The 57671-nt window shown below is 70.3% G+C and carries 46 protein-coding genes (2 of these 46 running past the window's edge); 22 read left to right on the top strand and 24 right to left on the bottom strand.

The window, feature by feature from the left end:
- The 5 genes in view from C6376_RS24580 to C6376_RS24560 are tightly spaced (at most 38 nt apart) and all read left to right on the top strand, a layout consistent with a single transcriptional unit that may run on beyond the window.
- On the top strand, positions 1 to 1037 hold the 3' portion of the coding sequence (locus C6376_RS24580; protein ID WP_107445423.1) for a hypothetical protein. The gene continues 979 nt to the left of window position 1, outside the view; only the last 1037 of its 2016 coding nucleotides appear in the window; the start codon falls outside the window, past its left edge; it ends in the stop codon at positions 1035 to 1037.
- Positions 1038 to 1075: 38 nt separating this feature from the next.
- Complete coding sequence (locus C6376_RS24575) at positions 1076 to 2161, top strand: MupA/Atu3671 family FMN-dependent luciferase-like monooxygenase (protein ID WP_216825605.1); 1086 nt, start codon at positions 1076 to 1078, stop codon at positions 2159 to 2161.
- Complete coding sequence (locus tag C6376_RS24570) at positions 2151 to 3410, top strand: MFS transporter (protein WP_107445422.1); 1260 nt, start codon at positions 2151 to 2153, stop codon at positions 3408 to 3410. Before C6376_RS24575 ends, C6376_RS24570 begins: the two co-directional genes overlap by 11 nt.
- Positions 3407 to 4183 carry an aspartate/glutamate racemase family protein gene (locus tag C6376_RS24565; protein ID WP_254076030.1) on the top strand — a complete coding sequence of 259 codons (777 nt, stop codon included), beginning with the start codon at positions 3407 to 3409 and terminating at the stop codon, positions 4181 to 4183. The genes C6376_RS24570 and C6376_RS24565 overlap by 4 nt, the downstream gene beginning before the upstream one ends.
- Positions 4184 to 4185: 2 nt before the next feature.
- Complete coding sequence (locus tag C6376_RS24560; RefSeq protein ID WP_107445420.1) at positions 4186 to 5478, top strand: ATP-grasp domain-containing protein; 1293 nt, start codon at positions 4186 to 4188, stop codon at positions 5476 to 5478.
- A 229-nt stretch (positions 5479 to 5707) separates the two neighbouring features.
- On the opposite strand, the gene C6376_RS24555 is transcribed toward C6376_RS24560, so the two are convergent.
- Both C6376_RS24555 and C6376_RS24550 read right to left on the bottom strand, forming a co-directional pair.
- A complete protein-coding gene (locus C6376_RS24555) occupies positions 5708 to 6190 on the bottom strand; it encodes a hypothetical protein (RefSeq protein WP_107445419.1) in 483 nt (160 codons plus the stop codon).
- Positions 6187 to 7968, bottom strand: coding sequence for a glycoside hydrolase family 15 protein (locus C6376_RS24550; RefSeq protein WP_254076029.1), 1782 nt, complete (start codon positions 7966 to 7968; stop codon positions 6187 to 6189). Before C6376_RS24550 ends, C6376_RS24555 begins: the two co-directional genes overlap by 4 nt.
- A 428-nt stretch (positions 7969 to 8396) precedes the next feature.
- On the opposite strand from C6376_RS24550, the gene C6376_RS24545 reads away from it, so the two are divergent.
- The 5 genes from C6376_RS24545 (at position 8397) to C6376_RS24520 (ending at position 14043) form a co-directional block, all read left to right on the top strand.
- Entirely contained in the window at positions 8397 to 9707 is a 1311-nt protein-coding gene (locus C6376_RS24545) for a PP2C family protein-serine/threonine phosphatase (protein WP_107445417.1), read from the top strand.
- 373 nt (positions 9708 to 10080) lie between these two features.
- Positions 10081 to 10527 (top strand): CBS domain-containing protein, encoded by a 447-nt coding sequence (locus tag C6376_RS24535; protein WP_216825603.1) that lies wholly within the window; start codon positions 10081 to 10083, stop codon positions 10525 to 10527.
- 37 nt (positions 10528 to 10564) lie between these two features.
- Entirely contained in the window at positions 10565 to 11698 is a 1134-nt protein-coding gene (pdhA, locus tag C6376_RS24530) for a pyruvate dehydrogenase (acetyl-transferring) E1 component subunit alpha (protein ID WP_107445414.1), read from the top strand.
- Between the two features lie 3 nt (positions 11699 to 11701).
- Entirely contained in the window at positions 11702 to 12721 is a 1020-nt protein-coding gene (locus C6376_RS24525; RefSeq protein WP_107445413.1) for an alpha-ketoacid dehydrogenase subunit beta, read from the top strand.
- An 11-nt stretch (positions 12722 to 12732) separates the two neighbouring features.
- The gene (locus C6376_RS24520) at positions 12733 to 14043 is read left to right on the top strand and encodes a dihydrolipoamide acetyltransferase family protein (RefSeq protein ID WP_107445412.1); all 1311 of its coding nucleotides are present in this window, start codon (positions 12733 to 12735) and stop codon (positions 14041 to 14043) included.
- Between the two features lie 265 nt (positions 14044 to 14308).
- Here C6376_RS24520 and C6376_RS24515 read toward each other — a convergent pair whose 3' ends face one another.
- Positions 14309 to 14713, bottom strand: a complete 405-nt coding sequence (locus C6376_RS24515; RefSeq protein WP_107445411.1) for an STAS domain-containing protein — start codon at positions 14711 to 14713, stop codon at positions 14309 to 14311.
- Between the two features lie 164 nt (positions 14714 to 14877).
- Positions 14878 to 15234, bottom strand: coding sequence for a DUF488 domain-containing protein (locus C6376_RS24510; protein WP_107445410.1), 357 nt, complete (start codon positions 15232 to 15234; stop codon positions 14878 to 14880).
- A 232-nt stretch (positions 15235 to 15466) separates the two neighbouring features.
- On the opposite strand from C6376_RS24510, the gene C6376_RS24505 reads away from it, so the two are divergent.
- The gene (locus C6376_RS24505; RefSeq protein ID WP_254076403.1) at positions 15467 to 16231 is read left to right on the top strand and encodes a uracil-DNA glycosylase; all 765 of its coding nucleotides are present in this window, start codon (positions 15467 to 15469) and stop codon (positions 16229 to 16231) included.
- Positions 16232 to 16805: 574 nt separating this feature from the next.
- On the opposite strand, the gene C6376_RS24500 is transcribed toward C6376_RS24505, so the two are convergent.
- From C6376_RS24500 to C6376_RS24450, 12 genes are all read right to left on the bottom strand, one after another.
- Positions 16806 to 18197: an ABC transporter substrate-binding protein gene (locus C6376_RS24500; RefSeq protein ID WP_107445408.1), complete on the bottom strand. Its 1392-nt coding sequence runs from the start codon at positions 18195 to 18197 to the stop codon at positions 16806 to 16808.
- A gap of 392 nt (positions 18198 to 18589) precedes the next feature.
- A complete protein-coding gene (locus C6376_RS24495) occupies positions 18590 to 19663 on the bottom strand; it encodes a LacI family DNA-binding transcriptional regulator (RefSeq protein WP_107445407.1) in 1074 nt (357 codons plus the stop codon).
- A 469-nt stretch (positions 19664 to 20132) separates the two neighbouring features.
- Entirely contained in the window at positions 20133 to 20783 is a 651-nt protein-coding gene (locus tag C6376_RS24490; RefSeq protein ID WP_107445406.1) for an HAD family phosphatase, read from the bottom strand.
- Positions 20768 to 22036, bottom strand: coding sequence for an MFS transporter (locus C6376_RS24485; RefSeq protein WP_107445405.1), 1269 nt, complete (start codon positions 22034 to 22036; stop codon positions 20768 to 20770). The genes C6376_RS24490 and C6376_RS24485 overlap by 16 nt, the downstream gene beginning before the upstream one ends.
- A gap of 64 nt (positions 22037 to 22100) precedes the next feature.
- Positions 22101 to 23135 (bottom strand): zinc-binding dehydrogenase, encoded by a 1035-nt coding sequence (locus tag C6376_RS24480; protein ID WP_173985720.1) that lies wholly within the window; start codon positions 23133 to 23135, stop codon positions 22101 to 22103.
- Entirely contained in the window at positions 23132 to 24421 is a 1290-nt protein-coding gene (locus C6376_RS24475; RefSeq protein WP_107445404.1) for an aminotransferase class III-fold pyridoxal phosphate-dependent enzyme, read from the bottom strand. Before C6376_RS24475 ends, C6376_RS24480 begins: the two co-directional genes overlap by 4 nt.
- A gap of 11 nt (positions 24422 to 24432) precedes the next feature.
- Positions 24433 to 25584, bottom strand: a complete 1152-nt coding sequence (locus C6376_RS24470) for a glycosyltransferase family 2 protein (protein ID WP_159083243.1) — start codon at positions 25582 to 25584, stop codon at positions 24433 to 24435.
- Positions 25585 to 25603: 19 nt separating this feature from the next.
- Positions 25604 to 26500 carry a hypothetical protein gene (locus tag C6376_RS43900; RefSeq protein WP_159083242.1) on the bottom strand — a complete coding sequence of 299 codons (897 nt, stop codon included), beginning with the start codon at positions 26498 to 26500 and terminating at the stop codon, positions 25604 to 25606.
- Between the two features lie 449 nt (positions 26501 to 26949).
- Positions 26950 to 29928 carry a glycoside hydrolase family 2 TIM barrel-domain containing protein gene (locus C6376_RS24465; RefSeq protein WP_173985910.1) on the bottom strand — a complete coding sequence of 993 codons (2979 nt, stop codon included), beginning with the start codon at positions 29926 to 29928 and terminating at the stop codon, positions 26950 to 26952.
- Between the two features lie 164 nt (positions 29929 to 30092).
- On the bottom strand, positions 30093 to 30980 hold the full coding sequence (locus C6376_RS24460; protein WP_107445402.1) for a carbohydrate ABC transporter permease: 888 nt from the start codon (positions 30978 to 30980) through the stop codon (positions 30093 to 30095).
- The gene (locus C6376_RS24455) at positions 30977 to 31957 is read right to left on the bottom strand and encodes a carbohydrate ABC transporter permease (protein WP_107445401.1); all 981 of its coding nucleotides are present in this window, start codon (positions 31955 to 31957) and stop codon (positions 30977 to 30979) included. The genes C6376_RS24460 and C6376_RS24455 overlap by 4 nt, the downstream gene beginning before the upstream one ends.
- 38 nt (positions 31958 to 31995) lie before the next feature.
- A complete protein-coding gene (locus tag C6376_RS24450) occupies positions 31996 to 33306 on the bottom strand; it encodes an ABC transporter substrate-binding protein (RefSeq protein WP_107445400.1) in 1311 nt (436 codons plus the stop codon).
- A 496-nt stretch (positions 33307 to 33802) separates the two neighbouring features.
- On the opposite strand from C6376_RS24450, the gene C6376_RS24445 reads away from it, so the two are divergent.
- Entirely contained in the window at positions 33803 to 34867 is a 1065-nt protein-coding gene (locus C6376_RS24445) for a LacI family DNA-binding transcriptional regulator (RefSeq protein ID WP_107445399.1), read from the top strand.
- A gap of 74 nt (positions 34868 to 34941) precedes the next feature.
- Here C6376_RS24445 and C6376_RS24440 read toward each other — a convergent pair whose 3' ends face one another.
- Positions 34942 to 35541: a haloacid dehalogenase gene (locus C6376_RS24440; RefSeq protein WP_159083241.1), complete on the bottom strand. Its 600-nt coding sequence runs from the start codon at positions 35539 to 35541 to the stop codon at positions 34942 to 34944.
- Positions 35542 to 35935: 394 nt separating this feature from the next.
- On the opposite strand from C6376_RS24440, the gene C6376_RS24435 reads away from it, so the two are divergent.
- From C6376_RS24435 to metK, 3 genes are all read left to right on the top strand, one after another.
- Complete coding sequence (locus tag C6376_RS24435; protein WP_107445397.1) at positions 35936 to 36280, top strand: DoxX family protein; 345 nt, start codon at positions 35936 to 35938, stop codon at positions 36278 to 36280.
- Positions 36281 to 36323: 43 nt separating this feature from the next.
- The gene (locus C6376_RS24430) at positions 36324 to 36932 is read left to right on the top strand and encodes a nucleosidase (RefSeq protein ID WP_254076028.1); all 609 of its coding nucleotides are present in this window, start codon (positions 36324 to 36326) and stop codon (positions 36930 to 36932) included.
- Between the two features lie 114 nt (positions 36933 to 37046).
- On the top strand, positions 37047 to 38255 hold the full coding sequence (metK, locus tag C6376_RS24425; RefSeq protein ID WP_107445396.1) for a methionine adenosyltransferase: 1209 nt from the start codon (positions 37047 to 37049) through the stop codon (positions 38253 to 38255).
- 117 nt (positions 38256 to 38372) lie between these two features.
- Here metK and C6376_RS24420 read toward each other — a convergent pair whose 3' ends face one another.
- Complete coding sequence (locus C6376_RS24420) at positions 38373 to 39752, bottom strand: acyltransferase (protein ID WP_107445395.1); 1380 nt, start codon at positions 39750 to 39752, stop codon at positions 38373 to 38375.
- A gap of 255 nt (positions 39753 to 40007) precedes the next feature.
- Here C6376_RS24420 and rfbH point away from each other — a divergent pair, with 255 nt between their 5' ends.
- Positions 40008 to 41309 carry a lipopolysaccharide biosynthesis protein RfbH gene (gene rfbH, locus C6376_RS24415; protein WP_107445394.1) on the top strand — a complete coding sequence of 434 codons (1302 nt, stop codon included), beginning with the start codon at positions 40008 to 40010 and terminating at the stop codon, positions 41307 to 41309.
- Positions 41310 to 41389: 80 nt separating this feature from the next.
- Here the strand turns inward: rfbH and C6376_RS24410 are convergent, their stop codons facing one another.
- Together C6376_RS24410 and C6376_RS24405 are read right to left on the bottom strand one after the other, a co-directional pair.
- Positions 41390 to 42613 carry a macrolide family glycosyltransferase gene (locus C6376_RS24410; protein WP_107445393.1) on the bottom strand — a complete coding sequence of 408 codons (1224 nt, stop codon included), beginning with the start codon at positions 42611 to 42613 and terminating at the stop codon, positions 41390 to 41392.
- Between the two features lie 50 nt (positions 42614 to 42663).
- Entirely contained in the window at positions 42664 to 43272 is a 609-nt protein-coding gene (locus C6376_RS24405) for a dTDP-4-dehydrorhamnose 3,5-epimerase family protein (RefSeq protein ID WP_173985719.1), read from the bottom strand.
- Between the two features lie 186 nt (positions 43273 to 43458).
- Here C6376_RS24405 and C6376_RS24400 point away from each other — a divergent pair, with 186 nt between their 5' ends.
- Positions 43459 to 44460, top strand: a complete 1002-nt coding sequence (locus C6376_RS24400) for an NAD(P)-dependent oxidoreductase (protein ID WP_107445391.1) — start codon at positions 43459 to 43461, stop codon at positions 44458 to 44460.
- A gap of 21 nt (positions 44461 to 44481) precedes the next feature.
- Here C6376_RS24400 and C6376_RS24395 read toward each other — a convergent pair whose 3' ends face one another.
- The 4 genes from C6376_RS24395 to C6376_RS24380 form a co-directional block, all read right to left on the bottom strand.
- Complete coding sequence (locus C6376_RS24395) at positions 44482 to 45273, bottom strand: AfsR/SARP family transcriptional regulator (protein ID WP_107449154.1); 792 nt, start codon at positions 45271 to 45273, stop codon at positions 44482 to 44484.
- Positions 45267 to 46271, bottom strand: coding sequence for a dTDP-glucose 4,6-dehydratase (gene rfbB / locus C6376_RS24390; RefSeq protein ID WP_107449153.1), 1005 nt, complete (start codon positions 46269 to 46271; stop codon positions 45267 to 45269). The genes C6376_RS24395 and rfbB overlap by 7 nt, the downstream gene beginning before the upstream one ends.
- Positions 46272 to 46352: 81 nt before the next feature.
- Positions 46353 to 47600, bottom strand: coding sequence for an activator-dependent family glycosyltransferase (locus C6376_RS24385; RefSeq protein WP_107445390.1), 1248 nt, complete (start codon positions 47598 to 47600; stop codon positions 46353 to 46355).
- A gap of 46 nt (positions 47601 to 47646) precedes the next feature.
- The gene (locus C6376_RS24380) at positions 47647 to 47856 is read right to left on the bottom strand and encodes a ferredoxin (protein ID WP_107445389.1); all 210 of its coding nucleotides are present in this window, start codon (positions 47854 to 47856) and stop codon (positions 47647 to 47649) included.
- Between the two features lie 312 nt (positions 47857 to 48168).
- Here C6376_RS24380 and C6376_RS24375 point away from each other — a divergent pair, with 312 nt between their 5' ends.
- The 5 genes from C6376_RS24375 to C6376_RS24355 all read left to right on the top strand — a co-directional run.
- A complete protein-coding gene (locus C6376_RS24375; RefSeq protein ID WP_254076027.1) occupies positions 48169 to 49392 on the top strand; it encodes a cytochrome P450 in 1224 nt (407 codons plus the stop codon).
- Between the two features lie 63 nt (positions 49393 to 49455).
- On the top strand, positions 49456 to 50676 hold the full coding sequence (locus C6376_RS24370; protein ID WP_107445388.1) for a cytochrome P450: 1221 nt from the start codon (positions 49456 to 49458) through the stop codon (positions 50674 to 50676).
- Entirely contained in the window at positions 50676 to 52091 is a 1416-nt protein-coding gene (locus C6376_RS24365; protein WP_107445387.1) for an acyltransferase, read from the top strand. The genes C6376_RS24370 and C6376_RS24365 overlap by 1 nt, the downstream gene beginning before the upstream one ends.
- A 249-nt stretch (positions 52092 to 52340) precedes the next feature.
- Positions 52341 to 55253, top strand: coding sequence for an AAA family ATPase (locus tag C6376_RS24360; protein WP_159083240.1), 2913 nt, complete (start codon positions 52341 to 52343; stop codon positions 55251 to 55253).
- 1120 nt (positions 55254 to 56373) lie between these two features.
- A protein-coding gene (locus C6376_RS24355) for a LuxR family transcriptional regulator (protein WP_107445385.1) crosses the window boundary here: on the top strand, positions 56374 to 57671 show its 5' end (the start). 1603 nt of this gene lie beyond the right edge of the window; 1298 of the gene's 2901 nt are visible here — the first part of the coding sequence; the start codon lies at positions 56374 to 56376; its stop codon lies beyond the right edge, outside the window.

Here is a 57671-nt window from a genome sequence, read left to right as displayed (position 1 = left end):
GCCGCAAGGCCGTCGAGGCCGGGTTCCGCCTGGTCGACCAGGCGGCGCTGTTCCGGGAGGGCGACGCCGGCGCGCCCGGTCGCCGGTACTTCCTCGACTACTGCCATCTCACCTACGACGGTCTGCGTGTCACGGCCCTGGCCGTGGCGGAGACCCTCGGGGCCGCTCTGGAGCTGCCCGAGCGACCGGGCGCCGACGGCGTACCGGTCCGGGCCGCCGCCGACCGGCTCGCCCTGGCGCATTTCCTCGCCGCCGTGCACAACGCCCACTACGGTCAGTCCGAGGACGTGCTGCGCCATCACCTGAACCGAGCGCTCGACGCCGACGCCTCGGTCGCCGACCGGTTCGAGGACTACCTCGACTACCAGACGAGGATCGCCCCGAACTGGATGTGCTCCTCCTACGAGCGCTCCACCCAGGACCCGGCGTTCAGGCGCTACATGGTGGTCGGCGACGGCCGGCTCAACGGCAAACTGGCGGACCACGGCCTGCGGGAGGTCATGCTCGACGCACTCGAGAGCAGGGGCGTCCCGGCGCGCCGGCGCTACGAGGACCTGCTCGTCGCCGAACACTGCGGCGGCACCGACCTGCTGGCCGACGCGAACCTCGCCACCACGTTCAACGAGCGCCGCGACGCCGGCGTCGGCCCGCGGACGGCATACCTGCGGGCGAGTTCCCCCCGCACCCGGTCCACCCTGGTCGTCGACGAACCGGCCCCTGTCCTCCTCGAAGTGACCTGGCGGCTGCCGGGCGAGGTCCCCGCCGAGTCGGTGTCGGTCGCCGTGAACGGACACGAGGTGGGCACGGCCGAGGTGGGCACGGCGTGGGCGACCTGCGAGTTCACCGTGAGTCCGGACGTCCTGCGCCGCGGACGCAACACCGTCGAGATCCGCTGGCCGGAGGGGGGCGACGGCACCGACACGCTCGTCGCCGGGGCGCCGGCCCGCCTGGAGTGCGGCGAGCACGTTACGAGTCATCCGGTCCACGGCCACGTCCACGGCTGGTCGGCGACCCGGGTCGTGCCCGCCGCGGTCTGACCCCCCGCCTCTGCGTTCCGAAAGACAGGAGAGTCCCCTTGCGCTTCAGCGTCATGTTCTTCGCCTCCGGTGAGGCGGTCCCGCAGGAGACCTGCCGGACGGTGCTGGAGACCAGCCGTCTGGCCGACATTCACGGCCTGGACGCGGTGTGGACTCCCGAACGGCACTTCGACCAGTTCGGCAGTGTGTTCCCCAACCCGGCGCTCACCAGCGCCGCGCTGGCCACCGCGACCGAACACATCCAGCTGCGGGCCGGCAGCCTCATCTCTCCGCTGCACCACACGGTGCGCATCGCCGAGGACTGGTCCGTCGTCGACAACTGGTCGTCCGGCCGTGCGGCAGTCTCCTTCGGCTCCGGCTGGAACGCCAACGACTTCGTGCTGGCCCCCGACGCCTACGAGTCGCGGCACCAGGTCATGCTGGAGCAGATCGACACGGTGCGCGCCCTGTGGCGAGGCGAGGACGTCGAGCTCCCCAACGGCACCGGGCAGCCCTTCGCGGCACGCCTGCACCCCAAGCCCGTCCAGCCGGAACTGCCGATCTGGATCACCTCGTCGGGGAACCCTCGGACCTTCCAGGACGCCGGTGCCCGCGGCCTCAACGTGCTGACCCACCTGATCGGCCAGAACCTGGACCAGCTCGCCGAGAAGGTGGCCCTCTACCGCAAGGCCCGCGCGGACGCCGGCTTCGACCCCGCCACCGGGACGGTCTCCCTGATGCTGCACACCCACCTGGACGCCGACCCGGAGGCCGCCGAGGCCCGCAGCCGCGCACCGTTCCGCGACTATCTGCGCTCCGCGGTGAAGCTGGAGCTCCGGGCCGCCCAGGGCGGCGGCACCATCAGCGGCGGGCATGTCCTGCCCGACGACGAGATCCCCGAGGACCTCCTCGAGGAGTTGCTGGACGCCACCTACGAACGCTATCTCCGGGGCGGATCCCTGATCGGCTCCCCGGACACCTGCCGGGGCATGGCCGACCGGGTGGCGGCGGCGGGTGTCGACGACATCGCCTGTCTGCTGGACTTCGGCGTGCCCAGCGAGCGGATCCCCGCGGTGATCCCACTGATCGCCGCGCTCGCCGGCGAGGGCAGCCGCGGACGTGAGGTCGTCGAGAGTGAGCACTGACCTCGCCCTGTGGGCACGCCTGCGCGATGTGCTGCTGCTGCAACGGCGTGAGACCAGACTGCTCCTGGCGAGTGTGACCGCCGACTCCTTCGGCACCGGCATCTTCACGGCGACTTCGGTCCTGTTCTTCACCACCGTCCGGGGCTTCAGCGTGTCCGCCGTCGGCCTGGCGATCTCCCTGGGCAGCCTCTGCGCGTTCTTCCTCGGCCCCCGCATCGGCGCCCTCGCGGACCGGGTCGGGCCGCAGAAGAGCCTCATCGTGCTGTTCGGCGTACGCGCCGTGGGCTACGGCCTGTACCTGCTCGCCGAGCAGTACTGGCTGTTCGTGGTGCTCGCCTGCGTCGTGACGACGGCCGACCGGGCCAGCCCTGCCATCAACCAGGCTCTGATGGGCCGACTGTTCGAGGCCAAGGACCGGGCGACGATCCTGGGCACCGTGTTCTCGGCGCGCAACGGGGCGATCGTCCTCGGGTCGCTGGCCGCCACCCTGCCCGTCGTCACCGGCTCCAGCGCCCTGTACCTGGTGGGGATCGGGGTCAACGCCGCGTCCTTCATCGTCGCCGCGCTCCTCGTGGCCCGGCTGCAGGTCCCGGAGGCGGAGCCCGCGGCCACCGGCCGGGACAAGGAACGCCGCGGCGGGGCCTCCCCCCTGCACGACCGGCGGTACCTGGCCATCACGGTCGTCAACGGTGTGGCCCAGACGCACAACACGATCCTGTCCCTGGTGCTGCCCCTGTGGATCGTCCACGCCACCAGCTCTCCCAAGTGGAGTCTCACCGCGCTGCTCGCTCTCAACGGCGCGCTGGCCATGGCGGCTCAGGTACCGGTGAACCGGATGTTCGCCGACTTCTCCGCCGCCCTGCGCGCGTCGGCGCTCGGCGGTGCCGCCGTATGCGCCGCGTGTCTCGCCTACGCCGGGGCCGGAGCGGTGGGCGACGCCTGGGTGGCGCTCGCCGTCCTCGTGGTCGCCATGCTCGCCCACACGGCCGGGGAGAGCCTCTTCATCGCGAGTACGCCGCTGTCCTTCGAGCTCGCCCCGAAGGAGTCGCTCGGACGGTATCTGTCCTTCTACAACCTGGGCCGGGTGGGCCAGGACCTCGTCGGGCCGCTGCTGATCGTGGGGCCGCTCGTGGACCGGGGCACCCCCATATGGCTGCTGGTCGGCGTGGTCGTGCTGCTCGGCGGCCTCGCGCCGTGGGCTCTCCTCAAGGACGACGCGCTCGCCGCGAACGGGCGGTCGACGCGGTGAGCGCGCCCACCTCCGGGTACCGGACCGCGACGCAGGCACCCGATCCGGCGGCGTCCGGCATCGTCGGTGTGCTCGGCGGCATGGGGCCGGCCGCCACGGCGGACTTCTTCGCGAAGCTGGTGCGGGAGACGCCCGCCGTCAGTGACCAGGAGCATCTGCGGACGCTGGTGTGGTCCGACGCCACCGTGCCGGACCGCACCGACGCCATCCTGGCGGCCGGGCCCAGCCCGCTGCCCCGCCTGCTCGAAGGGGTCCACCTGCTCCAGTCCGCGGGGGCCGCGATCATCGCCATGCCCTGCAGCACCGCTCATGCCTTCCTCCCGGACCTGCGGCGGGCCTCGGCCGTCCCCATCCTCAGCATGATCGACGCCAGTGTGCGCCGGCTGCGCGCGGCCGCGCCGTCGGTCTCCCGGGTGGGGCTCCTCGCCACCACCGGCACGCTGGTGACAGGCCTGTACCAGGAGAGTCTGCGCGAGCAGGGCATCGACGCGGTCGTCCCCCCGCCGCTGCTTCAGCAGCGGTCCGTGATGCGGGCCGTGCGACTGATCAAGGCCGGCGAGCTGGAGGCCGCCGAGCAGGCACTGGCCCCGGCGGTCAGAAGCGTCGCCGGGGCCGGAGCGGGCATGATCGTCGCAGCATGCACGGAACTCCCCCTGGTGCTCGGTCACCGGGCCGAGAACCTCCCCGTCTTCGACCCCACCACGGCACTGGCCCAGGACGCCGTGGCGCTCGCCAGGCGGCGTCTTCCGCGCCCCGACCACACGAAGGAATGACCATGAACACGCGTGTCTGTCTCGTCTCGCCCAAACCCCCGATGCTCCAGCGGGCCAGGCGGCTGAAGCTGGACGTGGTCTGCGTGTACACCCCCGAGGAGTTCCGCAAGCTCCCCGCCGACGCCGTGCACGACGAGATCTGCCTGGTGCTGCGGCACCAGTCCGACCCGCGGGAGCTGGTGGACTCCGTCCGCGCGCTGCACGACCGTACGCCGTTCTCGGCCGTCGTGACCGTTCAGGAGGAGGGCGTCATCACCAACGCCCTGCTCAACGACGCCCTCGGCCTGAACGGTGTCTCCGCCGAGACCGTCGCGCTGCTGACCGACAAGTGGCGCATGCGCCGGCACACCGCGGAGCACGGCGTCAGCACCGTGCGGGCGGCCGTCGCGTCGAGCCTGGAGGACATCAGGGAGTTCGGTGCGGCCCAGGGATACCCGTTGATCGCCAAGCCGCTGGGCGGCTCCGCGAGCATCGGTATCCACAAGATCGACAGCGCCGAGGCGGCCGAGTCCGCCTACGCCGCGCTGAGTGGGCTCGACCTGAGGCAGTTCCTGCTGGAGGAGTACCTCGAAGGCCCGGAGATCAGCGTGGACGCTCTCTCCTTCGACGGCCGTCATGTGCCGATCGCCATCGCGGACAAGATCACCGGGACCGGCTTCGTCGAGTTCGGACACGTCATCCCCGCCCAGCTGGACCCCTCCCTGGAGGAGGAGGTGTGCCGCACGGTGTCCGAATTCCTGGACGCGGTCGGCCTCCGCAGCGGTCTGTCGCACACCGAGCTGAAGCTCACGCCGACCGGGCCCCGGGTGGTCGAGAGCCACAACCGGCGTGGGGGCGACCGGATCAACACCATGACGCACGCCGTCCACGGCATCGACCTGGAGGAGGCCGGCCTCGCCTGGGCCACGGGTCAGCTCCAGCCGCTCATCGAGCGTCCCGCGGCCAAGGGCGGTGCGGCTGTCGTCTTCTTCGAGGCCGAGCCCGGCCGACTGGTCGCCGTCGAGGGCGCCGACGAGGCGCGCTCCCACGCCGGTGTCGTCGAGTTCCACCTCAACTTCGAGGTGGGCCAGCTCATCCCGCGGGTCCGCTGGTCGCTGGACCGGGCCGGGTATGTGGTGGTGACGGCCGGGACGGCACAGGCCGCTCGGGACCTGGCCCAGTCGCTGGCCTCCCAGGTGCGGTTCGTGACCGAGCCCGACCCGGCGGCCGAGGAGGACGGTGCGCAGGGACTTCGCCGTTACCGCGACCTCGTGGCAGAACTCAATCAGGTCCCCCACGTCGATGCCCTGACGTGACGAAATGACCTGCGAACCGGGCAGGGCGACACCCTTCCGCGGGATCGCCCTGCCCGACTCTCCACAAGTCGTGCCGCACACGGCGCATGCACGATGGGCCTCTCCCTTCCGTTTCCGTCGCAACACCGCGGCAGATCATCAAGGCTGTCCGCGGTCCAGATCACGTGCTGAACGCCGACGCCGCCCAGAGCGCGGGTGATCCCGCCTGACGGCGGTCTCTCGAGGTACGTCAACCGGCGAGCGAGGCGAATCCGCCGATCAGGGCACCGTAGGCGATGTGGGCCGACACGGAGACGATCGGTGTGCTCGGGCCATAGTTGAGCATCAGGAAGCCGGGGGGTTCGAGCAGCGCCACATCCGGAGCGCTGGTCAAGGGGCTGCCCATGCGGGGGTGAACGAGCGGCAGCAGAGTGTTCACCAGCGCCGTGACCGCGAAGAGCCCGTGGACCAGGCCGAACAGCGCGCCCAACCACCAGCCGGCGTGATGGATGGCCAGGAAGACGGCATAGTAGACGAAGGCGAAGATCTGCCCGTTGGCGAAGTGCATCAGATACCCGAGGGCCTTCGCGCGGGTGCGGTCGACGGTCACCGCCGTGCCGAGCAGGAACGGCAGATCCATGCGGGTCAGGCTCAGGGCGCTGGCCGCGCGCAGCGCGGTGGTCAGAACGAGCGTTCCGATGAATCCGCCTGCGGCGATGCCTGCCGGGTTCACCGGGCGGCCCCGCTCAGACCGGCGTCCATGGCGGTGGCCGCGCTGATCAGCGCCAGATGGCTCAGCGCCTGGGGGAGGTTGCCGAGGAATGCACCGTCGGCCGGGTCGATCTCCTCGCTGTACAGGCCGACGTCGTTGGCCAGCGCCACCAGGTCGTCCATCAAGGTGGCGGCACGTTCCACGCGCCCGGTCCGTGCCAGGGACTCCGCCAGCCAGAACGAGCAGGCCACGAAGGCCCCCTCGCTTCCTCTGACGCCGTCTTCACCGGAGTACCTGGCCACATACGGGCCGTCGCGCAGTGTGCGATCGATGGCGTCCACGGTGGAACGCAACCGTGATGGGGCGCCGTCATAGCCGTACAGCAGGCCGAGCAGCACGGCGGCGTCCAGGTCCTCGCTCCCGGCGGACCGTACGTAGCAGGCGCCGCGCTCCGAGAAGCACTGGTTCTCGATGAACCGGTGGATCTCCAGGCGGGCGGCGCGCCAGCGAGGCGTGTGTCGATCGGGGATCAGTCGCCGTCGTGCCAGATCGATGGCCCGGTCGAGCGCCACCCAGCACATCATCTTGGACTGGGTGAAGTGCACAGGCGTGCTGCGGACCTCCCAGATGCCGGAGTCGGGCCGCTGCCATTCGGCGCAGACGAAGTCAGCCAGTTCCGCCAGTCTGCGGGCCACGTCCGTGTCCAGCCGCCCCGTCGCGCCGGCATACAGCCAACCGGTATGCAGCAACTCGCCGTAGGTGTCCAACTGGACCTGCTCGGCGGCCGCGTTGCCGGTCCGCACCGGAGCCGAGCCTCGGTAGCCGGCCAGTGGAAGGACCCGTTCGCGGGCGGGGGTTCCGCCGTCCAGCCGGTAGAGGACCCGCAGCCGGGGGTGGGTGAGCTGGGAGGCGTGCATCAGCCACCAGAAGTAGGCATGTGCCTCGGCGGGGCACCCGAGTCGCAGGAACGCGTCCAGAGCAAAGGCGGAGTCCCGGATCCAGGAGAACCGGTAGTCCCAGTTGCGTTCGCCAGGTATGAACTCCGGAAGGGAACAGGTTCCCGCGGCGGCGACCGCGCCGGACTGGGCGAAGACGAGCAGCTTCAGTGCGAGCGCGCTGCGGGAGACCGCCTCCCTCCAAGGACCGGTGTACTCCCGTGAGCCGGCCCAGCGGCGCCACGCCTGGCACGTGTGCTCCATTCTCGCCTCGCACTCGCTTCGGGCAGGCAGAACGAGCGGCTCCTGGTGGGCGAACGGCAACGCGATCAACGCGTCGGTGCCTTCGCGCAGGTCGAACCGGCCTGCGACCTCACCGTCACGGCACTCCACCGGGCCGACATCCCAGCCGCACACAGCCAGCGCGTCGGCACCATCGATGGCCACCGGGACACCCCGGCGCCATTCCATGCGCGGGGCGCGAGAGCCGTAGCCGTACCGGGGCTGTACGCTCCAGCGCATCGGCACGGTGCCCGACACACCGTCGAGCTGTCGCTGCAGCTCCCGCACCGGGGTGAGCGCCAGGTCGTCGTCCAGCGAGAGCGCGTCGGTGACCCTTGCCGTCCCCCGCTCCGTCCTGAATGTCGTCTCCAGTACGTTCGTGCCGGGCAGGTATCTGCGGGTCACCTGGTACGGCTCCTCGGGCTCCAGCTGGAACCGGCCACCACGAGAGGCGTCCAGAACGCCGGCGAAGACCGTCGGCGCGTCCAGGTCCGGCAGCCCCAGCCAGTCGACCGAACCGTCCGCGGCGATCAAAGCCACGGTCCGGCCGTCACCGATCACCGCGTAGTCACGCAGAGGCACGTAGCCGTCCACCCGAGCCGTCCGGCGCGCTGGTGCGGCCCGGCCGGTCCCGGATCGACCGTCAGCCTCCATGGCTCCACCTTCCCACCGGTCACATCGTCCCGCTCGCCTGCCGGCAAGCACGCGGTACCGGCCGCGGCACGGCACGGCACGGCACGGCAGCCGAGTGGTACGGCAGCGCTCTGTGCGGCAGACGTCGCCCCTCTCTTCCCCCGTGGTTCGACCACTGCCCCTGACAGTGGAGTCGGCGCCGTCCGCCATCGTGCCCCGAGCCTGCTCCACGTGCGGTCCACGCGGCAGGGGGAAGCCGGTCGCGGCGGTCCTCTCGGACGGAAGCAGGCAGCGCCCGTTGCGGCCCGCTTCCGACCAGGGGAGCGCGTAGTGTGACAGGGCAGGGCGACGTGATGACGGCGCCGGGAGGAAGCACCATGGCGCACGACCCGTGGCAGCGGCGAGACCGGGCCCGGCACCGGGTGGCCTCACGGCCACCGCGGCGTGCTCTGGACCGGCAGCAGCTGCGGCACCTGCTGGACGGGATCGCGGCCGTCAGCGCCAACCTGGATACCCGCGGCATGCTGCACCACATCGTGGAGGCGGCCACCGACCTCGTCGCCGCACGCTATGGGGCACTGGGTGTGCTCGACGAGAGCGGCAAGGTCATCGACCTGATCACCGTGGGCATCGACGACCCGCACCTGTGCGCTGTCATGGGCCTGCCGCAGGGCCACGGCCTGTTGCACACCATGGTGGACGACCGGGAACCGTTGCGAGTGGCGGATGTGCCCACGCACCCTCGTTCGGCCGGCTTTCCGCCCGGCCATCCGGTGATGCGGACCCTGCTGGGCGTTCCCCTCATGGTGCGCGGCACCGTCTACGGAGACCTCTACGTCGCCGACAAGAGGGACGGCACACCTTTCGACGACGACGACGAGGGCCTGCTGACGGCGTTGGCCAGTGCCGCTGGCGTCAGCCTCGAGAACGCCCGCCTGTACGAGCACCTCAAGCACGCCGCCGAGCACTTCCAGCGCCGCATGCTGCCCGTACTTCCCGACCTGACGCCGCTCGAGGTCGCCGCCCGTTACGAACCCGCCTCCGAGCTGCCCAGGCTGGGCGGGGACTGGTACGACGCCATGGTCCTGCCTGACGGCGCCACCTGGGTAGTGGTGGGTGACGTGACCGGCCACGATGTGGAGGCCGCCCCGCTGATGGGGCAGATCCGCAACATGCTGCGGGCGATCGCCCTCGACCGGGCCGAACCGCCGGGCATGATCGTGTCACGGCTGGACCGGGTCCTGACGATGTTCGACGAACCGCCCACGGCCACGCTGGTGCTCGGCCGCATCGAGCGCGACCCCGCGGACGGCGGCCGGTACACGTTCGGCTGGAGCAACGCCGGGCATCTGCCGCCACTGCTGGTCGGCGCGGACGGCAGCACCCGCTACCTGGCACCCGCCCGTCACGGAATCCCGGTGGGCATCGAGGCGTCCGTCCCCCGGTTCAGCCACAACCATCCCCTCGCCCCCGGCAGCACCCTGCTGCTGTTCACCGACGGGCTGGTCGAGCGCCGTGACCAGGACATCGACACCGGACTGGACGGCCTGGCCGAGCAGGCCGCCCACCTGGCCACGGCCCCGTTGGAGGAGCTTTGCGACGCCCTGATCAGCCGCAACCGGCAGGTGTTCGACGACGATGTAGCCCTGCTCGCCCTGCGCACCCCCTTGGCCGGCCCAGCACGGTGAGAGGCCCACGCCCTGCCTCCCGGCATGCCCTGCCGTCTGACGGGCGGTGGGCCTGAGGAGGCCTCTCAGGTGGGCAGGAGAGTGCGCGGGGCGCAGGGCAGGATGCCGACGTGGCGGTAGTCGTCGGCCTCGGTGGGCGTGTCGATGCGAGCTCTCGCGCTGAACCGGACCGTGGGACCGCCGACGGCGCGGCGCGAGCACGGCCACGGCCGCCTGCCGGAGTGCGCGTGTCCGATGGCGCGCATTCGCCTGCCCGGAGAACCCATCCGATGATGAGACGGACAGATGTTCCTCAATGGGCACGGAACGGGCACGATGAGGCGCCTCCTCCCCCACTCCAGCCGAGAGGGTCGCGATGAAGGTCAAGGAGATCATGACGACGCCGGTCGTCACGGTCACCGAGGACGCGGCGGTTTCCGCCGTCGCGGCCGTGCTGCACGGCCGCCGGATCAGCGCCGTCCCCGTCCTCGACGCCGCAGGCGCGGTGGTCGGCCTGGTCAGCGAGTACGACCTGTTGGCCCGGGCGGGAGGCAACGCCGGGCAGGTGATGACCCAGGCCGTGGTCAGTGTCACCGAGGACACCGACGTCGACGACGTCCGCCATCTGCTGGTGGAGCGGCGCATCCGGCGGGTCCCCGTGCTGGCCGGAGGCCGCCTGGTCGGCATCGTCAGCCGGTCCGACGTGGTGGCCCTGCTCACCACGGAGTGGGCCTGCCGGGTGTGCGGCGAGACCGTCCGCGGCGAGCATCCGCCCGCCCGCTGCCCCAAGTGCCATGCCGCCGACCGTTTCACCGCCCAGGAGGCGCCGCCCGGCAGCTGAGAGATCCGGCCGCACCGACGCAAAGGGATCCGCCACGATGACCGGAACAACACCGGCGCACGACCCGGCCGCCGACACCGCGGGCACGGCCCGCCCCGCACCCGCCGCCCCCTTCACCGCCGATGAGGCCGAGGCCCTGCGCGGTTACTACCGCCGGATGGCGCTGATCCGCTCCTTCGAACTGCGGGCGGCGGAGATGTACACGCGGGCGAAGATCGGCGGCTACTGCCATCTCAACCTCGGTGAGGAGGCCACCTGCGTCGGTCTGATGGCCGCGCTGCGCTCCGCCGACCATCTCTTCACCACCTACCGCGAGCACGGTTATGCCCTCGCGCGCGGTGCCGATCCGAGGCGGGTGATGGCCGAACTCTTCGGCCGCACCACCGGGCTGTGCGGCGGGCGTGGCGGCTCGATGCACCTGTTCGACACCCGGTCGCGCCTGCTGGGCGGCTACGGCATCGTCGGCGGCCAGCTGCCCCCGGCCACCGGCGCCGCCCTGGCGATCTCCTACCGCGGCGAGCCGGGGCCGGACGGCGAAGCGGTGATGTGCCTGCTGGGGGACGGCGCCACCAACATCGGGGCGTTCCACGAGTCCCTCAACCTCGCCGCGGTATGGCATCTGCCCATCGTCTACGTCATCGTCAACAACCAGCTGGGCATGGGTACTCCGGTCGCGGCGGCGGCCGGCGAGCCGGAGCTGTACCGCCGCGGCTGTGCCTACCGCATCTCCGGAACCCGCGTCGACGGCGGCGACGTCCTCGCGGTCCGCGACGCCGCCCGCACCGCCCTGGAGCAGGCGCGCAGCGAGCATCGCCCCCGGCTGCTCGAGGCGGTCGGCTACCGGTTGCGCGGCCACTCCGTCGTCGACCCGGCCCGCTACCGCACCACGGAGGAGACCCGGCAACTGAGGGAGAAGGACCCCGTTCCCGCCTTCCGCACCCGTCTGATCGAAGGGGGCCTCCTCACCCCCACGGACGCGGCCCGCATCGACGAGGCGGCCGATGCGCAGGTCACCGCCGCGGTCGACTTCGCCGACGCCAGCCCGTCCCCGTCCGTCGACACCCTCTTCGACCACCAGTACGCCACCGCGGTCGCCAACACCTTCCGGGGCCTGCCCGGCGACCCACTGCCCGGCGCCCCGGACGATGCCCGCGGGCAGAGGGAGGGATGAGCGGTGCCCCAGACGGTCACCTACCGCCAGGCCCTGCACGACACACTGCGCGCCGAACTCCTGCGGGACGACGACGTTCTCCTGATCGGCGAGGAGATCGGCGTGTTCGAGGGCTCCTACAAGATCACCGCCGGGCTGCTCGACGAGTTCGGCCCCCGCCGCATCCGCGACACCCCCATCTGCGAGGAAGGCTTCACCGGCGCCGCGGTCGGCGCCGCCATGCTCGGCCTGCGCCCGGTCGTGGAGATCATGACCATCAACTTCAGCCTGCTGGCCATCGACCAGATCATCAACCACGCGGCGAAGATGCACGCCATGTTCGGCGGCCAGGTCTCGGTGCCGATGGTGATCCGCACGCCGGGCGGCGGCGGACAGCAGCTGGCCGCCACCCACTCCCAGAACCTGGAGGTCTTCTACGCCCACGTCCCCGGCCTGAAGGTCCTCGCCCCCTCCACACCCGCCGATGCCAAGGGCCTGCTCGCCTCCGCCGTCCGCGACGACGATCCAGTGATCTTTCTGGAGAACCTGGCGCTGTACAACACCAAGGGCGAGGTGCCCGACGGTGACCACACCGTGCCGATCGGCACCGCCGCCGTCACCAAGCCCGGCCGCGACGTGACCATCGTCGCCTACTCCCGCGCGGCCGTCATCGCCCTGGACGTCGCCCGCCGCCTCGAGGAGGAGGGGATCTCCGCGGAGGTGGTCGACCTGCGCAGCCTGCGGCCGCTGGACAGGCCCACCGTGTGCGCCTCGGTCCGCAGGACCGGGCGGGCCATCGTGCTCGAGGACGACTGGCTCAGCTACGGCATCGGCGCCGAGATCGCCGCCACCGTCCAGGAGGGCGCCTTCGACCACCTCGACGCCCCCGTTCGCCGGGTGGCCGCCGCCGAGGTTCCCCTGCCGTACGCCAAGTCCCTGGAGCGGGCCGCCCTGCCGGATGCCGCCGCCCTGACCCGCACGGTGCACGACGTCCTCGAGGCCACCGGGTTCCCGCTCGAGCCCCTGCCGTCCGAACGCGGTTAGGAGACCCGTTCATGCCCGAGATCCTCATGCCCCGGCTCTCCGACACCATGGAAGAAGGCACCCTCGGCCGCTGGCTCAAGCACGAGGGCGAGCAGATCCACAAAGGCGACGTCATCGCCGAGATCGAAACCGACAAGGCCGTCATGGAGCTCGAGGCATACGACGAGGGCCCACTCACCCGCACTCTCGTGCCCGAAGGCACCACCGTGCCCATCGGCACCCCGGTCGCGGTCATCGGCGAGCCCACCGCACCCCCGCCAGAACCAGCCCCCGCGCCTGCGCAGCCCCAGCCCCAGCCCCAGCCCCAGCCGACCGATACCTCAGCCGAATCCGCAGCACCGCCGGCCACGTCCGCGGAACCGTCCCGGCCCGCAGCCGCCCCACGAGTCCCGACTCCGGCGGCGCCCACCCGGGTCGCGTCCTCCCCACTCGCCCGCCGCCTGGCCCGCCACCACGGCATCGACATCGCCTCCCTCACCGGCAGCGGACCCGGCGGCCGCGTCGTACGCGCCGACGTGGACGCGGCCGTCGACCAGGGCGACGCACATCCCGCTCCCCGCCCAGCGGCCGGCGCGCCGTCCACGGCAGCACCGGCCGCGGCGAAGCCACCCGTTGGACCCGTCGCCGAAGCCGACGAGGCCGTAGAAGTCCCACTCACCACCGTGCGCCGCCTCACCGCCCAACGGCTCACCGACAGCGCTCAGCAGGCCCCTCACTTCTACCTCACGACCATCATCGACGCGCAGCCGCTCCTGGCCTTCCGCGCCGACCTCAACACCCGCCTCGGCGACCGCGGACCGCGCATCAGCGTCAACGACCTGATCATCAAGGCGTGCGCCACGGCACTGCGGGACCACCCGGAGATGAACGCCTCCTGGGACGACACCCGCATCCTGCGCCACCGCCGCATCCACATCGGCATCGCCGTCGCCCTCGACGACGGACTGACCGTCCCCGTCATCCACGACGCCGACCGCACGACCCTCACCGACATCGCCCATGAAGCGCGCGGCCTCACCGAAAAGGCCCGCAACGGACACCTCACCCTGGACGACCTGACGGGCGGCACCTTCACCATCAGCAACCTCGGCCCCTACGGCATCGACCACTTCACCGCCGTCATCAACCCCCCGCAGGCCGCGATCCTCGCCGTCGGCACCGCCCACCCCCAACCCGTCGTCCGCGACGGCGAACTCGCGGCCGGCACCGTGATGGCGCTGACCCTGTCCGTCGACCACCGGGTCCTGGACGGCGCCACCGGTGCTCTCTTCCTCGCCGACCTCAGGGAACTGCTCGAACAACCCCTGCGCGTCGTCGTGTAGGAGGGCATCATGGCTGGACGGCGATTCAGCCTTGCCTATATCCGGGCGGCGGCTGGAAATCGGGAGGGTGCGGCGTCCCTCCACCGGGAGGCTGCCGACCCTGGCAACCCGGGGGACATGAACGAGGACGTACGTATGCGTCGAGAACATCGGCCCTTGGGCCTGGATCCGGACGGCACGCCCACCTCCCCACGGCAATCGTCTACCGAGCAACAGCCCTGGGTGTCGCTCAGGGCGGGCAGCGACGACAGGTCGTGATCGTCCCTCAGCTCGACGGGTGGGGCCAGTGTTTCAGGCTTCCGGGTGAGGGAGTGGACTGCGTCGCTTCCGCTGTTGAGGGGTAGATGTCGTAGCTCTCGCGCATGCCGCTGAGGTCGAAGAGCCTGAGTATCCGGCTGGAGACGGACGCGATACGCAGCGAGCCTTCGTGTTCACGGATGCGTTTGGTGATCGCCACGATCACGCCCAGCCCCATCGAGTCCATGAAAGGGACGAAGCCCAGGTCCAGGACGAAGTGACGGTGACCCTCGTCGAGGAGCTTGATCACTCCTTCCCGGATCATGGGGGCGGTGTGGGTGTCCACGTCACCGTCGACCTCGACCACGCTCCAGTCGTTGACCACGTCATAGCTCACCATCATGCTCTCGCGCCGGATGATGTTCGTTCGCATTGCCTTCCCTCTTCACGTCTGCGGGCGGCGCACCATGCCGGCACGAGGCCGACACGATGCGGCGGCGTCGGCCGGGCAGGGCCGATCGCAGCCTGGGCAAGGGCGAGTGCGCGTGAACGACGACCACCGCCACTGCCGGTTCCTCATGTGCCGATCACCGGGTCTTACTCGGCCAGCCACTCGGCGAGGACAGCGGCCTGGCTGTGGTCCACGTCCTTGGTGGCGGTCAGCAGCATGATCTTGTCGTGTGCGGCCAGGTCACGCAGATGTTCGGCGGCCTCGCGGTGCCCGGCGTCGCGCAACTCCGCCAGGTAGCGGTGGCGGAACTCGGCGAAGCGGCCGGGCTCGTGGCCGTACCACTTGCGCAGTTCGCTGGAGGGGGCGACGTCACGCAGCCACTCGTCCAGATGCGCGTCCTCCTTGCGCATGCCCCGGGGCCAGACCCGGTCGACCAGCACGCGCTTGCCGTCCTGAGGCGCGGTCTCCTCGTAGACTCTGCGACAGGTGATCCGTTCGGCCATGATGGTGCCCTTCCAGATCGGTCGACCGCCCCGGCCTTGATCGGGTGGACAGGTCCGTGCCCTACTGCGGAGCGGATGGTTCCGACTCGTCCACTTTATCGGGGACAGGTCCTGCGAACCCGTCGGGATCCCGTCGGGTCACCCATGACGATCGCCGTCCGAGCGCAGAGCTACGGAGTCCGTTTCGGCGTATTGACGTGACGAGGAGCCGGATGTGCCCAGCAGACGTCTCCTGCCCGAATCACACGATTTTCCCGCTCGGACGGCTCCCCTGGTGGGCTCCCCGAGCGAACTGGACGCGGCGGTGGCCACCTGCCGGGCGTGCCCCCGGCTGGTGGCCTGGCGGGAGGAAGCCGCCAGGGTCAAGCGCAGGGCGTTTCAGGAATGGGAGTACTGGGCACGTCCCGTGCCCGGCTTCGGCCCGCCGGACGCACCCCTGGCCATCGTCGGTCTGGCTCCGGCCGCGCACGGAGGCAACCGCACCGGACGGATCTTCACCGGTGACCCGTCCGGCGACGCTCTGTACGCCGCCCTCTACGACATCGGGCTGGCCTCTCAGCCGACCGCCACCCACCGGGGCGACGGGCTGGAACTGCACGGGGTGCGGATCACGATGCCGGTGCACTGCGCACCGCCCGACAACCGGCCCACCACCACCGAGCGCGACACCTGCCGCCCGTGGCTGGCCCGAGAACTGGAACTCCTGCTACCGACCCTGCGGGCCATCGTGGTGCTCGGCGGCTTCGCCTGGCAGGCACTGCTGCCCGTGCTCACGAGCGCGGGCTGGCAGCTGCCCCGCCCTCGCCCGGCCTTCGGACACGGCGCCGAAGCCCTCCTCACCGACGCGACCGGTGAACGGCGGATGCATCTGATCGGCGGATACCACCCCAGCCGGCGCAACATGTCCACCCGGACCCTGACCCCCGCGATGCTGCGGGACGTGCTGCACCGGGGAGCCCTGATCGCCGGGCTGCCACAGGATCCGCAGCGCCCGTAGCCCCACCGCCCTTCCGTGTGGTCCGACAACCGGACGTCGATGAGGGAGCGGTCGGAGGGCGGACGGTGATCCCGGGCCTCCCGCACTCAGGACGCGTCCGCACGCCCCAACGGCCCTGGTAGCGGTGAGTTCGTACGAGGACAGCTCCGCCAGCGGCACGGGGCAGATACCGGCAGGGGCCCGGTCTGACGGCACTGCCTGACATCGGAACCCGACTGCTTGCGGCGGCGAAAGCGCTCGCCTGCCGACGGATCGGCGGGGGTGTGGACGGGCGGGTCTCGATCGAGGTCGGCCACGCTGCGTGGACGCGCCGCCATCGCCAACGCCCGCATCGCCTACGAGCACGGCCACCGCCGTCCAAGGGACACCTGCGGGGCAAGCAGGACCGCGACACGATCTTCGTCCACCCGGATAAGTACGCCGACCGGGCCATCGACGCGGCGGGGCGGCCCTGCTCGGTGCCGCCCCTTGGGGGAGGCCGCGGTTGCGGCAGTCATCGTCAGCCCGTTCCGAGGATGACCGTGCCGGCGGGTGAGGGGGCGGGCCCACGCCGGAGCGCGGGCCCCGCACACCGTCAGGACGTGTGGACCGTGAAGCCCTGCTTCTTGGCGTACGTGGTGAGCCGCGTCTGCCAGGTGCCCAGCGCCCGGGAGGTGTTGGTACGGTCGGCGAGGGACTTGCCGACCGTCTCGGTCCAGTCCGTGGCGGCCTGGTCGAGGAACGGCGGCCACTTGAACGTGGAGTTCACCGTGGAGCTGACGTCGGCGAACACCTGGTTGACCCTCTGACCGCCGTAGAAGGACGGAGCGCTGCTCAAGAAATCGGTGTCCGCGAGCAGCGCCTTGGTCGCCGGGAAGAAGAACTGCTCGGTGGCGAACATCTTCGCGCTCGCGGGGTCGCCGTTGAGGAACTGGGCGAACAACGCCGCCGCGATCGGGTTCTTGCTGGTCCTGACGACCGCGGTCGTCGAGCCGCCCCAGTTGCCCGAACTCGGCTCGGCGGAGTCCCACCGCGGCAGGGGCGCGGCCCGCCACCGACCGGCCGTGGACTTGGCCGACCCCGACAGGAACGCCGGGCCCCAGGCGGCCGTGATCCAGGTGGCGTACTTGCCCTTGTTGAGCGCGGCGTACCAGGAGTCGGCGAAGTCGGGCTCGGTCCCGATGACGCCTTCCTCCGCGAGGCCGCCCCAGAAGTCCCCGAGCATCCGGGACAGGGAGCCGTCGACGTTGATGCTGACCTCGCCCTCCCCGGACGTCGCATAGGGCTTGGCACCCGCCTGCCACAGCAGACCGTGCCAGGCCGCGGCCTCGTTCGCCGCCAGGTTGGTCATATAGACGTCAGGGTCGGCCTTGTGGAGCTTGCGCGCCGCGGCGGCGAACTCGTCCCAGGTCGTGGGCACCTTGATGTCGTGCTTGTCGAAGATGTCCTTGCGGTACAGCAAGCCCATCGGACCGGTGTCCTGGGGGATCGCCCAGACCTCGCCGTGCGGTCCGCTGACCTGCCCCCAGGTCCAGTCGACGAATGTGTCCTTGAGCGCGGCGGCGCCGTAGGGGCTCAGGTTCAGCAGGCTGTTCGTGATCGTGAACGTCGGGATCGCCTGGTACTCGACCTGCACGGCGTCGGGGGCGCCGCTGCCGGCCTTGAGCGCGGTGCGCAGCTTCGCGTAGTGGGCCACGCCCTGGCCGGCGTTGACGGCCTTGACCTTGATGGCCGGGTACTTCTGCTGGAAGAGCGCGATCTCCTTGTCGATGTTCGGAACCCACGTCCAGAACGTCAGCTCGGTGGGCGTCTTCATCGCCTTGTCGATGTCGGCCTGGCTGACCGGGTCGGACGCGGCGGCGCCGTCCGATCCGCCTGTGCCGCCGCAGGCGGACAGCGTGGTGGCGAGGGTAAGAGCGCCGGTCGCGGCGAGGAAGCCACGTCTGTTCAGGGAGGTTGAGGAGACGTCGGTGAAGAATCTGGACATGGTGAACTCCGCAGAGCGTAGGGAATGGGTGCGCACCGGTCGGCGGCGCGCCGTGGGCGATGCCAGCGGATGACCGGCGTGAGAGGCGGGGTGCGGCCGGCCGGAGGCGAGGGGTTCTTCGCGGGTCCGGCGCCCGTGCCCGTCAAGGTCCTCGACCGGCGAAGGGCTCACGCGAGTGAAGGCATGAGAGGGGCGGAGGGCCCGGGCGGCGATCGGACCGAAGAGAGGCGCCCAGGCCTCGCCCCTGGTGACGGGCGCTGCGAGACCGGATTGCAGATGGATCGGCTCGCTCGCCCAGGTGCGAGTGGTGGAGCAGGTGAGGGTGACCGCGGGCGACGAGCTGTGGATGGGCCGGTCTGCCCCGGGTGACCGGGAGCGGGGTCGGAGCGGTGTCAGGCCCTGATGGGCGGACCGTCCGGGGTCGTCCGGTTCGGCGGGGGCGCCGTCGAGGCACGCACGACGAGGTCGACCGGTGGGTCGTGCACGGCGATCGGGTTCTCGTCAGGGTTCTCGATGGCGTGGACCAGACGCCTGATGCCGTCCTGCGCCGTCGCGTCGAACGGCTGGCGCACCGTTGTCAGAGGAGGCGAGACGTAGGCGGCCACCGGAATGTCGTCGAGGCCGACGACACTGACGTCCTGCGGTACGCGCCGACCGGATTCCAGCAGCCCGCGGATCAGACCGATGGCCATGTCGTCGTTTGCGGCGAAGACCGCCGTGACGTCGTCGGCGTCGACCAGCCCGCGGCCCGCCCGGTATCCCGATGCGGCGGACCAGTCGCCCACCAGGGCAGGCGGTTCGCGTCTGCCGTGCGCGGCCAGCGTCGCCCGCCATCCCTCGAGGCGGTCCCGGGCGGCATACCAGCGTTGCGGACCGGCCAGGTGGTGGACAGTCACGTGCCCCAGCTGGAGCAGGTGCTCGGTGAGGGCCGCTGCCAGCCGGTGCGAGACCAGCCCCGCGGTCACCACTCGATGAACAGCGAACGGCGGCGGTGCGCCGAGGACAAGGACCGGCACGTCCAGGCGGGCGGTGAGGTCCTCGCCCCCCTCCTCGTCTATCGGCTCGGAGATGACGATGCCGTCCACACCCTGATCGAGGAGCGAGTCGACGGCGCCGGCGATACCCGCGGCGTCACCCTCCACCGTGTTGACCACACGGAGCGCGTAGCCGGTGTCGCGGACGGCACGCTCGACTCCCATCAGCAGCGAGGCCGGACCGTACAGAGCGGTTCCGAGCGTCACCACGCCGATGGACCGGGTCCGTCCGGAGGCCAGGGCCCGGGCGGCATGGTTCAGCCGGTATCCGAGCCCTTCGGCGGCTTCGAGAACGCGCCGGCGCACCTCACCGGAGACGTACTGTTCCCCGTTCATGACCCGGGACACCGTCTTCTGTGAGACACCCGCCACGCGCGCCACGTCGACGCTGCGAGGTGCGGTACCTGCGCTGCGACTTGCCAGTCGTGCCATGGGTGTCTCCTGATCTCCGGCAGTCGGCAACGCCCGTCTCGCATGTCTGCGCTGTCATGACTGCGCAGACATATCTACGCACTCGAAGCTGAGACGTCAAGAGTCCGCGCAAACTCCCGCAATCGAGAAATTCACCCGGCGCGACTTCGCGCTACGACTCCCGTACAGACACAAGGGGCACGCGCATCCTGTTCTCCAATGGATGGCAGAACAGCGACACGCTGACGCCGAGGGGCAGATGACCGGCCGCGCACCCTCGCGATCAGCGAAGCCGGGCATGGCCGACGCCTCGCGGACGAGCGGATTCAGGAACACCCGGGCGGCGAGGCGGGCACCATCGAGGCCGACCAGGGAGGGGCGCTTACGGGCCCGGTCGGGGACAGTGCGATATCGCCCTCGCGGGCCACTGCGGCAGCCTCCGACGTGCGATCACCACCCCCGGCCGGGGTCGTTGCGGCTCCGCGGGTCGTCAAGCCGAGATCTCACAGGACAGTTCAAAGCCCTGCAAGGTGGTGATCCGGAGATGGCTGCCACTGAAGTCGACGTCGCCGGCGTTGGGGCCAGCTACGACGATGCAACGCAGACCGGCGGCTCGGGCGGCTTTCAACCCTGGCAGGGAATCCTCGAAAGCGAGTGCCTCATGGGGGCTCAACCGGAGGCGCGACAACGCCTCCAGAAAAAGATCGGGAGCGGGCTTCGCGTTCGGCACGGCGTCGCGTGTGACCACATGGGCGAAGCGATCGAGGATCCCGAACTGGCGCAGATAGGGTACGACGGACTCGCGGCCCGAGCTGGAAGCGACCGCGCATCGGAGACCGTGTGCCGCCGCTTGGTCGAGCAGTTCGATCACACCCGGCAGCGGAACGGACTCCTCCATCAGCTCGCGGAACATCGACTCGCCGTCCGCCTCGAAGGAGTCCCGCAGCGCGGGATCCCCGACGAGTGCCGCAAGCTCCTCGAACGGGTCGAACTCCGCCAGAGTGGCACCGACCCCTCTGAGCCAGTCGTCCTGGGACAGTACAGCGCCGTGTCCGGAGTACATGCTGCTGAGGACGTGGTGCCAGATCGACTCGCTGTCGGCGATCAACCCGTCGAAGTCGAGGATCAGGCCTCTGACCACGTCGCCTCCGGTGTGATGGGATCGACGTCGTCACAAGGCGCGGACGCGGGCCGCAGCATCCAGGCGAAGATCGCTCCGACCGTGTACAGCAGGAAGATGACGACGAAGAGCAGCCGGGGCTGCGTGTCGTACAGAAGTGCCGCGACATAGCCGGAGGGAATCGCCATCATGGCGGTCACGCTCTGCAGGGCGCTGAACATCGCGGCCCGGTTCCTGTCATCGAGTGTCCCCACGATGATGGTGTCGCGATAGGACTCCGTGAGGAACACGCCGGCGGCGATCAGCGTGCTGCTCAGCATCAGCAGGAAGACTCCATGCCTCGGCACCAGCAGGAACAGCAGCCAACCCGCAGCGCTCAGCGCGAGGGCCGTTCGGGCGGTGTTCACGACGGAGCGTCCCCGCAGCCGGGGCAGCAACAGCAGGAAGCAGACCAGTGCCACGGCTGCGGTCAGCGCCGGGATCCAGGAGATGGTGTCGGCGCCGATCCCGAGGTTGTCCGCCAGGTAGACGACCTGGAAGACGTTGATCGTCACTGCCAGGCTGGTGGCGATGTACAGACCGACGAGAGGCCACATCCGGCGCTGTCGTGACAACTGCCAGAACAGCCGTAGGTTCGTGGCGACACTGCGGGCCATGCCGGTGGAACCGCGCCGCTTCATGGCGGCCTTGCCCGCGACCGTCTCGTGGACCAGGCGGTGACGCCAGACGAAGAGGACGAACATCATGACCGCGCCGACGCCGTAGATGACCCGCAGGGTGGAGACCACGCCGTACTGCCCCATGAGGGCACCGGCGATCGGGGTAAGAAGCCCAGCACCCATGGCAATCAGCTTTATCGCGGCGAAGACACGGGGCTGGCCCTCCTCCGGAGTGTCCTCGGTGGCGAGGAGGTTGAAGGAGGTGTTGACGATGCTTGCGCAGGCGTTGAACAGAGCGGCGATCAGGAAGATCCAGAAGTTCGTCGCGATCGCCCAGAGCGCCATGGGCAGCGCCCAGCCGATCAGGTCGAACACGAGGGATGTCGTCCTGCGCCCCAGCCGGTCGGTCACGGCTCCGGCGATGATCTGGAAGAGAAAGGCGGCGTAGAGGTTCGCTGACAGGATGACACCGATGGAGAGATTGCTCAGTCCGACGGACTTCATGTAGAGCGTGGCGTAGTAGAGCACGACCGTCCCGGTCAGCGCCCACAACGGTTCGAGAAGGACGCAGTACCTGGCGTTCGGAGGCAGGTCCTTCAGCAGGATGGATCTCACGAGGGGTCCGTTCTGGGAAGCCCGGATGCGCTCCGCCGCGCGAGGGCAGAGCGCCGGGCGTCGGTCAAGAGAGGAGAAGCGCCTTCACAGTGGTGAGAGGGCGAGGCTCGCCCGTGGCGGAGTCCACGCCCGTGGCCGCCTCGAACGCTTCCATGAAGTGTTCGAGAGGAACCTCCGTGGTGACCATTCGCTCAAGTTCCGGCAGTCGACGCGCGAATTCCATCGCTGGTCCGATGGCGTCGTGCAGGGGTACGGCCCCCACGATGCTGATGCCGTTGTCGATCAGATCCACCGGCTTCACCGCGGCCGTGTAGCTGTCGTCGCAACCCAACGGGACCACCCTCCCGCCCTTCGCCACGTAGGACAGAGCGGTCTCGATCTGATTGCCCACGGCGTCGATCACGATGTCGAAGCGGCGGCCGCCGTTGACCTCGCGGAGCAGCGACGGTGTCAGCTCGTCGGGAGAGACGACGTGGTCGCTGATGGTGCGGGCGAACTCGCGCCGGAACGGGCTGAGGTCTGTGGCGACCGTCAGGCGGGCGAGTTTCATGCTGATGCTCTGGCAGAGCAGTCCGATCGGCCCACTGCCAAGGACGAGGACCGAGTCTCCCGCCGTGACCTGAGCCTTCACCAGCCCGTTGAGCGAACAGCCCAGAGGTTCGATGAGACTCGCTGTCCGCCAACTCATGGAGTCGGGTATCCGGTAGAGGTACCGCTCGTGTCCGACGTAGTAGTCGGCGAACGTTCCCGGGAGCGAGTAACCGACCTGGTGGTCCTCAAAGCGTTCGCAGTAGCAGTAATGGCCGACCCTGCACGCAGGGCACAGCCCGCAGGACTGGGTCGGGTTGATCACGACCCGGTCGCCGGCCTTGAGGCCGGCGACGGCCGGGCCGACCTCTGTGACGGTGCCCACGCCCTCGTGGCCGAGAATCGTGCCCTCCTGCCCGATGGCGTACTTACCCTGAACGATCTTGAGATCACTGCCGCAGACGCCCGTGCCGTACATCCGGACCTTCACGTCGTGAGCGTGAACCAAACCGGGTTCGGGTACCTCGCGCAGTTCCACTTTGCCGGCGGTGACGTACACCAGAGCCTTCATCGTGCGGTCCTTCTCTGGGAGGGCGTTACGGACGACGCGGGGGGCCATTCACGGAGTGTGGTCAGCAGCGCCGACTCGACCGTCTCCAGTTCCTCGGGGCCATGGGCGTCCGAGAAGACCAGATAGCCCTTGGAGAAGATCCGCTTCCTTGCCAGCACGCGGATCAGGTGCTCGCGGAACGGATCCGACCAGAAGTCGGCGATGCCGCGGCTGCGCAGTGCGAAGCTGGCGTGGGTTCCCTCCACGACCAGTTCGGTATCGAGGCCCAGACGTGTGATCTCCGCGTTCAGGCGATCGAGCATCACTGCCGTGCGGTCGCGCCAGGTGGGCCAGAGGGGCGTACGGCTCATGAGGTCCTCGCACGCCAGCGCGGCCGCCAGCGCCAGGCATTCACTGGAGTGCGCGTTGCTGAACTTGGTGTGGGTGGCCTGGTCCATGAGCTCGGCCGGGCCGAGCACAGCGGCCAGGGGGAGGCCGTTGGCCATTCCCTTGGAGATGCACATCAGGTCCGGCCACAGACCGTATTCCCCAGCCGTGGCCTGGCGGCCCATACGGATGCCGGAGGTCACTTCGTCGAAGACGACGACGGCCCCGGCCCGGCGGCATGAGCTGACCGCGCGTCGCAGGTCCGCAACTGCCCAGGTGTTCGGGCAGAGAACCACTGCGGCACATGCTCCCCATGTCTGCGCCAGGACGCTTTCCAGGGCCGCCGGGTCGGATCCGCCCACCCAGCGGGTGGTGTCCGCGACGGAGTCCGGGATGCCGAGCGGGCCCGGCTGCCGGCCGTAGTGGCCGTAGGCAGACCAGTCGTGCCAGCCGTGGTAACTCGTCGCCACGACGATCTGGCGGCCGGTGGCGGCGCGGGCGATGCGCAGCGCACCCGTCACCGCGTCGGCACCGCTCTTGCAGAAGCGCAGCGCGTCGTACCGGCCGAACCGCTGGAGCACCCGGTCCGCGACCTCGGCCTCGAGCGGGGCGGGCAGCGAGAAGGAGACACCGCGCCGAAGTTGGGCGACGACGGCTTCCTCCACTTCTCTGCGAGCGTGTCCCCACGGGACGGTTCCCATGGCCATTTCGCAGTCGAGCCAGGTGTTGCCGTCGATGTCCTTGAAGTAGGCGCCGTTCGCCTCCGCGCAGCAGATCGCGGTCGTTCCGGGCAGGACCCGTGAGGGCGACTTCGCGAGCGTGCTGCAACCGGCGGGGATGATGCGTTCACTCTTCTCCAGCCAGCGCAGGCTGAGCGGGAAGTCGACCGGGAGCAGGTCGGATGATGCGGCGGGCTCCATGGGGGATCTCCTCATCTGATCTTCCGGCCGGGCCAACAGCCGGCCTGAAGTTCCGCACTCGTGACGCAGTTGCCGTACAGGTCGACGATGAGATCGTCACCGCGCACAGTGGAACGTTCCTTCCACCAGAGCCAGTTGTCCGAAAGCTGCACAAAGTTGTCGGTCAGCAGCAGGAGCCGCGACTCCTCACGCAGCAGATCGGACGGAAGTACCTGCGCGAGTGGAACCGGGGTCCCGGTCGAGACCTTGTGGGACGCGTTGAGCACCCGTTCCGGTCTCCACGTCTGCCGGGCGAGCCGCTTCCAGAACTCCGTGGCGTCGCCGCGTGCCTCCGCCAGATCCACCCCGACGGTCGGGGCGTCACTTGCCGGAGTCCCGGCCACCGCCTCCTCAAGGCGGGTGAAGAGCCGGTCCCACAGGTCCTGCTCGAGAGCGTGGCCCCAGCGCTTCCAGAAGCGTCCGAGGTTGCTCTTCCTGTTGCTCACCCGGTGGATGCCGTTGCTCCGCTCCCAGTGGTAAGCCACCACCCGCGGATCGACCAGAGTCCGGTAGCCCAGGGACCGGGCACGCATCTGGAAGTCGAAGTCCTCGTAGCCGTTGAAGAAGTCCTCGTCGAGCGAACCGGTCTCCTCCAGGACCTGACGTTTCATCGCGAACAGGGCGAACACGACCAGCTGGACCGGATAGCGGTCATGCGGCAGCGCACTGGGCCGGGCGTTCAGCAGGAGATGCCGCCCGACCGAGTCGGTGAACGTCACTCCGCAGTGCTGGATGCCGCCCGTCTGCGGGTAGACGAGCACGCCTCCGGTCATCCCGACCGACTCGTCGCTCTCCAGGGTGGCGCGCATCCGGGACTGCCACTCAGGTTCCAGGATGATGTCCGAGTCAATGAGGTAGACGTAGTCCCCGAGTACCAGAGGCAGCGCCTCGTTGATCGAGGCGGCACAGCCGAACGGATCCTCGTGCTGGATGATCTCGACAACGACCCCGCTCTCCTTGAGCGGAAACAGGCGCTCCTCGAGGAAGGTCTGCACGGCTGCTCCCGAACCGTCGTTGACGACGAGGAGCTGCGTATCGGATTCCAGGGTACGGACGAGGGAGTCCAAGAAGATTCGCAGTACGGAGAGTTCTTGGTGGACTGGTATGACGACTGTGTTCAACACCGAAGCACTCACCTTGTCTTCAGGAATTCGGGATGGGTGCCTGGACCGTGGACCATTTGTCCTCGTCGCACATTCCCATGGCTTCGTCGAGGAGTTCCACGGAGTCCTTTTCCCACCCTTCAGGGATTCTGCCGAAAGCAGTGGGGCGCAGCCCGAAGCGCTTGTCGGCCACGTCGACGCGGCCGTCCCGCGGCTCCACGTGGCGGAGCAGCGCAAAGACCTCGTTCCGGATCCAAGGCCCGGTCTCGCGCCACGCCCCGGTCTCGTACTTGGCGACCCGGCGTGCCAGGTCCTGCAGGATCCCGGCGCGCCACCTGAAGCGGTGCACCGGAACCAGCGGACGGTTGACGGGAAATCCGTCCAGGCTGCGGTGACTTGCGAGGCCGAGTCGAACCGATGAGTGAGCGGCCACGATCTTGCCGGGATTGCCGCCCAGCAGTCTGGGGGTGAGGAAGCCGCCCAGCGGATACGACCGGTCCAGCCCCTCCTCGGACGACCACGGCCGCATGGACCCGTCCTCGCTCACACGGTCGAGCAGCAGTCCTCCGACGATGGGGCTGCCCGCGCTCTCGGCGGCGTCGGTCAACTCGGTCAGCGGAACCGGGTAGTCGTGGAACTCGTCGACGTCCGCGATCACATGCCAGCCGACGCCGGCGCGGGCGCGCAGATGGTCGCGCAACTCGCTGTGCACGGTCTCGTGCCAGGCTCCCTGGCTGATGACCACCGGAGGGCCGATCAGCTCCTCGCACACGGATATCAGTTCCTCCCGAACTGATTGCGGGGCGTCTTCCGTGAAGTGGAGACCCAGATGGAACTCCCGTACCCGGACCGTGTCCCGGTAGTGCGCGATGAAGGCTCTGAGCAGATCCGGCTCAACCGGCTCTATCACCGCGACAAGAGGCGGAGATGCTTTCATGTCGAGTCTCTCTGGTTTCTGTTTGGTTGCCAGACGGTGTGCAAACCCGCGGATGCATCTTTGAAGGCCGCACCGCTGTTTCCGCCCGTCGCTGACGAAGGGTGCGCCGGGCCGGTCCTGGCGGGGCCGGTGGCCTTCGCCCGGTCGACGGGCCCCGGGCCCCGTCGACGGCGGCCCGGGGCCCGTCGGTCCCGGCACAGGCCCCGCGTCGGCCTCGGCCTCGGCCCACACGATCTCGAAGAGGGGATGCGGAAGGCGCCCGGCTCCGCCATCGGCACCCGGGTCCCGAACTCCCGCACCTCGCCGCCGACCGGCTGCTCGTCGAGGCAGCCCTCGGGCCGGGACGATCGTTCGGGGAACCTTCGGCCGCCCCCACCGCCGGGCCGCGCAGCACCCGGTGGGCCCGCCGGCCCTCGGCGGGCAACACCGTCGCCGGCGGGCTCTGTCGCTCAGGCGCCCGGTGTGATGCGCAGCCTGATGGTGCGGGCTTCGGGGCGCAGCACGAACTCCGGCCACACGTCCGGCCCGCAGGACCGGGAGCCGAGTCCGTGCTGGACGGCGTCGATGATCAGGTGGCTCGTGGTCGACTCCGGAAGCTCGAAGGGGTGTGCGGCCCGGGCGATCTGCTGGGGGGTGTGGCGGCCGAGGGTGAAACCGGGGCGCCGGCCGCGGGCGTCGGGGAGGGCCACCAGCCGCAGTACCTCGGTGCCGCCACTGGTCAGCGTGAGGCGGCGCATCTGGGAGCGGTGGCCGGTCTCCTGAGGGCGCGCGTAGTCGACCGCGAGGTCCCGGACCGCGGAGGAGAAGCGGCCGGCGCGGGCCGCGTTGAGACTGTCGGGGTAGGACTCCAGCGGACCCAGGCCGAACCAGTCCGCGCCGTCGACGGGTGCCGTCCCGTCGGGCAGTTCGAAGCGCACGCCGATCCGCGGCCACACCGACCGCCAGCCGCGCGAGGGTTCGATCTCCACACGCAGTTCGAGTTCGCCGTCCTCGATCGACCAGACGGACTCCACGGTCACCGAGAGGGCGGAGTCCGCGGCGGAGACCCGGTCCACGGTGCGCAGGGCGTCGGCGGTCTGCTCGACGCCGATGCGCCGCGCGGTCAGCCGGTCCAGGCCGTCACGGCGCCACGTGTCGGCACTGGACACCCCGAGGACGCTGTTGTCGCTGCCCTCCAGCCGGTCGGCCCGGCTCTCGTCGTTGTCGGTGGGCGCGCGGAACAGCTCCAGGCGTGGGCCGGTCACGGGGCGCCCGGCGAGGCGGGTGAGGGAGCCGCCGGTGAACTCGGCGATGCCGAGGGTGAGCGTTCCCTCGCCGGGCCGCCAGTCGCGCCGAGGTCGGGCGGCGGGCGCCGGCCGTCGTACCGAGCGGTCGAGTTGGGCGGTGGCGATCTCATGCCCCTCCGGTGCCCAGGCGGTCGCCGTCGCCAGCACCGCCTCGACCGTCAGCCAGGTCTCGCCGTCCGGGGCCGTCGTGACCGGCGGCAACGCCACCCGCCCCGACTCGCCCGCCGCGAGGGCCGGGGCGTCCCACTCCCCCGAGTCCACGAGGTTCCCGTCGTGCTCGACGCGCCAGCGCAAGCGCAGGTCGGACGTGTCGGCCGAGTGCCGCAGGTTGGTGATCTCGAGCTTGTCGCCGTCGAAGGCGAAGCGGATCGGCTGCGTGACCGCCTTGAACTCGTGCAGGCTCGGCGACGGCACGTCGTTGCTGAGCACCATCCCGTCCATCACGAAGTTGCCGTCGTGCACGACCTCCCCGAAGTCACCGCCGTAGGCGTAGTACGGCGTCCCGTCCGGGGCCGTGGTCAGGATGCCGTGGTCGCGCCACTCCCAGACGAATCCGCCGTGCATCCGCGGGAACCGGTGGACCAGTTCCTCGTACTGGTCGAGGGCACCCGGCCCGTTGCCCATCGCGTGGGCGTACTCACAGAGCAGGAACGGCTTGGTGCGCTGCCGGGCGCCCTGCGCGGGGGTACAGCCGAGCAGCGGCGCGCGGGAACCGTCCGTGCCGATCTGCTCCATCTCCGGGATCGTCGGGTACATGCGGGAGTAGACGTCGGTGTACTCACCGGTGTAGTCACCTTCGTAGTGCACGGGACGCTCGGGGTCGCGGGCGTGGGCCCAGGCCGACATGGCGGCCAGGTTGGCGCCGGTTCCGGCCTCGTTGCCGAGTGACCAGATCACGATGCCGGGGTGGTTCTTGTCCCGCTCCACGGTGCGCTCGACGCGGTCCAGGTAGGCCGCGCGCCAGGCAGGGTCGTCGCTCGGATTGTCGGCCCAGTCGACGTTCTCGAAGCCGTGGGTCTCCAGATCACATTCGAGGACGACCCAGAAACCGAGTTCGTCGGCGAGGTCGAGCAGCCGGGGGTGCGGGGGGTAGTGGCTGGTGCGGATGGCGTTCACGTTGAACCGCTTCATGCGGGCCAGGTCCGCGCGGGCGTGTTCCTCGTCGAAGACCCGGCCGCGCTCGGGGTGGGCCTCGTGCCGGTTCATCCCATGGAAGACGACACGGCGGCCGTTGACCAGGAACCGGTCGCCGCGGATCTCGACCGTGCGGAAGCCGACCCGCAGGGCGATGCTCTCCGCGGCCGAGGACACGGCCGCGTCGTACAGGCGTGGCTGCTCGGCCGACCACGGTTCCACGCCCGCGATGTCGAGGGGCGCCACGTCGGCCGGGGTGGCCCAGACCCGCTCGACGCCGAGTTCGGGGATGCGCAGGGTGACGGGGAACGCGGCGGCGTCAGCGGTGATCTCCGGGTCGATACGGCCGTTTCCGTGGTCGTAGCCGGTGCGCAGCCAGACGTCCTCGACACCTCCGACCGGGCGGGCGAGCAGGGTGACGTCCCGGAAGATGCCCGGCAGCCACCACTGGTCCTGGTCCTCCAGGTAGCTGGCGGCCGACCACTGGTGCACCCGTACGGCGACGACGTTGTCGCCAGGTCGCACCGCGGACGTGACGTCGAACTCGTGGGCCAGCCTGCTGCCGGTGGCGCTGCCGATCTCGACGCCGTTCACCCAGACCCGGAACAGCGACTCCACCCCGTCGAACCGCAGCAGGATCCGCTCGGCGTCCGACCAGTCCTCGGGGAGATCGAAGTGGCGGCGGTAGTCGCCGGTGGGGTTCTCGTCGGGGACGTGCGGCGGGTCGATCGGGAACGGGTACTGGACGTTCGTGTAGATCGGCCGGCCGTAGGCGCCGTCGCCTTCCAGCACCCAGTGCGCGGGCACCGGGATGCTGTCCCAGCCCCGATCGTCGAACTCCTCGGCGGCGAAGTGCTCGGCGACGGCCGCCGTGGGCGACAGACGGAACTGCCAAGGGCCGTTCAGCGACTGGGCGGGGGCGTCGGAGTGCAGCCAGGAGCGAGCCGGACGCAGGGCGCCGCGCCACGGTGCGGTGTCCGACACGTACGCGGAGAGCTGGGAGGGCAAGGGGCTCACGACCTTGTTGGTCAACGGATCCTCGGCCCGCACCTCCTCGGGCCACTGCTCGGGGTTGTCGTCACCGCCGTAGGCGATGCCGGGCAGGCGGAGAGGGCGTTCGGTGGTCACTGGTGGTACTCCGGGAGGTGTGAGGAACGTGAACGAGTCGTGCTTCAGCCCTTGTTGGCGCCAAGGGTGAGACCGCTGACGAACTGGCGTTGGAGGACGAAGTACACGATCAGGGTGGGGATCGCGGTGAGCAGGGCGCCGGCCGCGACGAGGTTGGGGTCGGTGAAGTACTGGCCGGAGAGGTTGTTCAGGGCCGAGGTGATCGGCATGTTCTCGCCGGTGGAGATCAGCACGATGGCCCAGAAGAAGTCGTTGTAGATCCAGATGGACAGCAGGGTCGCCAGCGCGGCCATGGCGGGGCGGCACAGCGGGAGCACGATCTGCCAGTACAGCCGCCATACGGAGGCGCCGTCGACGAGGGCGGCTTCGGTGAGTTCGTGGGGCAGTGAGCGCATGTAGTTGGCGAGGACGAAGGCGCAGAAGCCGGACTGGAAGGCGACGTGGATGAGGACCAGGCCGAGCGCGGAGTCGTACAGTTTGCCGCTCATGGTGATGCCGGGCAGGTCGGCCAGCAGGTAGAGGCGGTACAGCGGGGTGATGATCACCTGTTGGGGGAGCAGGTTGCCGGCGGTGAACACCAGGAGCAGGAAGAGGTTGACGCGGAAGTCGAAGCGGCTGACGTAGAAGGCGACGCAGGAGGAGAGGAACAGGGTGAGCAGTACCGCCGGGACGGCCACCAGCAGGGTGTTGGCGAGGTAGTGGAGCATGTCCGACTGTTCGAAGGCGTCGGTGAAGTTGTCCGGGCTGAGGGTGTCGGGCCAGGAGACGTAGCCCTTGGTGCTGGTCTCGGCGTAGGGGCGCAGGGCGGCGAACAGGGCCCACAGCAGGGGGGCCAGCCAGGCCAGGGCGGTGGCGGCGAGGAAGGTGTGCAGCAGGATCCGGGCGGGCCGCGGTGGGGTGCGCTGCTTTTGGAGCGCGTTCACGGTGCTCATGCGCTGCGTTCCTTCCGGAAGGTCGACACGAGGTAGGGGATGATCACGGCGAGGGAGATCACCAGCAGGACCACGGCGATCGCGGAGCCGTAGCCGATGCGGCTGGACTCGCCGATGATGTTGTTGGTGACCAGGATCGAGAGCAGTTCGGTGCCCTGGGCGCCCTTGTTGAAGACGAAGACGAGGTCGAAGGCGCGCAGCGCTTCGATGATCGTGACGACGAGGACGACGGTGTTGGTGGGGCGCAGGGTGGGGAAGACGACGTTTTTGAAGGTCTGCCATTCGTTGGCGCCGTCGAGTGCGGATGCTTCGCGCAGGGAGGGGTCGACGCCCTTGAGTCCGGCGAGGTAGAGGATCATCATGTAGCCGGCGTGGCGCCAGGACGCGGCGATGAGGACGGCCCACAGGTTGAGGTCGGGGTCGCCGATCCAGTCGATGTAGTGGCCTGGCCGGTTCGCGCCGATGAGGTTGTTGATCAGGCCGGTGTCGGGGTTGTAGACCAGTTGCCAGACGAAGCCGATGACGGCCATCGAGACCACGACCGGGAGGAAGAACGCCGTCTGGTAGAGCCGGCTGAAGCGGATCTTCTTGTCCAGCTGGACGGCCAGGAACAGCCCGAACGGGGTCGGGACCAGGATGAGCACGACGAACCAGACGATGTTGTGCTCGACGGCGGGCCAGAACTGCGGGTTGTTGGTGAACAGTTCCCGGAAGTTGTCCAGTCCCACCCAGGTGATGGAGCCGAAGCCGATGCCGTCCCAGGTGGTGAAGGCCAGCGCGATCGAGGCCAGGGCGGTGACCCAGACCAGGGCGATGTGCAGGACCGTGGGCACGCCGGCCATCAGGGTGAGGGTGAGCCGGTCGCGGCGGGTCAGCAGCCGCCGGTGGCCCAGCGGGGCCCGCTTCTTCGGGGGTGCGGTGCCCGCAGGCGGTGGGGGGGCCGCCTGCGGGGTCTTCGGTGTGGTTTCGGAGCTCATGGTGTCGGTGTTCGTCCGCTTCAGCAGGAGGGTGGGTCTCAGCCGGAGGCGAAGATCGTCTTCTTCTGGCGTTCGATCGATGCCAGCAGGCCGTCGATGCCCTTGGGGTCGCGGACGAACTTCTGCAGCGCGGGCTGCATCACCGTGGAGGTGAAGTCCGGGCGGCTGTCGCGGTCCATGAACTGGGTGAGGTGCCTGGCGCCGGCGATCGTCGCGTACGCCTTCTTCTGCAGTGCGGTGTAGGAGGAGGTGTCGGCCTTGTTGGAGGCGGCGACCAGGCTCGGGTCGGACTTCAGGTAGATCTGCTCGGCCTGCGGCGTGCCCAGGAACTCCAGGAGTTTGAGCGCACCGGTGTTGTTCCTGGGGTTCTTGGAGAGCATGAAGCCGTCGGTGGGCGCCTCGACGGTGTCCTGGCCGTGGGCGGGGTCGATCTGCGGGAAGGGGAAGAAGTCCAGGTCGTCCAGGTCGGCCTTGTTCGTGAACTGCTGGGCCACGAAGCTGCCGAACAGGTACATGCCCGCCTTCTTCGAGATCAGCGTCTGGGCGGCGTCCTGCCAGGTCCGGCCGACGGCGCCGTCCTGGTGGTAGGGCAGCAGCTCGGCCCAGTGGTCGAAGGCGGTGCGCACCTTCGCATCCGTCCACGACGCCTTGCCCGCCATCAGCTCGACATGGAAGTCGTAGCCGTTGGTACGGAAGTTGATCTGGTCGAAGGTGCCGAGCGCGGGCCAGGCGTCCTTGTCGCCGAAAGCGAACGGGACCAGACCGTCCTTCTTCATCTGCTTACACAGCGCGAGCAGCTGGTCGAAGGTCGCCGGGACGGTGTAACCGTGCTGCTGGAACACGCTCTTGCGGTAGAAGACCCCCCAGATCGACGTGGAGACCGGCACGAAGTAGTACTTGCCGTCCGCGCCCTTGCTCAGCGCCTTCATCGCGTCGGGGAAGTTGCCCCCGATCTTCTGCCACACGTCGTCGACCGGGGAGGCCAGGCCCTTGGCCGCGAAGAACTGCATCCGGTAACCCGCGAACCAGTTGAACACGTCGTCCGGCGTGCCCTGCAGATAGGAGTTGATCTGCTCCTGGAACGTGTTGTGGTCCTTGGTGTTCACGTCCACCGCGATCCCCGACTGCTTCGTGAACGCCGCGTAGATCTCGGCGAACGCCTTCTTCGGCACCGCGTCCGAGGCGTTGGAACCGAGCGTGACCGTCTTCGGGTCGGCAGCGCCACCACTGCCGCCACAGGCACTGAGCACCGGCACACCGGCACCCAGAACCGCAGCACCGGCGACACCACGCAAGACCGTACGGCGGCTCGCGGCAGGCACCGGCCGGCCGAAGGACGAAGGGTTCATTTTGGCTCCTGACAGGACGGCCGAACCCGAGACGGCGGGTCGACCGAGGGATGCGACGGCAAAAACGGTCACTCATGCGACCAAGACTCAACACGATCGAACAAATACGACCGGCGGCTGCGAGGAAGCCTGAACGGTCCGGGGAGTCGCTGTCAAGCCCCTCCGGCCGCCGCTCAGGACCGACCGCACACGTCGAGAAGCCGGACGGCTCGCCCGTCGGGCGGGAACGACGACGACGCTTCGCGAGCGGACCCGCGAGTGAGATTCTGCCATTTGACCAGCATGTATACCCGACAGAGGCGACCCCTCTCCAGGTGGCCGCACAACCCGGAGCCGACCGCTCACCCCCACCGGATCCACTGCCGCCCACCGGAATCGAAACCGCGGGAACTCTTGACGTACAGCTCTCGGCTACGTAGACATGACCACGCGATCAGACCGCGTGGTCATATAGTTGACCTCGTTCGATGCAGACGCACGGCCGTCGGGAGACTTCATGGCAACAGTGGTGGGACGGAGCGAGGGCTCCCCCGTGCCGCGCAGCGCGGACGTGGCCCGCCTGGCCGGGGTGTCCCGCAAGACGGTGTCCCGGGTCCTCAACAACGAGCCGTATGTCTCCGAGAAGGCCCGCACAAAAGTCCTCGCAGCCGCTGAGGAACTCGGCTACCGGCTGAACCAGGCGGCCAGGACCCTGGCCTCCGGGCGTACCGGCTCCATCGGCGTGGTCGCCCTGGGCACCGCCGGGTACGGCACCGCTTCACTGCTCGTGCACATCGAGCGGGCCGTGCGCGACGCGGGCTACGCGCTCCGTGTGGTCAACACGGCGGACGGCGACCCCGCGGGTATCGCGGGGGCGGTGGAGTCGCTGCTGGAGCAGGGGGTGGACGGCGTCATCGTCTCCGAACCCATCGTGGACGGGGACGTCAGCGTCGGTGTCGACGTCCCCGTCCTCTTCCTGGGGGCGCCGCCCGCATTCACCGCCACCCGGACCGTGACCATGGGTGTGGGCGCACCCGAACTGGCTCGGGCGGCCACCGAGCATCTGCTGGATCTGGGACACGCGACCGTTCACCACCTCGCCGGTCCACATGGGTGGTACGCCACCAAGGACCGTATTGAGGGATGGCGGGCGGCACTCACGGCGCGGGGCGCGCACGAGCCGCCGCTGCTCAACGGTGACTGGTCGCCCGCCTCCGGGTACGCGGCGGGTCGCGAGCTTGCCTCGGACAGCTCGGTGACCGCGGTGTTCGCGGCCGGCGACGAGATGGCCATCGGCCTGATCCACGCCATGCGGGAAGCCGGACGGCGCGTGCCGGAGGACGTCAGCGTCGTCGGGTTCGACGACAACCCGGTCTTCGCCTATGTCTCTCCGCCGCTGACCACCGTGCGGCAGCCCTTCGACGCCGCGGCACGGCAGGGAGTCGGACTGCTCGTCCACGCCATCGAGAAACCGGACACGGAACTGCCGCCGGCAAGCGCGCCACCGGTCGCACTCGTCGTCCGATGCTCGACCGCACCGCCACCGTCCTCCAAGGGCCAGAGCCTTTCGCACACCACCTGAGCACCGCCCCGGGCGACCGGCCGATGCAGCAGACACGCCGCACGCACCGCCGCCGCCAGCGCCGTCGTCGTCGCTCAGACCCCGTTGGCGGTGAGACGCTGCAGCGCGGGTATCACGGCGCGCAGGTCGTCTCCCTCGACGGCGGTGGTAGCGCGTGCGCTCACCTCCCGCGGGGCGTTGAAGGCAATGGCGAGGCCGACCGAGTCGAAGAGCGGACCGTCGGTCGGGCACGCGCCCACGGCCGCGCAGCCGTGGGGCGCGACCCCGAGATCGTCGCAACGTCGCTGGACGAACTCGACCTGATCCGCGGGCGTGTACGGGCAGCCGGCCTGACCCGTGAACCTTCCGTTCCTCGCGTCCAGGCAGCGCCCCGCATACGAGTGGAAACCGAACCGCTCGGCGAGGTGCGCGCCGATCGGGGTCCAGGTGAGGCTGGAGATGATCGGCATCAGGCCGCTGCTCCAGCACCACTGCGTGGTCTCCGCGATTCCGGGGATCATGGGCAGCCCCGCGAGCTGGGTGTGCAGTGCGTTCTCCGGGATGCCCGCCCAGCGTGCCGCGTCGGTGGCGTGGGTTTCATGCACGCTCGAGGCCCCGCTCAGTCCGAGGCGTTCCTCGACAAGGCGGGACAGGCTGCTTCCCCTGACCAGGATGCAGTCCACTGAGAAAAACACGGCGGCTAGAGCAGACATGAGTCTCATTGGAGTATGCCACCGTGAGCGGGCTCACAGGAGGCACATCCGCGATCAATCCTTCCGGTCTCGGGGCGGGCATACGCTCTCGCGCGGACTTCCTCATCGGATGCCCGCATATCGCCGTCGTATTCAGCGGCCGGGCACGACCGGCCGTCACCGGCGAACGACGGCACGGTGTCCCGATCTCGCCCGGCCGTGCTCGTCGCACCGTCGTCCGACGCCCGCCCGAGCACCCGAACTACCCCGCCGGCAGCCCGTGTACCCGCAGAACGCGGAATCCAGCACTAGGGATCTCCTGGGCCGATCACGGCAAACATGGGGGCGGCCGTCACCGCACGCCCCTCGCCGCCTCGTCCACCGGAGACCCGTGTCCATGAACTACGCGTCCTTCATCATCGTCCTGTCGCTGGTCCTCCTGGTCTCGGCGCTGGGCAAGTTGCGACGACGGGAGTCCATGGTCGCCGCGATGCGCGCAGTGGGCGTGCCCGACCCGTGGCTGCCCCGGCTGGCCTCGGTGGAGATCGCCGGGGCCTCGGGACTGCTTCTCGGGCTGGCCTACCGGCCGCTGGGGATCGCCGCCGGCGCGGGGGTGTTCCTGTACTTCTGCGGCGCGGCGGTCTTCCATCTCCGGGCGAACGACCGCAAGGGGCTCATCGCGCCGGGCGCTCTGGCCGTGATGGCGCTGCTGGCCACACTGCTGACCGTCCGGAACACCTGACACCGGTCCACCTCGACCGGCGCCCCTCCCGAACAGGAATCCCGTGCTGCTCCCCGCCCCACCCGAAGCCGCCTTCACGGCTCGCCTCCGAGGCCGCATCCGTCCCGACCTTCCGTTGATCGTGACGGCGGCCGAGGCGGAGGCGGCGCACTTCGACGACTCCCTTCCCGTGCTGATCACCGGAATGGGGAAGGTGCGGGCCACCGTGGAGCTTGCGTGGGTACTGTCGTCGGCACGTCCACGGGAGATCGTCAACCTCGGTACGGCCGGGTCGCTCAGCGGCTCGCTGAGCGGTGTCGTCGAGGTGTCCCGAGTCATCCAGCACGACCTGCCGGACGATGTGCTCCACCGGCTCGGCGGGTCCCGCTACGGCGCCCCACTGACCGTACGGCCCGAACCCGGGCCCACCCTGGCGACCGGTGACTCCTTCGTCGCCGACGGCCGCACCCGCGCGCTGCTGGCCGAGCGGGCCGACCTGGTCGACATGGAGGGCTACGCGATCGCCGCCGTGGCCGAGCGGTTCGGCCTGCCGGTGCGGATCGTGAAGTACGTCAGCGACCAGGCCGACGAGTCCGCCGAGCGGGCCTGGCCCGAGGCGGCATCGGTGGCCTCCGGAGTCCTGGCCGAGTGGACGCGCCGGCATCTGATCTGAACCGCCCAGCAGGCGCCTGCACCTGATCTGAACCACACCGGCAGGCGCCGCGACCCGAACCGTCCGTTCTGTGCGGTGTCCCGTCGGGGGGCGCCGCGGTACCCCAGGAGAATCATGCCTCGTCGCCTGTTCACTTCGGAGTCTGTGACCGAGGGTCACCCCGACAAGATCGCTGACCAGATCAGCGACACCATCCTCGACGCGTTGCTGCGTGAGGACCCGGCCTCCCGGGTCGCCGTCGAGACCCTGATCACGACCGGTCTGGTGCACGTGGCCGGCGAGGTCACCACCAAGGCCTACGCGCCGATCCCCCAGCTGGTGCGCGACAAGATCCTCGAGATCGGCTACGACTCCTCCAAGAAGGGCTTCGACGGCGCGTCCTGTGGTGTCTCGGTGTCCATCGGCGCGCAGTCCGCGGACATCGCCCAGGGCGTGGACACGGCGTACGAGTCCCGGGTCGAGGGCGACGAGGACGAGCTGGACCGTCAGGGCGCCGGTGACCAGGGCCTGATGTTCGGCTACGCGTCCGACGAGACGCCGACCCTGATGCCGCTGCCGATCTTCCTGGCGCACCGGCTGTCGAAGCGGCTGTCGGACGTCCGCAAGAACGGGACCATCCCCTACCTGCGTCCGGACGGCAAGACCCAGGTCACCATCGAGTACGACGGCGACAAGGCGGTCCGGCTGGACACCGTGGTCGTGTCCTCGCAGCACGCCTCGGACATCGACCTGGAGTCGCTGCTCGCTCCCGACATCCGTGAGTTCGTCGTGGAGCCGGAGCTGAAGGCGCTCCTGGACGACGGCATCAAGCTCGACACCGACAACTACCGTCTGCTGGTGAACCCGACCGGCCGCTTCGAGATCGGCGGCCCGATGGGCGACGCCGGCCTCACCGGCCGCAAGATCATCATTGACACCTACGGCGGCTTCGCCCGTCACGGCGGTGGCGCCTTCTCGGGCAAGGACCCGTCCAAGGTCGACCGTTCGGCCGCGTACGCGATGCGCTGGGTGGCGAAGAACGTGGTGGCGGCGGGTCTGGCGGCCCGCTGCGAGGTCCAGGTCGCCTACGCGATCGGCAAGGCCGAGCCGGTCGGCCTGTTCGTCGAGACCTTCGGCACCGCCAAGGTCGACGTCGAGAAGATCGAGAAGGCCATCGACGACGTCTTCGACCTCCGCCCGGCCGCGATCATCCGCGATCTCGACCTGCTGCGCCCGATCTACGCCCAGACCGCCGCGTACGGCCACTTCGGCCGCGAGCTGCCCGACTTCACGTGGGAGCGCACCGACCGCGTGGACGCACTGCGCAAGGCCGCCGGCCTGTGAGGACGTAACAGGGGGGAGGGCCTGCCGGCACCGCCGGAGCCGGTTTCCGCAGGTCCTTCCCCCTGCGGACCCGGCTGACCCTCTCCCTCGTGGGGCGGTTCAGGACGGGAGCCGCGATCAGGGGCCGCCCGGTCGGAGGCCGCCAGGACCGTCGGCGGCGCCGCGCAGACGTTCGGCCCACTGCGGGCTTCGCAGGGCGTCGGCGGCTTCACGGGGAACACTCAGGTGGACGTCGCGGCTGTGGTCGTCGTCGGGGGTGGGCGTGACGAGTGCCGTCCAGGGGATGGGGCTTGCCGGGAACTCGAACCAGAACGGCCGTCCGGCGCCGAACTCCAGCGTGTACACCGGCAACCTGCCGGAGTCGTTCAGGGCGACCGTGCCCTCGAACGCGTCCAGTGACATACGGCTCATGACACGGCCCGAGCGCCCTGCCTGCCGCTGCGCCTCCAGGAAGGCGGCCTCCTGGCGCACCCGGACGGGCGTGACACGCTCCACCGCGGCGCGTACCGCGGCGACGGTGTGGGCGAGGGGCTCTTCGCGCAGCTCACGGGCCGCCAGCACGGCCGTGGTGTTGGACACCGCGTTGCCCCCGTAGCCGTGCGGAAGGCGGTCCTTCAGCACGGTCCGCAGTCCGACCACGATCCCCAGGCGCTCCTCGGCGCCGGGCTCCCGGTCACGGAGCGCGCCGAGGACCCGCCACAGGTGTGCCCCCAGCGCGACCGCGCTGGAGGCAGGAGGCAGATCGCGGTCCTGTCCGGCGCGCGCGGCCGCGCGCAGGGCGAGGACCTCCGCCGCGGTCAGTCGGACGGTGACGGTGCGCACCTTCCACGCACGGGAGTTGACCCTCCAGATGAACCCGAACTTCTGACGTCCGGTGACGACCTGGTACTGCGGGTCGTCCGGTGCGGGACACGCCTCGGCGGCCAGGCCGTCCAGCAGCGCGCGGTCGTACGGCGGCGCGGAACCGTCCAGTCCGGCGTGTGTGCGCGACCAGTGGCGCAGGAAGTCGAGGTAGCCGCTGCCGTCGACCACGCTGTGGTTGACGGCGACGCCGAGGACGGAGCCGCCCCCTCGCATATGGGTGACCTTGACCGTGAGCAGCGGTGTGTCGTGCCCGACGACGCGGAAGGCGTTGACGGAGTGGATGTACCGGCGCAGGTCCCGCTTGGCGGAGCGGTCCGGCCCGTAGTCCGGCATGACCTGGTCGGAGTGGGTGACGGCGAACATCGCTCCGGCGTCGTTGCACACCACGCTGAGGCCGCCGTCCGTGTCGCGTTCGAGGCGTCCCGTGAGCAGCGGATGGTGCGCCAGTGTGCGGCGCAGCGAGTCGGCCAGGGCGTCGGAGTCCAGGGTCCGCCGGTAGAAGAAGGTGCGCGGTGTGGCGAAAGTGCCGTTCAGCAGGTCGTGAACGCCCAGCCGGACCCGCTCGCCGGACGTCCCTCCCGCGCGCAGGACGACGATCTGCCCGGGCTTGCCCGGCGGGCGGCCGTGCTTCATGGGTGCGTCTCCAGACAGGGGCGAAAGGCCCACGCGGGCTTGGCACTTCAGAGTGCCGGGTTCCTGACGATGAAATCCCTAGACCCCATGCTCTTGGTGGATCCCTAGAATCGTCCGGCGTGGCTGGCCCGCGAGTGGGCGCGCGTGCTGGTCTGGGGTTCCCCCGATCGAACGATACGGGCGTGGGGACTCGCTTCGACTGCGAGCCGGCGAGTACGTCTCGTCCCCACCGGCACATACAGGAGGCCATCAGCCGTGGGGAACGACAAGACCGAGATCCTCGACCTGGTACGGGAGTACCACCGCTCCACCCTCTCCTCGGGGTTCGTGCCGGGCATCACACCGGTGCTCGCGTCCGGTGCGGTGCTCACCGAGGACGACCGGGTGGCGCTGGTGGAAGCGGCGCTCGACATGCGCATCGCGGCCGGGGTCAGCTCGCGCAGGCTGGAACGTTCGCTGGCGAAGTACTTCGGGCTGCGCAAGGCGCATCTGACCAACTCCGGCTCGTCGGCCAATCTGCTGGCGCTCAGCAGCCTCACCTCGCCGCAGCTGGGCGTGGACCGCCTGAAGCGCGGTGACGAGGTGATCACGGTGGCCGCCGGGTTTCCCACGACGGTCAACCCGATCCTGCAGAACGGCATGGTGCCGGTCTTCGTCGACGTGGAGCTGGGTACCTACAACGCCTCGCTGGAGCGGGTCGAGCAGGCCATCGGCCCGCGCACCCGCGCGATCATGATGGCCCATGCGCTGGGCAACCCCTTCCAGGTGCGTGAGATCGCCCAACTGGCGGAGGATCGTGGCCTGTTCCTCATCGAGGACAACTGCGACGCTTTGGGCAGCACCTACGAGGGACAGCTGACCGGAACCTTCGGGGACCTGGCGACCGAGAGCTTCTATCCCGCCCACCACATCACGATGGGCGAGGGCGGTTGCGTGGTGACGGACAACCTGGTCCTGGCACGGATCGTGGAATCGATGCGCGACTGGGGCCGCGACTGCTGGTGCGAGCCGGGTGAGGACAACCGCTGCTTCAAGCGGTTCGAGCACCAGATGGGTTCGCTGCCGGAGGGCTACGACCACAAGTACATCTTCTCCCACGTGGGCTACAACCTGAAGTCGACGGATGTCTCCGCGGCGCTCGGGCTGCAACAGCTCAGCCGCATAGACGAGTTCGGCAAGGCCCGACGCCACAACTGGGCCCGGCTGCGGGAGGGCCTGGACGGGCTGCCGCACCTGCTGCTTCCCGATGCCACGCCGGGCAGCGACCCGAGCTGGTTCGGTTTCGCCATCACCGTGCAGCCGGGCGCGCCGTTCCAGCCCGGCGCCCTGATCGACCACCTGGAGTCCAGTATGGTCGCCACCCGCCGCTTCTTCGCGGGCAACCTGACCCGTCACCCGGCCTACGAAGGCCAGGAGTTCCGGGTCAGCGGACCGCTCACCAACAGCGACATCACGACCGAGCGGACGTTCTGGATCGGTGTGTACCCGGGCCTGACCGACGAGATGATCGACCACAGCATCAACACGGTGCTCGAGTACGTGACCCTGCCGCACTGACCCCGCGACACGTCCACGGGGTGGGTCCCGGCCGCCCGAGGTCGCCGGGACCCACCCCGTTTCGTGTGCCGACGGACCGCTCAGCCGCGCGTGGGCGTCGCCGGCACCCGCGCCGCCCACGTCTGCAGCAGGTCGGCGGCGCGGGCGGCGCCCCCTGCCGTGCGGACTGCCTCCTGCATCGAGGCGAGGGCCGCGGGTCCGCCGGGATCGGCGAGCAACTCCCCCACCGTGCCGGCGAGACGCCCCGCGGTCAGACCGGTCCGGGCCAGGGCTCGTCCGACCCCCCGCTCCTGCAGCCGCTCTGCGCTCAGCGCCAGTTCGTGCGCGCGGGGAAGCGCCACCACGGGCGTGCCGTAGAACAGGGACTCCATGATGCTGCCCATGCCCGCGTGGCACACGAACACGTCGGCGTGCGGCAGCACTGCGGGGTGCGGCAGCCAGGGGTGCGCCTCGACGTGCGCCGGCAGCGACCCGAGGAGCCCGGGGTCGCTGTCGCGGCCCAGCGTCATGACGACATGCCACTCGGTCGGCGAGAAAGCCTCGGCGCACAGGCGGAAGAAGTCGCCCCGGTCCCCCGACTCCGTACCCAGTGACACCAGGGCGACGCGGCGCCCCTCGTCCGGCGGCGACCAGAGGCCTGGTTCGGGCTCGGTGAAGACGGGGCCCACGAAAGCGAACCGGTCGTCGAAGCCGTCCCCCTCGATCTGGAAGGCGCGCGGCAGGAAGACCAGGTTGTGGGTGTCCCACTCGGTGCCGTACCGGCCCATCTCGTCCAGTCCGATGCCGTGTTCGCCCATGAAGCCGATGAGCACACTGGCCCCCTCGGCCATCAGCGGATGCCCGGGGTCCCACATCTGGGCGCGCAGGGAGAAGGTCTCGTTGGCGGCGTGACTGGGGCAGACCTGGACCGGCACCGCGTCCAGGACACGCGCGGCCACACGGCCGGCGGCGACCGTCTCGAAGTCGTAGAGCACCACGTCGGGCGGATCGGCTGCCAGGGCCTCCAGTGCGGCGGGGAAGACGGTGCGCACGGTGTCGACGAGGAGGTCGTAGCCGTCACGGGCGAGCCGGTCCGGGCTGGGGTCGGCGGCGCGGTAGAAGTCGCCGCGCGCGGAGACGTAGGTGACGGCGCGGGCGCCGCAGTCCTCCACGAGCGGTCCGAACCGCTCGTCCACGACGTAGGTGACGCGGTGGCCGCGGGCGAGGAGTTCACGGGCCACTCCCAGCGTGGGGGCGATGTGGCCGAAGTCGGCGAACAGCAGCAGGGCGTAGTGGCGGGCGGGCGTGGGGGCGCCGGGCGTCATCGGCTCTCCGGAAGGGTGTCTGACGGCCCGGGAAGGGCCGAGGAGGTGGTTCAGCGGGCATCCGCCCGGAGCGCCTCGTAGTACGTCAGGCAGTCCTCGTAGGGGGCCAGGAGCCCGGTGTCCCGGGCCTCGGCCACGGAGATCGCCGCCGAGTCCTTCACCGACATCAACGGGGTCTCCGACAGGCTCCAGGGCAGGGCGAGATCAGGGTCGAGAGGGTCGACGTCCACCTGCGTTCCGGGCACGAACTCGGTGGAACACAGATACGACACACAGGTGTCGTCGGTGAGCGCGAGGAACCCGTGCATCAGCCCCTCGGCGACGAACAGCGTCTCGCCCGACTCCGCGGACAGCCAGTTCGCCTCGTGCACCCCCCACGTGGGGGAGCCGACCCTCAGATCCACGACGATGTCGAGGACGGCGCCGCGCACCACGCACACCACTTTGGCCTGCCCGGACGACAGCAGTGTGCCGTGCAGCCCGCGCAGGGTGCTGCGGCGCGAGACGGAGTAGTTCACCTGAGCCACGGGCACCGGACGGCCGATCTCGTCGGCCAGCCGGTCGCACCGGAACGACTCGTAGAAACTGCCGCGTTCGTCACGGAACTGATGCGGCGTGATGTGGTAGGCGTCCGGCACGGCCATCTCTCGAACCTTCATGGTGACTACACCGTAGGGTGCGGGGATCGAGGGCCGATCGAGAATCGGCGAGGAACGGCTCAGGTCGACGCGGCCTGGAGTGATCCTCGATCGTCGGCTGCTTGAGTGGTGTCGTCAGACCCGCGACCTGGCGGGGCAGCGACGGTGACCGGCGTGCAGCGCGCGGCACCGGGAGGAGAGACGGCAATGCCGGAGGTCGGTGCGCTGGGGCGGCCGGACGGTGCGGACGGGAGCTCGGGCCGCGTGCTGGTGCTCGGCGCGACGGGATTCGTCGGCCGTCATGTGGGGATCGCCCTGGAGCGGGCCGGTTACGAGGTTATCGCCGTCGCCCGCCACCCCCGCAAGACCCCGGCGTCCTGGCGCTTCCACCCCATGGATCTGGCCGGTGCCGAGCCCCGGGCGCTGGTCGAGCTGATCGACGAGGCGCACCCCGTCGCCGTGGTGAACGCCGCCGGAGAGGTGTGGTCGCCCACCGCCGACCGGATGCGCCACAGCAACGAGTTGCTGGTGGAGCGGCTCCTCGCGGCGCTGGCGGCCGCCGGCCCCAGGCCGCGGCTGGTACAGCTGGGCTCGGTGCACGAGTACAGCCCGCAGCCCCGGGGGGTGTGGCTCACGGAGTCCTCCCCGGAGGAACCGGTCACCGGCTACGGACGGTCGAAGCTGCACGGCACGCGTGCGGTGCTGCGGGCCGTCGGGACCGGCGCGGCGGACGCGGTGGTGCTGCGGCTGTCGAACGTCATCGGCGCCGGCACTCCGCGCGGGAGTCTGCTCGGGCAGGTGGCCACGCAACTGCTCGAGGGAACAGCCGAGGGACGTACGGCCGAGGTGCGGGTGTCGCCGCTGCGCAGCAGCCGTGACTTCGTCGACGCGCAGGACGTGTCCCGGGCCGTCGTCGCCGCGCTGCGCTCCCCCGGCGCCACCGGGCGCGTGGTGAACGTCGCGAGCGGCGTCTCGCAGCCCGTCCGGGACATGGTGGACCTGCTGATCTCCATCAGCGGCCGCCGGGCCCGGCTCGTGGAGCGTCCCGTGACGCAGTCGCGATCGCTCAAGGACGCCGACTGGATGGCCGTGGACGTGTCGGCCGCGCGCGCTGTCCTCGGGTGGCGGCCGCGACGCACGCCCCACGACATGGTGCAGGACCTGTGGCGTGCCGCGGCGGGGCAGCAGGACGGGTCGGTCGGCCGTTGAGGAGCCGACCCGGCGCCGGCGTCAGCCGGGCAGCAGGTCCAGATCGGCCGTGCTGACCCGATCGGTCAGCACATGCTGGCGCAGACGCTGCAGGCCCGGTGAGGGATCCAGTCCCAGCTCGTCCCGCAGGTGCGTGCTCAGCCGCCGGTAGACGTCGAGCGCCTCGCTCCGCCTGCCGCACCGTTCCAGGGCGATGATGAGCGAGCCCTGGAACCACTCGTGCAGCGGGTGCGCGCAGGCGAGTTCCTTCAACTCGCCGACGAGGTCGCGGTGTCGGCCCAGGTGCAGGCCGGCGGTGATGCGCAGTTCCTCGGCCTGAAGGTGGAGTTCGTTCAGCCGCAGGACGTGCCCGTGCAGTGCCGGTCCGGGCGCGACGTCCGCGAACGGCGGTCCGTCCCACAGCAGCAGGGCCTGGTCGAGCAGCACGACGGCGCCGGCCGGGTCGCCGTCGGCGAGTGCCGTCCGGGCCCGGCCGGTGAGCTGTGCGAACGCCTCCGCGTCGCATGCGCCGGGTCGGACCCGCAGCAGGTATCCGTGGGCGTGGGTGACGAGCGGGCCGCTCTCGACCGGCCCGGGGTCCTCGTCGCCGTGCAGCGCCTTGCGCAACTGGTACGCGTACGTCTGCACGGTGGCGGTGGCGCTGCGCGGCGGGCGCCCCGCCCACAGTTCCGATGTCAGCGCGGCCAGCGGGACGACCGTGTCGTGCCGGGCGAGCAACAGGGCCAGCACCTGGCGGACCTTCGGCGCCGTCGGGGTGACGTCCCGGCCGTCGGCCGAGACCCGCAGCGGACCCAGAGTGCGCCAGGTCAGCACGCCGCGGCTCCCGTCGTCGGGTCGGGGCGGACGGCCCGGCCCCATACCCCGGGGTTGTCCCGGTACCAGGCGACGGTTTCCGCGAGGCCCTCGGCGAAGTCCGTCCGAGGCTTGTAGCCGAGCTCGACATGGGCCTTGCGCCAGTCCACGGAGTAGCGGCGGTCGTGGCCCTTGCGGTCGGTGACGTACTCCACGCTGTCCCAGTCGGCGCCGCAGGCTTCGAGGAGGAGTCCGGTCAGACCGCGGTTGTCGAGTTCGGTGCCGCCGCCGATGTTGTAGACCTCGCCGGCACGGCCTCGGGTGCGGACCAGCTCGACGGCGCGGATGTGGTCGTCGACGTGCAGCCAGTCGCGCACGTTCAGGCCGTCGCCGTAGAGCGGGACCGTCTTTCCCGCGAGCAGGCGGGTGACGAACAGGGGGATGATCTTCTCGGGGAACTGATGGTGTCCGTAGTTGTTCGAGCACCGGGTGACCCGGACGTCCAGGCCGTGGGAACGGTGGTAGGCGAGGGCGATCAGGTCACTGGACGCCTTGGAGGCGGCGTACGGCGAGTTGGGGTGCAGCGGCTGCTCCTCGGAGCAGGAGCCCTCGGCGATGGAGCCGTAGACCTCGTCGGTGGAGATGTGCACGAACCGGCCGACGCCGTGCCGCAGGGCGGCGTCCAGCAGGGTCTGGGTACCCAGGACGTTGGAGCGCACGAACTCGGTGGCGCTGGCCAGGGAACGGTCGACGTGGGACTCGGCGGCGAAGTGCACCACCTGGTCGTGCTCGGCCATCAGCCGGTCCGCCAGGCCGTCGTCGCAGATGTCGCCGACGACGAGCCGGTAGCGGTCGGAGTCCGCCACCGGGTCGAGGTTGGCCAGGTTGGCCGCGTAGGTGAAGGCGTCGAGGACGGTGACGGTGACGTCGTCGGGGCCGAGGGGGCCGAGCAGGGTCCGGACGTAGTGGGAACCGATGAAGCCGGCACCGCCGGTCACCAGGATGCGCGTCTGACTCATCTGGGTGCGGCGCGTCACCGGGAGTGCCCGGCCTGCGCCGTCCTCCTTCCTCGTGGGTGTGCGTGCGGGCTCGCGGACCTGTCAGCGGGCCGCGGCGAGACGTTCGAGTTCCGGGACGATGGCGTGCGGGGTGGGCATGGCTGCGGACTCGTCGCGCAGCCTGCGGGCGGCGGCGGCGTGGGAGGGGTCCTCCAGGAGCCGTCCGGTGAGGTCCGTGACCCGGTCGGGGTCGGCATCGGTGTGATGCAGGAAGAATCCGGCGCCGGCGTCCTCCAGGGACCGGCCGCGCAGTTCCTGGTCGGCGACGAGGGTGGACATCGCGAGCTGCGGCACCGCGTTGACGAGAGCGGTGGAGAACGAGCCCCAGCCTCCGTGGTGGACCACGGCGGAACACGTCGGCAGCAGCGTGCTGAGCGCCACTTCGCTGACGGCCAGGACGTTTGTGGGCAGGTCGTCGAGTTCCTCGGCCTGTTCGGGCATGAGGGCCGCGACGATCTCGGCATCCAGCCGTGACAGGGCGCGCAGCAGGTTCGCGACGTCGACGTAGTCCCCGCCGTAGGCCTCGGTGTTGGTGCGGCCCAGAGTGACGCAGACGCGGGGCCTTTTGGGCTTCTCGCGCAGCCATTCCCACTGCACCGCGGGGCCGTTGTGGGGGACGTACCGCATCGAGACCTGGTGCAGTTCGCTCGGCGGGCGCAGGCTCGGCGGCAGGGTGTCGAGGGTGAAGTGCCCGTTGAGCAGTTCTTCGTCGCACCGCACCCCGTAGGCGCGTCCGCGTTCGTCGATCCAGTCGGCCAGCGGGTCGGCACGCCGGTCCTCGGGCACGTCCCGGGCCAGCTCGACGAACGTGGCGCGGGCCTGGCCGTAGACGTCCGCGGACCACAGCAGGCGCGCGTGTGCGGCGCCGCAGGCCCGCGCGGCGATGCCGCCCGCGTAGGCGATCGGGTCGTGCACCACGAGATCGGGCCGCCAGTCCCGCGCGAGTGCGACGAGGTCGTCGAGGATCGGATCGTTGTAGCGGGCGAACCCGTACGGGACGCTGACGGCGTACCGCTCGACCAGGCTCGCGTGGTCGACGTCGCCGTATCCGAGGCGGCTCCAGTTCGCCACGTCCGCGTCCTGTGACTCACGGGCCATGGCCATGTCGTGGTGGAGGTGGTGGTCCGTGCCGATCGGTGCGGCCACCAGCCCGGTGCCGGTGACCGTCTCGTTCAGTGACGGCGCGTTGGCCATCAGCACCTCGTGCCCAGCGGCCGTCAGGGCCCAGGCCAGCGGCACCATCGTGAAGACGTGCGACTTCTCCGGCAGGCCGGCGAACAGGACGCGCATGGGTTCCTCTCCTCATCGGTTCCGTGCGGGTGGCCCGGGGCGGCGCTCAGGCCGTTCGCTCCCCGTCCTCCGCCACTGAGATGGCGCTCATCGGGCAGGACTCGGCGGCCTCCCGCACGGCGGAGACCTGTCCGGCCGCAGGTCGGTCGACCAGCAGCAGGGCCGATCCGTCGTCGTCCTGGTCGAAGACCTCGGGAGCGATGAACGCGCACTGTCCGGCGCCGATGCACTTGTCGTGATCGATCGCGATGTCCATGCGGGCCTCCTGCGCGCTCGCCGATCCGATGGGTTGCCTGGGCGAGCCCATCTTGCGGCGTGGTGCGGGGGATCGACCGGGCACGGACCGCTGTCTGGGGTTTCCTCCAGAGATTCGGCCGTGGCGGAGGACGCGGGAGCCAGGAGGCACGCGGCCGTGAAGACCGGTACGCGGTGAATCCCTAGACTGCGCGGCTCGCTCTGGCCCGGTCCGTCACCGCCGTGCTGGAGTGGCCGGGCGATCGGGCAGCGCGCCGACGGGCGTACGAGGCCCGCGCGACCGTCGTACGACATCTGCGAAAGGGGAATCCGGGTGGCGCAGCAAGGCACCTCGGACGCGCTCGATTCGACACCCGGGGTCGGGTTCCGGCTCGAACGCCCGCCGTCCGTCGAGCCCGACGGCGGCGTCACGTTGCTGGCCTGGGCGGCGCGGATGCGCGAGGAGCAGCCGGTGTGGCGGGACGGCAGCGGTCATGTGCACGTGTTCCGCCACGCGGACGTGCAGCGGATTCTCGCCGACACGGCGACGTTCTCCTCGGACACGGTGGGCCGGCTGTCGGGCGGTGAGAAGCAGGCCCCGCGCGGCACGCTGCTGCTCCTGGACCCGCCGCTGCACGGCAAGATGCGCCGCCTCGTCAGCCGGGCGTTCACCCCGGGCCTGATCACCGGCCTCGAGCCGTGGATCACCGAACTCACCGGGCAACTGCTGGACGCCGCACCTGAGAACGCCTTCGATCTCGTGGACGTCCTGGCCAACCCGCTGCCGGTGACGGTCATCGCGCGCATGCTGGGTGTCCCGACCGAGGACCGCGACAGGTTCCAGAGCTGGGCGGACCAACTGCTGTCCACCGATCCGGACGATCCCGAGAGCGTGCGCCGGATGGAGGAGACCGCGGTCACCATCTCCGCCTATCTCCAGGGCTTCATCGAGGCCCGGCGCAAGGAGCCGAGCGGCGATCTGCTGAGCACCCTGGTCGGGGCCGAACTCGACGGCGAGCGGCTGGAGGACGAGGACATCGCGAGTTTCGCGACGCTGCTGCTGCTCGCCGGGCACATCACCACGTCGGTGCTCGTCGGCAACGCGCTGCTGTGCCTGGACCGCGATCCGGAGCTGCTGGAACGGGTGCGTGCGGACCGTTCGCTGATACCGGCGGTGATCGAGGAGACGCTGCGGCTGCGCCCGCCGTTCACCCGGATCGAGCGGGTCACCACGACCGCGGCCACCGTCGCCGGGACGGACGTCGGACCCGACACCCTGGTTCATCTGTGGCTGCTGTCCGCCAACCGCGACGAACGGGTCTTCGAGGACGCTGACGCGTTCCGCCCGGACCGTTCCAACGCCCGGCAGGCCGCCTTCGGACACGGCATCCACTACTGCATCGGGGCGCCGCTGGCCCGGCTCGAGGGCCGGATCGCCCTCGACGCCCTGCTGGACCGATACGCCCGCATCGGCGTCGATCCCGCGGTGCGGCTCAGCTGGCACGGGACCAACGTCTTCGGCGCCCGGCACCTGCCCCTGCGTGTGCACCACGCCTGAGGCGACGGCCCCCGTCCCTCCCCCAAGCCCCAGTCCCGGCCCCTCTCACGACGGAGCGACCCCATGAAGACCAGGCCCGACCCGCCCGTGATCCCCTCGGAACGGGGCAGGTGCCCGTTCGACCCGCCCGCCGAGTACGCGCGGCTGCGCGCCGAGCAGCCGGTCAGCCCGGTCACCTTCGAGGTGGCGCCGAAGGACACCTCCGGCTGGCTGGTGACCCGGCACGACCTGGTCCGGCAGATCCTCGCCGACGACCGCTTCAGCCACCGCAACGAGTTGCTGGCGCATGTGGTCGCTCCGCCGTTCCCGATGACCGAGTACGCGCCGCAGCCCTCCCCGCCGGGCTCGTTCGCGAAGATGGACGCCCCCGACCACACCAAGTACCGGCGGCTGCTGGCGGGTCACTTCACGCTGCGGCGCATCCAGCAGTACGAGCCGCAGCTGACGCGGATCGTGGACGGGGCGCTGGCGGAGATGGCCGCCGAAGGCTCCCCCGTCGACCTGGTCACCGGCTTCGCGGAGAAGGTCAGCCTGCGCTCGGTGTGCTCGTTGATGGACGTCTCGCCGGAACTGATGGACGGCATCCAGGAGCATTTCTCGGCGCTGATGACCCTCACGTACACGCTGGAGGAGTTCATCCACCACGTGGAGTCGATGGACGGGCTCATCCGGCCGATGGTGCGGGAGCGGACGGTGGAGCGGGGCCAGGACTTCTTCGGCCGGCTCGCGGCGACCGGCGAGCTGACCGAGGACGAACTGGTCAACCTCGCCGTCCTCACGCTGGGCGGCTCGCTCGACACCACGCCGAACATGCTGTCCCTCAGTGTCTTCGCCCTGCTGGAGAACCCGGACCAGCTGGCGCTGCTGCGGGAACGGCCGGAGCTGTACGAGGCCGGCGCGGTGGACGAACTGCTGCGGTATCTGACGATCTCCCAGATGGGTTCCAGCCGGTGCGCGCTGGAGGACGTGGAGATCGGCGACACCGTGATCAGGGCGGGGCAGACGGTGGTCCTGGCGCTGCCCGCCGCCAACCGCGACCCCGAGGTCTTCACCGACCCCGATCGGCTCGACGTCACCCGCGTCCCCCGCAAACACCTCGCGCTGGGCTTCGGCGCACACCAGTGCCTGGGGCAGCACCTGGCACGGGCCAGCCTGCGCATCGGACTGCGCGCCCTGTTCGAGCGCTTCCCGTCGCTGCGGCTGGCGGCGCCGGCCGAGGAGGTACCGCTGCGCGACCGGGCCGTGCACTACGGCGTGGACCGACTGCTCGTGTCCTGGAGCTGATGGCCGTGGCACGGAAGGACTCCGCGCGCCGCGCGGCGGGAAAGGGCCGTCCCGCGTTCCGCACCACTGTCGACAGCCGTGTGGAGCGCGTGCACACCGTGCGGGCCGGTGCGGCCGACGGCGCACGGATCCGGCTGACCGGCTACGACCTGCTGACCGGTCCGTGGTACACACCGCTGACGTTCTTCTACCGCGGCACCCTCGACGGCGCGGCGCTGCGCGACTCGCTGGCGCGCACGCTGCGCCGCTACCCCCTGCTGGCGGGGCGTCTGGAGCGGGACGCGGACGGCGGACTGAGCGTGCTCTGCAATGACGCGGGCGTCCGGTTCACCGAGGCGTTCTGCCCCGACCCGATGCGCGAGTACGGTCACGGTCTGCGCGCCGAGCCGGTCATCGGGAAGTTGTTGCGCGAAGTGAGCGCCTTCGGCGTGGTGGGCCGTGACACGCCGCTGCTGAAGATACGGCTGACCCGGATGGAGGGCGGCGGCTCCGTTCTCGGCGTGCTCGTCAACCACAGCCTCGCGGACGGCGGCAGCACCCTCGCCTTCCTGGAGAGCTGGTCGCGCGAGCACCTCGGGCTGCCGTGGGAGGAACCCGGTCACGACCGCGCGGCGCTGGACGGGCTCGGCCGGCTGTCCACGGACTCCGCCACCCTGGAGGCGCGGGCGTTCGTGGGTGTGGGCCGGGTCCGGCACCTGACGACGACGCTGCGGGTGGGCGTCAACAAGCTCGCGACCGTCACGACCCGGTTCGGTGCGGCGGAACTGGCCGCGCTCAAGGCCGAGGCCCAGCGGACCCTGCCCGGACCGGACGCGTGGGTGTCGACGAACGACGCGCTCACCGCGCACCTTTGGCAGGTACTGAGCGAACTGCGGGGCCGTCCGGCCGACGCCGTGGAGTGGCTCGGGCTGATCGTCGGCGCACAGAGCCGGCTGGGCGACGCCCTGCCGTCGTCGTACTGGGGCAACTGCGTCAGCAACAGCTGGACCTCGCTCGACGCCGGCCGGTTGCGCGAGTCACCGCTGGGAGCCGTGGCGAGGGACGTGCGGCGCTGCCTGGAGAGCAACACCGAGGACAAGATCCGCGACGAGATAGCCTTCCTCGGCTCCTACCGGCGCAGGGGTGTGTCCCGGCACGTGATGTCGGTACGGGCCCCCGACGTGTCGACGACGTCCCTGTCGGTCAACAACTGGTCGCAGTTCCCGCTGTACCGGATCGACCTCGGCGCCGGACGCCCCTTCTGGTACGAGTTCCCCGACCTGCCGGTACCGACGGTGCACATCGCGCCCACGCCCGAGGATGACGCCGGACGTGACGTGTACCTGTGTCTGCCCGAGGCCGAAGCCGCTCTGGCGGGCACCGCGCCGTGGCGGGAGCGGTTGCACAGCCGCAGCGGAACATCCGTCGGATCATGACGCCTGCCGGCCGCGCCGTCATGGCACCTGGCCCGGTCCGGGGCCCAAACGGTCCCAGACGGGTCCAGACGGGATGAAGGCGCAGGTAGGGGAAAAGGGTGATCCGGGCTTTCTGCCGACCCGGTGTGAGCGAAGATGGCTCATCGGGAGGGGTTCCACGTGTCAGTGCCGGTCTTCACGGCCGGTCCTGCGGGGCGTGGGCACAGATCCCGGTCGCCACCGGCGCTCCGGGAGAGAGGTACAGGGTGGATGACTGCTGTGCACGGGAGCGTTTCCTGCGAACGGCAGCCGAGGGGGCCGGGCCCCGAGCCGGTGGAGCCGGGCCCGGAGCCGGTGGAGCGTGAGTGCGAACTCGCCCTCCTCGTCGAGCTCACGCGGCGCACCGCGGCCGGTGGCCCCGCTCTGGTCATGCTCGAAGGCCCGGACGGCATCGGCAAGACGACCCTGCTCCGCGCTCTGGTGGCCCGGGCCCGGGCCGAGGATCTGCGCGTGGTCCACACCACAGCCGGGCAGGAGGGTGAGCGGCCGCCCCTGAGCACTGCCCACACCCTGCTGGCCGGCCTCGACGCGGAGGTGGGCCGTATGCCCCTGACCGCATGGGCGCATCCGTCTGACACCTCCGGCACGGACGCGCGGTCGCCGGGGTTTCCCAGCCACGACGTCGACGGCGCGAACCCGTCCTTCGGTGTACTCGCCGCACTGCACGAGGTGGTCCGGTCCGCTGCGACCAGGAGCCCGCTGGTGATCGTCGTGGACGACGCGGAGGAGGCCGACACCGCGTCACTGCGCTTCCTCGCGCACACCGCGCGCCGCCTGGCCGGTCTGCCTGTGCTGATGGCGCTCGCCCGCCGAAATGGCGCCGACGAGCCGGCCCTCAACGACGTGGCAGCCCTCCCCCTGTGCCGGCTGGTGCGACCACGCCCCCTGACGAGAGAGGGAATCGGCCTGCTGACACTGCGGCTGCTCGGCACGGAGACCGACGCGGCCTTCCAGGAGTCGTGTCTCGCGGCCACCAACGGCAACCCCCTGCTGGCGACGCGGCTTCTGACGGCACTGCGCGAGGAGCGGCTGCCGCTCACCGCCGACCATGTCGCCTCCGTGCCCGGGCAGGACATCCACGCGTTCCGCCTGCGCTCGGCGGGCCTGCTGCACCGGCACCCCGCGGCCACCGTCCAGGCCGCCCGGGCCCTGGCCGTGCTCGGGGACCGGGTCACCCCGGAGAACGGCGCCCGCCTCGCCCTGCTGGACAGTCCGGTCTTCGCCCGCTCGCTGCTCGCCCTCGTCTCCAACGGGCTCGTCACGTCGAACAGCGACGGAAGCTGGTCCTTCTCCCACGCCCTGCTGCGCGACGTCGTCCTGCGTGACATGTCCGACGCCGAGCGCGACGCCGTGCACGGTCGCGCGGCGCGGTTGCTGCACGACGAGGGGGCGAGCCCCTCGGAGGTGGCCGAGCACCTCTGCCACGCGCCGTCCACGGCACATCAGCCCTGGGCCGCCGCCGTCCTGCGCGACGCCGCCCGTGAGGCCGTCCTGCGCGCCGCACCGGTGCGAGCGGTGGAGCTGCTGCGCGCGTGCGTGCCCGAGGGCACCGAGGAGGAGGGCGACCCGAGCCTGCTCCTCGAACTCGGCATGGCGGAAATGAGGGTCGACGCCGAGGCCAGCGTCCGTCACCTGACGTCTGCGCTGGACGGGGCGACCGAGCCGAAACTGCGGCTCGAGGCTCTCGGCGCGCTCGCCGAGGCGCTCACCCGACAAGGCCAGGTGGCGCGGGCGGCGGGCCTCCTGGCCCGCTGCCGTTCCGAAGCGGCCTCGACCGCTTCGGGTTCGGCCGATCCGCAACTGATGGAGGCGCAGCTGCTCATCGCGGCCTCCGCCAACCGGGCTGCCTACACCGAACTGCTCGAGACCGTCTCGTTCGACCTCTCCCTGCCCGGCGACACTCCCGAGCAGCGCGCTCTGCTCGCCGCCCGGGCCGTCATCTCGGCGTCCCGCATGGATCGCGTCGCCGAAGCCGTCGCCGCCGCCCGCACCGTCATCGGCCGCAGCACGGCGACCACCGACGCCCCGATCCACCTCGGCGTCGCCGCGTCGGGGCTGCTGTACGCGGACCTTCCGCACGAGGCCGACGCGGTCTACCAGAGGCTGGTCATCGGGGCCGACGCCCTGCTCGGCCCGAGCTATCGGAACCTGCTCGCCCTCAGCGCGGAGGCGCACCAGCGACTCGGAGCCCTCGGGCAGGCATCACACGCCAGCGCCGCCGCTCTCGCGGGCATGACCGTCGCACGGGCCACCCCGTTCGAGGCCCTGGCGCTCGCCGTGCGTCTTCACACGCTGCTCGACCAGGGCGATCTGGCTCAGGCCGCCCTGTTGGAGGCGGAGATACCCGACCCCGTCCCGGACGACTCCTGGCAGTGGAACGAGGTGGTGGGCGCCCGCGGCCGGCTGTGTCTGGCCAAGGAGGACCCCACACGGGCCCTGATCCTTTTCGAGGAGTGCGCCCGCCGGCAGGCGGGTTGGCAGCGCACCAGTCCGGCTGTCTCGCCCTGGTGGTACTGGGCCGGACGCACCCATCTCGCCCTGGGCGACCGCGCTTCGGCCGTCGCGTTGGCGGAGAGGGCCGTCGCCGACTCCCGGTCCGCGGGCCTGCCGTGCGCGTTGGGTTCGGGACTCGAACTGTGGGCGGCGACGATGAGCGACGACCAGCGGCCGGCCCTCCTGGAGGAGGCCGAGCAGGTACTCCTGGGTACCCGGGCCGCCCTGTGGCTGGCCCGGGTCCGGGTCGCCCGGGGCCAGGCGCTCCAGCGGCTCGGGTACAAGAAGGCCGCCCGAGATGTGCTGCGTCAGGGCTGGGAGGAGGCGTACGGCATCGGTTCCCTGCCCCTCCACACGGTCGCGCACCGGGCGTTGCTCGCCACCGGCGCACGACCGCGCCGTCCCGTGTCCCGAGGACCGGGCGCGCTCACACAGAGCGAGGCGCAGGTTGCTCGCCTCGCGGCCGACGGAAGGTCGAACGCGTACATCGCCGAGACGCTGTTCGTCACGCGTCGAACGGTGGAGGTCCACCTGACCTCGGTCTATCGCAAGCTGGGCCTGACGGGACGGCGAGAGCTGCGGGACTCGCTGGAGTCGCAGGACTTTCATGACGCCGGACACGCAAGGTGACGGACCGCTCGCCGGACCACTCCGGGCGCGACGCGAACCCCTGCCGGACGCCATCGGATTTCGTTCCGCATGACGCAACACGGCAATTTGACGTTCATTCAGGAGACCACCTCGCAATGGGGTGATGAATGCCCGCTTTCCGAGGCTCCCCGCAAGGCGAGGGAGTCGGGCGCTGCAGGCATTCCCTGCAATTGCACGCACGCGAATGCAGTCACACCTTCAAATGTTCACGGACGCAATCCCGCACCCGGTCCGGGACGCGTCTCACCACGCACGCTGTCCCGTTAAGGCCATGGACGACCGCCCTCGAGGCCACGATCTTTGCCCGGCGGGCCTTTATGCAACTTCCCGCACGGCGGAAGACTGCGTTTGCTTTCCACATCCCCTTGCTGGCATACCCCTGGCTATGATCTGCTGAAGCTCAAAGTTGCAAGGGCTATGAGTGAACTTTCGGCACATCTTCTGTATGGGTGACTCCATGGATTCTCCGCACACTGCCCCTCCGACTCGCACCGCTTCCTTTGCCGCGCACCGTAGTCCTGAGCCAACGGCTTCTCCCGGTCCGGGCCACCGCTAGTGCCGTGACCGGAGAGGTCTGCCGCGGAGTTCGCGGCGTCCGGTGCGGTGCATCGCGAGGCGGGGCATCGCCCGCGTACCGGACGTACTCGGGTGATGCGACAACTCGACGGCGGGGGCCCCTCCCGCACGAGCGGAGCCGAGCGTGGGGGAGCCGTGCCGGGCGTCGCGAGCCGGTGAACCTTCCGGCCACGGCACCAGGACGTGTTTCGACAGTGGCGTCGTCTGCCCGAAGGGCAGGCCCGGCAGCGTCTGGTGCGTGCGAGCGCAGGGCGGAGGGTCGCCCCGATCCTGTTTATCGGGGCGACCCCGACAACGCGGCTGCTGCCCCCTCCGGGGGAGTGCGCGCCAGGCGTCGCCGGGCAGACGGGACTTTCGGAACACGCCCTGGCACTCCACGGCCCGGCACAGCGCGCACACCGCGCGCCGACCGAGATACGTCCGCCCGGGGTCACCAGCAGATCCACCGGTCCCGGACGGCACAGCGACCACGCGGTTCTGCCGGCGCAGGCGGCACCCGCGCGCACGAGGGAGTACCAGCACGGTGTTGTTAGAACGTGAGTCCGCCCTTGCACAGGCCACCGCGGCCCTGCGCGCCACAGAGGGCGGACGGGGCTCACTGCTCGTCGTACGCGGCCCGCTGGGGGTGGGCCGGTCGACGTTCCTGGAGTCCTTCGCCACCATCAGTCGAGACCACGGCTTCGCGCTGCTCAGAGCCCAGGCGTCCGCCGCCGAGGAGCGGTTCCGGCTCGGGGTGGTGGGGCAGTTGGTGGACTCGTTGCGCGGGATCACCGTTCCCGACGATCCGGCCCGCCGACCCCGACGGGCGAACGCCTTCCCGCCTGAGAGCCCAGCGGGCACGGCCCCTGCGGCCGGCGCACTCTCGGAGACCCCCAGGTGGTCCGAGCTCAGCCCCCAGCAGGCGCCGTGCTGGCTGGCGGGCCTGCTGAACTCCATTGCCGACGCCCGGCCCGCGGTGCTCATGGTGGACGACCTGCACTGGGCGGACACCGGGTCCTTACAGGCCCTCTCACTTTCGGTGGCACAACGTGCGCGACGGCGGGTCCTTTTCGTGTTCTCCGTCCTTCCCGGCGACGTACGCGTCAGACGGCCGCATGTACGCGATCTGCTGGACCCCGAGCAGTGCGCGGCGGAACCGAACGGCGTCGGGGACCCGGTCCGGTCCCGGCACGAGACAGCGGACCAGATCCTGGAACTGTCGACACTCGGCCTCAACAGCGTGCGCCTGCTCGTGGAGAAGACCCTCGGCGACGCGCCCGACGCGGTGTTCGTGGAAACCGTAGCGGTGCGCTCCGGCGGGAACCCCCTGCTGCTGCAGGCGGTGCTGGACGAGGCCCAGTATCTGAGGCTGCGTCCCACGGCGACGGACGCCGCCGTCGTCGCGAACCTGCGGCCCGAGCGCCTGCGCCGGCGTCTGGACGCCTACCTGCGGTCGCAGCCGGACCACGTGCGGCGGTCCGCTTACGCGCTCACCCTGCTCGGCGCGTCCGCGGACGAGCACTTCGTGGCCCGCCTCGCCGAACTCGACGAAAGGGGAGGGGCGCAGGCCGTCGAGATGCTGCGGCTCGCCGGTCTCGTGGACCAGCGCGCGTGCCGGCTCACCTCGGGCACGATCCTGCGGGACCTGGTGGAAGAGAACATGCCAGCGGAGGAGCGCACCGCCATGCGCGGAGTGACGGCCGAACTGCTGCACCGTACCGGGCATCCGGCCGAGCTCGCCGCGGAGCAACTGATGGCGGTGATATCCCTGCGCGGCCCGGAAGCGGTGCAGATCCTGCGCACCGCCGCGGACAGCGCGCTGCGCCGCGGTTCGCCCCGGGA

The organism is Streptomyces sp. P3 (assembly GCF_003032475.1).
Lineage (GTDB): Bacteria > Actinomycetota > Actinomycetes > Streptomycetales > Streptomycetaceae > Streptomyces.
This window is presented reverse-complemented; position numbering and strand designations above follow the sequence as displayed.

Excerpts from the sequence above, each read along its gene's own strand:
- C6376_RS24560 (WP_107445420.1), top strand. The coding sequence starts at position 4,186 with ATGAACACGCGTGTCTGTCTCGTCTCGCCCAAACCCCCGATGCTCCAG.
- C6376_RS24545 (WP_107445417.1), top strand. The coding sequence starts at position 8,397 with ATGGCGCACGACCCGTGGCAGCGGCGAGACCGGGCCCGGCACCGGGTG.
- C6376_RS24535 (WP_216825603.1), top strand. The coding sequence starts at position 10,081 with ATGACGACGCCGGTCGTCACGGTCACCGAGGACGCGGCGGTTTCCGCC.
- pdhA (WP_107445414.1), top strand. The coding sequence starts at position 10,565 with ATGACCGGAACAACACCGGCGCACGACCCGGCCGCCGACACCGCGGGC.
- C6376_RS24520 (WP_107445412.1), top strand. The coding sequence starts at position 12,733 with ATGCCCGAGATCCTCATGCCCCGGCTCTCCGACACCATGGAAGAAGGC.
- C6376_RS24515 (WP_107445411.1), bottom strand. The coding sequence starts at position 14,713 with ATGCGAACGAACATCATCCGGCGCGAGAGCATGATGGTGAGCTATGAC.
- C6376_RS24510 (WP_107445410.1), bottom strand. The coding sequence starts at position 15,234 with ATGGCCGAACGGATCACCTGTCGCAGAGTCTACGAGGAGACCGCGCCT.
- C6376_RS24500 (WP_107445408.1), bottom strand. The coding sequence starts at position 18,197 with ATGTCCAGATTCTTCACCGACGTCTCCTCAACCTCCCTGAACAGACGT.
- C6376_RS24495 (WP_107445407.1), bottom strand. The coding sequence starts at position 19,663 with ATGGCACGACTGGCAAGTCGCAGCGCAGGTACCGCACCTCGCAGCGTC.
- C6376_RS24480 (WP_173985720.1), bottom strand. The coding sequence starts at position 23,135 with ATGAAGGCTCTGGTGTACGTCACCGCCGGCAAAGTGGAACTGCGCGAG.
- C6376_RS24475 (WP_107445404.1), bottom strand. The coding sequence starts at position 24,421 with ATGGAGCCCGCCGCATCATCCGACCTGCTCCCGGTCGACTTCCCGCTC.
- C6376_RS43900 (WP_159083242.1), bottom strand. The coding sequence starts at position 26,500 with ATGAAAGCATCTCCGCCTCTTGTCGCGGTGATAGAGCCGGTTGAGCCG.
- C6376_RS24460 (WP_107445402.1), bottom strand. The coding sequence starts at position 30,980 with ATGAGCACCGTGAACGCGCTCCAAAAGCAGCGCACCCCACCGCGGCCC.
- C6376_RS24455 (WP_107445401.1), bottom strand. The coding sequence starts at position 31,957 with ATGAGCTCCGAAACCACACCGAAGACCCCGCAGGCGGCCCCCCCACCG.
- C6376_RS24450 (WP_107445400.1), bottom strand. The coding sequence starts at position 33,306 with ATGAACCCTTCGTCCTTCGGCCGGCCGGTGCCTGCCGCGAGCCGCCGT.
- C6376_RS24445 (WP_107445399.1), top strand. The coding sequence starts at position 33,803 with ATGGCAACAGTGGTGGGACGGAGCGAGGGCTCCCCCGTGCCGCGCAGC.
- C6376_RS24435 (WP_107445397.1), top strand. The coding sequence starts at position 35,936 with ATGAACTACGCGTCCTTCATCATCGTCCTGTCGCTGGTCCTCCTGGTC.
- metK (WP_107445396.1), top strand. The coding sequence starts at position 37,047 with ATGCCTCGTCGCCTGTTCACTTCGGAGTCTGTGACCGAGGGTCACCCC.
- C6376_RS24420 (WP_107445395.1), bottom strand. The coding sequence starts at position 39,752 with ATGAAGCACGGCCGCCCGCCGGGCAAGCCCGGGCAGATCGTCGTCCTG.
- C6376_RS24410 (WP_107445393.1), bottom strand. The coding sequence starts at position 42,613 with ATGACGCCCGGCGCCCCCACGCCCGCCCGCCACTACGCCCTGCTGCTG.
- C6376_RS24405 (WP_173985719.1), bottom strand. The coding sequence starts at position 43,272 with ATGAAGGTTCGAGAGATGGCCGTGCCGGACGCCTACCACATCACGCCG.
- C6376_RS24400 (WP_107445391.1), top strand. The coding sequence starts at position 43,459 with ATGCCGGAGGTCGGTGCGCTGGGGCGGCCGGACGGTGCGGACGGGAGC.
- rfbB (WP_107449153.1), bottom strand. The coding sequence starts at position 46,271 with ATGAGTCAGACGCGCATCCTGGTGACCGGCGGTGCCGGCTTCATCGGT.
- C6376_RS24385 (WP_107445390.1), bottom strand. The coding sequence starts at position 47,600 with ATGCGCGTCCTGTTCGCCGGCCTGCCGGAGAAGTCGCACGTCTTCACG.
- C6376_RS24380 (WP_107445389.1), bottom strand. The coding sequence starts at position 47,856 with ATGGACATCGCGATCGATCACGACAAGTGCATCGGCGCCGGACAGTGC.
- C6376_RS24370 (WP_107445388.1), top strand. The coding sequence starts at position 49,456 with ATGAAGACCAGGCCCGACCCGCCCGTGATCCCCTCGGAACGGGGCAGG.
- C6376_RS24365 (WP_107445387.1), top strand. The coding sequence starts at position 50,676 with ATGGCCGTGGCACGGAAGGACTCCGCGCGCCGCGCGGCGGGAAAGGGC.
- C6376_RS24360 (WP_159083240.1), top strand. The coding sequence starts at position 52,341 with ATGACTGCTGTGCACGGGAGCGTTTCCTGCGAACGGCAGCCGAGGGGG.